At 52.1% G+C, this 55,752-nt stretch carries 61 protein-coding genes and 1 riboswitch (1 of these 62 cut by a window edge); of the genes, 46 read left to right on the forward strand and 15 right to left on the reverse strand.

Features of this window, described 5'->3' with window-relative positions:
* Positions 1–55: the end of a RidA family protein gene (locus ACAN54_RS18400; RefSeq protein ID WP_379158382.1), read on the forward strand. 326 nt of this gene lie to the left of the window's left edge; 55 of the gene's 381 nt are visible here — the last part of the coding sequence; its start codon lies off the left edge, out of view; it ends in the stop codon at positions 53–55.
* Positions 56–141: 86 nt separating this feature from the next.
* On the opposite strand, the gene ACAN54_RS18405 is transcribed toward ACAN54_RS18400, so the two are convergent.
* Positions 142–900: a TspO/MBR family protein gene (locus ACAN54_RS18405; RefSeq protein ID WP_379158385.1), complete on the reverse strand. Its 759-nt coding sequence runs from the start codon at positions 898–900 to the stop codon at positions 142–144.
* A 197-nt stretch (positions 901–1,097) separates the two neighbouring features.
* Between ACAN54_RS18405 and ACAN54_RS18410 the strand changes: the two genes are divergently transcribed.
* The 3 genes from ACAN54_RS18410 to ACAN54_RS18420 all read left to right on the forward strand — a co-directional run bounded on the left by ACAN54_RS18410 (position 1,098) and on the right by ACAN54_RS18420 (position 7,784).
* Positions 1,098–3,548, forward strand: a complete 2,451-nt coding sequence (locus ACAN54_RS18410) for a glycoside hydrolase family 31 protein (RefSeq protein WP_379158388.1) — start codon at positions 1,098–1,100, stop codon at positions 3,546–3,548.
* Positions 3,549–3,877: 329 nt separating this feature from the next.
* Positions 3,878–6,967 (forward strand): DEAD/DEAH box helicase, encoded by a 3,090-nt coding sequence (locus ACAN54_RS18415; RefSeq protein WP_379158391.1) that lies wholly within the window; start codon positions 3,878–3,880, stop codon positions 6,965–6,967.
* A gap of 31 nt (positions 6,968–6,998) precedes the next feature.
* Positions 6,999–7,784: a hypothetical protein gene (locus tag ACAN54_RS18420; protein WP_379158394.1), complete on the forward strand. Its 786-nt coding sequence runs from the start codon at positions 6,999–7,001 to the stop codon at positions 7,782–7,784.
* A 107-nt stretch (positions 7,785–7,891) separates the two neighbouring features.
* On the opposite strand, the gene ACAN54_RS18425 is transcribed toward ACAN54_RS18420, so the two are convergent.
* Positions 7,892–8,509 (reverse strand): GTP pyrophosphokinase, encoded by a 618-nt coding sequence (locus ACAN54_RS18425; protein WP_379158760.1) that lies wholly within the window; start codon positions 8,507–8,509, stop codon positions 7,892–7,894.
* A gap of 316 nt (positions 8,510–8,825) precedes the next feature.
* Positions 8,826–9,200 (reverse strand): hypothetical protein, encoded by a 375-nt coding sequence (locus tag ACAN54_RS18430; protein ID WP_379158397.1) that lies wholly within the window; start codon positions 9,198–9,200, stop codon positions 8,826–8,828.
* A gap of 218 nt (positions 9,201–9,418) precedes the next feature.
* On the opposite strand from ACAN54_RS18430, the gene ACAN54_RS18435 reads away from it, so the two are divergent.
* The 4 genes from ACAN54_RS18435 to ACAN54_RS18450 are packed head-to-tail and all read left to right on the forward strand — an operon-like array spanning position 9,419 to position 12,078.
* Entirely contained in the window at positions 9,419–10,195 is a 777-nt protein-coding gene (locus ACAN54_RS18435; RefSeq protein ID WP_379158399.1) for a zinc ribbon domain-containing protein, read from the forward strand.
* A gap of 35 nt (positions 10,196–10,230) precedes the next feature.
* Positions 10,231–11,094, forward strand: coding sequence for a TrmB family transcriptional regulator (locus ACAN54_RS18440; RefSeq protein ID WP_379158402.1), 864 nt, complete (start codon positions 10,231–10,233; stop codon positions 11,092–11,094).
* Between the two features lie 39 nt (positions 11,095–11,133).
* Entirely contained in the window at positions 11,134–11,439 is a 306-nt protein-coding gene (locus tag ACAN54_RS18445) for a hypothetical protein (protein ID WP_379158405.1), read from the forward strand.
* A gap of 45 nt (positions 11,440–11,484) precedes the next feature.
* Entirely contained in the window at positions 11,485–12,078 is a 594-nt protein-coding gene (locus ACAN54_RS18450; RefSeq protein WP_379158408.1) for a xanthine phosphoribosyltransferase, read from the forward strand.
* A 198-nt stretch (positions 12,079–12,276) separates the two neighbouring features.
* On the opposite strand, the gene ACAN54_RS18455 is transcribed toward ACAN54_RS18450, so the two are convergent.
* Together ACAN54_RS18455 and ACAN54_RS18460 are read right to left on the reverse strand one after the other, a co-directional pair.
* Positions 12,277–13,227, reverse strand: coding sequence for a diacylglycerol/lipid kinase family protein (locus tag ACAN54_RS18455; protein ID WP_379158411.1), 951 nt, complete (start codon positions 13,225–13,227; stop codon positions 12,277–12,279).
* Positions 13,228–13,359: 132 nt separating this feature from the next.
* Positions 13,360–13,698 (reverse strand): DUF4870 domain-containing protein, encoded by a 339-nt coding sequence (locus ACAN54_RS18460; RefSeq protein WP_379158414.1) that lies wholly within the window; start codon positions 13,696–13,698, stop codon positions 13,360–13,362.
* Between the two features lie 589 nt (positions 13,699–14,287).
* Here ACAN54_RS18460 and ACAN54_RS18465 point away from each other — a divergent pair.
* The 14 genes from ACAN54_RS18465 to ACAN54_RS18530 all read left to right on the forward strand — a co-directional run bounded on the left by ACAN54_RS18465 (position 14,288) and on the right by ACAN54_RS18530 (position 25,471).
* Positions 14,288–14,476, forward strand: coding sequence for a hypothetical protein (locus ACAN54_RS18465; protein ID WP_019913840.1), 189 nt, complete (start codon positions 14,288–14,290; stop codon positions 14,474–14,476).
* Between the two features lie 404 nt (positions 14,477–14,880).
* On the forward strand, positions 14,881–15,930 hold the full coding sequence (coxB, locus tag ACAN54_RS18470; RefSeq protein WP_379158417.1) for a cytochrome c oxidase subunit II: 1,050 nt from the start codon (positions 14,881–14,883) through the stop codon (positions 15,928–15,930).
* Between the two features lie 128 nt (positions 15,931–16,058).
* On the forward strand, positions 16,059–17,897 hold the full coding sequence (gene ctaD, locus ACAN54_RS18475) for a cytochrome c oxidase subunit I (RefSeq protein ID WP_379158763.1): 1,839 nt from the start codon (positions 16,059–16,061) through the stop codon (positions 17,895–17,897).
* A gap of 6 nt (positions 17,898–17,903) precedes the next feature.
* Positions 17,904–18,530, forward strand: coding sequence for a cytochrome (ubi)quinol oxidase subunit III (locus ACAN54_RS18480; RefSeq protein WP_379158420.1), 627 nt, complete (start codon positions 17,904–17,906; stop codon positions 18,528–18,530).
* Positions 18,531–18,532: 2 nt separating this feature from the next.
* Positions 18,533–18,859, forward strand: a complete 327-nt coding sequence (locus ACAN54_RS18485; RefSeq protein ID WP_379158423.1) for a cytochrome C oxidase subunit IV family protein — start codon at positions 18,533–18,535, stop codon at positions 18,857–18,859.
* Between the two features lie 88 nt (positions 18,860–18,947).
* Positions 18,948–19,874 carry a cytochrome c oxidase assembly factor CtaG gene (ctaG, locus tag ACAN54_RS18490; protein ID WP_379158426.1) on the forward strand — a complete coding sequence of 309 codons (927 nt, stop codon included), beginning with the start codon at positions 18,948–18,950 and terminating at the stop codon, positions 19,872–19,874.
* Between the two features lie 26 nt (positions 19,875–19,900).
* A complete protein-coding gene (locus ACAN54_RS18495) occupies positions 19,901–20,368 on the forward strand; it encodes a DUF420 domain-containing protein (RefSeq protein ID WP_379158429.1) in 468 nt (155 codons plus the stop codon).
* 230 nt (positions 20,369–20,598) lie between these two features.
* A complete protein-coding gene (locus tag ACAN54_RS18500; protein ID WP_379158432.1) occupies positions 20,599–21,327 on the forward strand; it encodes a hypothetical protein in 729 nt (242 codons plus the stop codon).
* A gap of 60 nt (positions 21,328–21,387) precedes the next feature.
* On the forward strand, positions 21,388–21,783 hold the full coding sequence (locus ACAN54_RS18505) for a GntR family transcriptional regulator (protein WP_379158435.1): 396 nt from the start codon (positions 21,388–21,390) through the stop codon (positions 21,781–21,783).
* 16 nt (positions 21,784–21,799) lie between these two features.
* Positions 21,800–22,732 carry an ATP-binding cassette domain-containing protein gene (locus ACAN54_RS18510; RefSeq protein ID WP_379158438.1) on the forward strand — a complete coding sequence of 311 codons (933 nt, stop codon included), beginning with the start codon at positions 21,800–21,802 and terminating at the stop codon, positions 22,730–22,732.
* A gap of 4 nt (positions 22,733–22,736) precedes the next feature.
* On the forward strand, positions 22,737–23,639 hold the full coding sequence (locus tag ACAN54_RS18515; RefSeq protein WP_379158441.1) for an ABC transporter ATP-binding protein: 903 nt from the start codon (positions 22,737–22,739) through the stop codon (positions 23,637–23,639).
* A complete protein-coding gene (locus ACAN54_RS18520) occupies positions 23,632–24,945 on the forward strand; it encodes an ABC transporter permease (RefSeq protein WP_379158444.1) in 1,314 nt (437 codons plus the stop codon). Before ACAN54_RS18515 ends, ACAN54_RS18520 begins: the two co-directional genes overlap by 8 nt.
* Before the next feature lie 34 nt (positions 24,946–24,979).
* Entirely contained in the window at positions 24,980–25,177 is a 198-nt protein-coding gene (locus ACAN54_RS18525) for a hypothetical protein (RefSeq protein ID WP_379158447.1), read from the forward strand.
* Positions 25,178–25,255: 78 nt separating this feature from the next.
* On the forward strand, positions 25,256–25,471 hold the full coding sequence (locus ACAN54_RS18530) for a hypothetical protein (RefSeq protein ID WP_379158450.1): 216 nt from the start codon (positions 25,256–25,258) through the stop codon (positions 25,469–25,471).
* Between the two features lie 78 nt (positions 25,472–25,549).
* Here the strand turns inward: ACAN54_RS18530 and ACAN54_RS18535 are convergent, their stop codons facing one another.
* The 3 genes from ACAN54_RS18535 to ytxJ all read right to left on the reverse strand — a co-directional run bounded on the left by ACAN54_RS18535 (position 25,550) and on the right by ytxJ (position 27,201).
* Positions 25,550–25,993: a hypothetical protein gene (locus ACAN54_RS18535; RefSeq protein ID WP_379158453.1), complete on the reverse strand. Its 444-nt coding sequence runs from the start codon at positions 25,991–25,993 to the stop codon at positions 25,550–25,552.
* 169 nt (positions 25,994–26,162) lie between these two features.
* Positions 26,163–26,332, reverse strand: a riboswitch (cyclic di-AMP (ydaO/yuaA leader).
* A gap of 306 nt (positions 26,333–26,638) precedes the next feature.
* Positions 26,639–26,878: a glutaredoxin family protein gene (locus tag ACAN54_RS18540; protein WP_379158456.1), complete on the reverse strand. Its 240-nt coding sequence runs from the start codon at positions 26,876–26,878 to the stop codon at positions 26,639–26,641.
* Positions 26,875–27,201 (reverse strand): bacillithiol system redox-active protein YtxJ, encoded by a 327-nt coding sequence (ytxJ, locus tag ACAN54_RS18545; protein WP_379158459.1) that lies wholly within the window; start codon positions 27,199–27,201, stop codon positions 26,875–26,877. Before ytxJ ends, ACAN54_RS18540 begins: the two co-directional genes overlap by 4 nt.
* A gap of 226 nt (positions 27,202–27,427) precedes the next feature.
* Here ytxJ and ACAN54_RS18550 point away from each other — a divergent pair, with 226 nt between their 5' ends.
* From ACAN54_RS18550 to ACAN54_RS18565, 4 genes are all read left to right on the forward strand, one after another.
* Positions 27,428–28,150, forward strand: a complete 723-nt coding sequence (locus ACAN54_RS18550; protein ID WP_379158461.1) for an SDR family NAD(P)-dependent oxidoreductase — start codon at positions 27,428–27,430, stop codon at positions 28,148–28,150.
* A gap of 34 nt (positions 28,151–28,184) precedes the next feature.
* On the forward strand, positions 28,185–28,820 hold the full coding sequence (locus tag ACAN54_RS18555; RefSeq protein ID WP_379158464.1) for a ThuA domain-containing protein: 636 nt from the start codon (positions 28,185–28,187) through the stop codon (positions 28,818–28,820).
* Positions 28,821–29,004: 184 nt separating this feature from the next.
* Positions 29,005–29,367, forward strand: coding sequence for a MerR family transcriptional regulator (locus ACAN54_RS18560; protein WP_379158467.1), 363 nt, complete (start codon positions 29,005–29,007; stop codon positions 29,365–29,367).
* A gap of 38 nt (positions 29,368–29,405) precedes the next feature.
* Positions 29,406–29,747, forward strand: a complete 342-nt coding sequence (locus tag ACAN54_RS18565) for a thioredoxin family protein (protein WP_379158470.1) — start codon at positions 29,406–29,408, stop codon at positions 29,745–29,747.
* 83 nt (positions 29,748–29,830) lie between these two features.
* Here the strand turns inward: ACAN54_RS18565 and ACAN54_RS18570 are convergent, their stop codons facing one another.
* Positions 29,831–30,724 carry a CHAD domain-containing protein gene (locus tag ACAN54_RS18570; RefSeq protein ID WP_379158474.1) on the reverse strand — a complete coding sequence of 298 codons (894 nt, stop codon included), beginning with the start codon at positions 30,722–30,724 and terminating at the stop codon, positions 29,831–29,833.
* Positions 30,725–31,003: 279 nt separating this feature from the next.
* On the opposite strand from ACAN54_RS18570, the gene ACAN54_RS18575 reads away from it, so the two are divergent.
* Positions 31,004–32,113 carry a lipoate--protein ligase family protein gene (locus tag ACAN54_RS18575; protein ID WP_379158477.1) on the forward strand — a complete coding sequence of 370 codons (1,110 nt, stop codon included), beginning with the start codon at positions 31,004–31,006 and terminating at the stop codon, positions 32,111–32,113.
* A gap of 166 nt (positions 32,114–32,279) precedes the next feature.
* Here ACAN54_RS18575 and ACAN54_RS18580 read toward each other — a convergent pair whose 3' ends face one another.
* Complete coding sequence (locus tag ACAN54_RS18580) at positions 32,280–33,059, reverse strand: carbon-nitrogen family hydrolase (RefSeq protein ID WP_379158480.1); 780 nt, start codon at positions 33,057–33,059, stop codon at positions 32,280–32,282.
* A gap of 173 nt (positions 33,060–33,232) precedes the next feature.
* On the opposite strand from ACAN54_RS18580, the gene ACAN54_RS18585 reads away from it, so the two are divergent.
* The 8 genes from ACAN54_RS18585 to ACAN54_RS18620 all read left to right on the forward strand — a co-directional run bounded on the left by ACAN54_RS18585 (position 33,233) and on the right by ACAN54_RS18620 (position 40,197).
* A complete protein-coding gene (locus tag ACAN54_RS18585; protein WP_379158483.1) occupies positions 33,233–33,661 on the forward strand; it encodes a MarR family winged helix-turn-helix transcriptional regulator in 429 nt (142 codons plus the stop codon).
* Between the two features lie 45 nt (positions 33,662–33,706).
* Positions 33,707–34,342: a nitroreductase family protein gene (locus ACAN54_RS18590; protein ID WP_379158486.1), complete on the forward strand. Its 636-nt coding sequence runs from the start codon at positions 33,707–33,709 to the stop codon at positions 34,340–34,342.
* Between the two features lie 37 nt (positions 34,343–34,379).
* Positions 34,380–34,676, forward strand: coding sequence for a putative quinol monooxygenase (locus ACAN54_RS18595; RefSeq protein WP_379158488.1), 297 nt, complete (start codon positions 34,380–34,382; stop codon positions 34,674–34,676).
* 248 nt (positions 34,677–34,924) lie between these two features.
* Positions 34,925–36,541: a phospholipase D-like domain-containing protein gene (locus tag ACAN54_RS18600; protein ID WP_379158490.1), complete on the forward strand. Its 1,617-nt coding sequence runs from the start codon at positions 34,925–34,927 to the stop codon at positions 36,539–36,541.
* A 63-nt stretch (positions 36,542–36,604) separates the two neighbouring features.
* Positions 36,605–36,982: a hypothetical protein gene (locus ACAN54_RS18605; protein WP_379158493.1), complete on the forward strand. Its 378-nt coding sequence runs from the start codon at positions 36,605–36,607 to the stop codon at positions 36,980–36,982.
* A 99-nt stretch (positions 36,983–37,081) separates the two neighbouring features.
* The gene (locus ACAN54_RS18610) at positions 37,082–37,408 is read left to right on the forward strand and encodes an ArsR/SmtB family transcription factor (protein ID WP_019913776.1); all 327 of its coding nucleotides are present in this window, start codon (positions 37,082–37,084) and stop codon (positions 37,406–37,408) included.
* A 106-nt stretch (positions 37,409–37,514) separates the two neighbouring features.
* Entirely contained in the window at positions 37,515–39,290 is a 1,776-nt protein-coding gene (locus ACAN54_RS18615; RefSeq protein ID WP_379158497.1) for a SulP family inorganic anion transporter, read from the forward strand.
* A 187-nt stretch (positions 39,291–39,477) separates the two neighbouring features.
* On the forward strand, positions 39,478–40,197 hold the full coding sequence (locus ACAN54_RS18620) for a DUF1361 domain-containing protein (RefSeq protein ID WP_379158499.1): 720 nt from the start codon (positions 39,478–39,480) through the stop codon (positions 40,195–40,197).
* Here ACAN54_RS18620 and ACAN54_RS18625 read toward each other — a convergent pair.
* Positions 40,155–40,493 (reverse strand): MGMT family protein, encoded by a 339-nt coding sequence (locus ACAN54_RS18625; RefSeq protein WP_379158502.1) that lies wholly within the window; start codon positions 40,491–40,493, stop codon positions 40,155–40,157. The genes ACAN54_RS18620 and ACAN54_RS18625 overlap by 43 nt on opposite strands.
* Positions 40,494–40,697: 204 nt before the next feature.
* Between ACAN54_RS18625 and ACAN54_RS18630 the strand changes: the two genes are divergently transcribed.
* From ACAN54_RS18630 to ACAN54_RS18665, 8 genes are all read left to right on the forward strand, one after another.
* Positions 40,698–42,248, forward strand: coding sequence for a spore germination protein (locus tag ACAN54_RS18630; protein WP_379158505.1), 1,551 nt, complete (start codon positions 40,698–40,700; stop codon positions 42,246–42,248).
* Positions 42,245–43,399 (forward strand): Ger(x)C family spore germination protein, encoded by a 1,155-nt coding sequence (locus ACAN54_RS18635; RefSeq protein ID WP_379158508.1) that lies wholly within the window; start codon positions 42,245–42,247, stop codon positions 43,397–43,399. Before ACAN54_RS18630 ends, ACAN54_RS18635 begins: the two co-directional genes overlap by 4 nt.
* Positions 43,400–43,404: 5 nt before the next feature.
* Positions 43,405–43,608, forward strand: coding sequence for a hypothetical protein (locus tag ACAN54_RS18640; protein WP_379158511.1), 204 nt, complete (start codon positions 43,405–43,407; stop codon positions 43,606–43,608).
* Between the two features lie 27 nt (positions 43,609–43,635).
* Positions 43,636–44,736, forward strand: a complete 1,101-nt coding sequence (locus ACAN54_RS18645) for a GerAB/ArcD/ProY family transporter (protein ID WP_379158514.1) — start codon at positions 43,636–43,638, stop codon at positions 44,734–44,736.
* Positions 44,737–44,864: 128 nt separating this feature from the next.
* Positions 44,865–45,491: a hypothetical protein gene (locus tag ACAN54_RS18650; RefSeq protein ID WP_379158517.1), complete on the forward strand. Its 627-nt coding sequence runs from the start codon at positions 44,865–44,867 to the stop codon at positions 45,489–45,491.
* Positions 45,492–45,524: 33 nt separating this feature from the next.
* Positions 45,525–45,821: an antibiotic biosynthesis monooxygenase family protein gene (locus tag ACAN54_RS18655; protein ID WP_379158767.1), complete on the forward strand. Its 297-nt coding sequence runs from the start codon at positions 45,525–45,527 to the stop codon at positions 45,819–45,821.
* A gap of 15 nt (positions 45,822–45,836) precedes the next feature.
* Positions 45,837–46,670, forward strand: a complete 834-nt coding sequence (locus tag ACAN54_RS18660; RefSeq protein WP_379158520.1) for a phosphotransferase family protein — start codon at positions 45,837–45,839, stop codon at positions 46,668–46,670.
* A 16-nt stretch (positions 46,671–46,686) separates the two neighbouring features.
* Entirely contained in the window at positions 46,687–47,232 is a 546-nt protein-coding gene (locus ACAN54_RS18665; protein ID WP_379158523.1) for a DUF1697 domain-containing protein, read from the forward strand.
* 71 nt (positions 47,233–47,303) lie between these two features.
* Here the strand turns inward: ACAN54_RS18665 and ACAN54_RS18670 are convergent, their stop codons facing one another.
* A complete protein-coding gene (locus tag ACAN54_RS18670) occupies positions 47,304–48,023 on the reverse strand; it encodes an AAA family ATPase (RefSeq protein ID WP_379158770.1) in 720 nt (239 codons plus the stop codon).
* A gap of 393 nt (positions 48,024–48,416) precedes the next feature.
* Here ACAN54_RS18670 and ACAN54_RS18675 point away from each other — a divergent pair, with 393 nt between their 5' ends.
* From ACAN54_RS18675 to galU, 3 genes are read left to right on the forward strand one after another with little or no spacing between them, the layout of a single operon-like run.
* On the forward strand, positions 48,417–50,576 hold the full coding sequence (locus ACAN54_RS18675; RefSeq protein ID WP_379158526.1) for a glycosyltransferase family 39 protein: 2,160 nt from the start codon (positions 48,417–48,419) through the stop codon (positions 50,574–50,576).
* A 31-nt stretch (positions 50,577–50,607) separates the two neighbouring features.
* Positions 50,608–51,591, forward strand: coding sequence for a glycosyltransferase family 2 protein (locus ACAN54_RS18680; RefSeq protein ID WP_379158529.1), 984 nt, complete (start codon positions 50,608–50,610; stop codon positions 51,589–51,591).
* A gap of 22 nt (positions 51,592–51,613) precedes the next feature.
* Positions 51,614–52,516, forward strand: a complete 903-nt coding sequence (gene galU / locus ACAN54_RS18685) for a UTP--glucose-1-phosphate uridylyltransferase GalU (protein ID WP_379158532.1) — start codon at positions 51,614–51,616, stop codon at positions 52,514–52,516.
* Between the two features lie 108 nt (positions 52,517–52,624).
* Here the strand turns inward: galU and ACAN54_RS18690 are convergent, their stop codons facing one another.
* The 3 genes from ACAN54_RS18690 to ACAN54_RS18700 form a co-directional block, all read right to left on the reverse strand.
* A complete protein-coding gene (locus ACAN54_RS18690; protein ID WP_379158535.1) occupies positions 52,625–53,191 on the reverse strand; it encodes an FAD-dependent oxidoreductase in 567 nt (188 codons plus the stop codon).
* Positions 53,192–53,323: 132 nt separating this feature from the next.
* Complete coding sequence (locus ACAN54_RS18695; RefSeq protein ID WP_379158538.1) at positions 53,324–54,946, reverse strand: sensor histidine kinase; 1,623 nt, start codon at positions 54,944–54,946, stop codon at positions 53,324–53,326.
* Positions 54,943–55,629 carry a response regulator transcription factor gene (locus ACAN54_RS18700; RefSeq protein WP_379158541.1) on the reverse strand — a complete coding sequence of 229 codons (687 nt, stop codon included), beginning with the start codon at positions 55,627–55,629 and terminating at the stop codon, positions 54,943–54,945. The genes ACAN54_RS18695 and ACAN54_RS18700 overlap by 4 nt, the downstream gene beginning before the upstream one ends.
* Between the last annotated feature and the right edge of the window lie 123 nt (positions 55,630–55,752).

Here is a 55,752-nt window from a genome sequence, read left to right on the forward strand (position 1 = left end):
GCGTCTGCCCAAAGATGGACTTGTAGAGATTGAAGCGGTAGCTCGTAAGAAATAAGCTTGGTAAACAAGAAAATCCCTGAGTGTTTTCCGTAGGAAGGAAGCGCTCAGGGATTTTTGACGTCTAAATAGAGGAATAAACCTTTAATATTTGCTCCGGCGAGGTGTCAGCAGCAGCCATATGGAGTAGAGCAGAAGTAAGCCGGCAGTGACTAGGCCGGTAATAAATACGCTGCCGGTATCTTTGTGCTCCAAGGCAATGGCGATGAAGGCCCAGACGAAGACCAGTGGATAGATACTGTCCCGGTAAGGGAAACTGACAATAACCGCAAGCAAGGTGCCGACACAGAGCATAATTACGGCCCAGGTAGGATCACTTAATCCGAAGCCGTCCCAATGGTTCTTTTCCAGAACAACGCTGACATTAACAATCGTGGCAACGGAGATCCAGCCCAGATATAGACTGAACGGCAGCTTGACCAGCCATTTCTCGCCCGTAGTGGGGTCAGAGATGCTGCGCGTTTTGCGGTAGATGACAATCAGTGTAATCAGCATAAGTACCATAACTCCGAGCGACAGCTCAATATAAAGATAATGCCAGAGAAACAGCCAGCCCATGTTGAAAATACAGCTGAGCACAAACCAGATGCCGATCGAGCGTACGGATTCCCGTGAACCGGTATCCTGCCTAAATTGATACACGATGAAGCCCGCGAGCAGCAGATAGATCAGCGACCAGATGGAAAAAGCGTAGCCGGCGGGTGTAAGTAATGTATGGTACCTGTCCGAAATTTCACCGGTGCTGTTCCCGCCAAGCGGCAGAGCCACCGATAGTGTGTTTACGAGGAGCACGCCAAGGAAAAACAGCAGATTCCACCATTTATAAGGATTATTTTGTCTCATGTTATTCACTCCCTAAACCTGATTATTTGGTACTGAAGCCGACGTCTATATAGAATATACCCGCATTCACTGCAAATCAGACCGTTTTTGGCAAAAAAATGACCTGGGGGTCATAAAGTTTGCGGATAGCAGTCCGGTCCCCCTGGGTAATATGTATTAAAAGTAGAAGCTGTGACAGCTGAAGGGGGAAAGCAAGCATGGAGAGCAGTGAAGCCATTCGTCCCGAGAAAATGGGTCCGCTGGTTATGAAGGAGACCTGGAATACACCCGGAAGCTTTGTATCCTGGGAACGCGCTGAGAACATATATATTGTCCGGGGAGAACGCGGAGGAATTGTCTTTGTATTTTTGAATGATGACATATTCAGGATGAAGGTGTTTCGGGACAAGGTGCCTGATCTGACGACGACGCCGGCCGTGCTGGCTGAGAGATGTATCCCGCACTTGTTCCCTGTGGAGGAGAGTGACGATCAGCTGACCTTTACGACCAGTGCCATCAAGCTGATCATCGAGAAAACCTCCCTACTGCTGCGTGTGGAGAACACGGAAGGAAAGGTTGTTATGCAGCAGAATCTGACGAGCTGGAATCCGCGCGGTGCGAGTCATGCTGAATATGATATGCAGCCGGATTCCCACTTTTACGGACTGGGGGAGAAGGCAAGCTTCCTGGACAAACGCGGGGAACGCTATACCAACTGGAACACCGATGTATTTGCCCCCCATCTACCGGAAATTGAAGCGCTATACGAGTCTATCCCACTGCTTATCCATATGCACGGCGAGCTGTCCTATGGCCTCTTTCTGGACAATACGGGCAGGAGCGATTTTGATATGCGCTCCCACGGGGTGGCGTTTACCATTGGCTGCTCTACGGGCGCCTATGATGTGTATTTTATCAACGGCCCCGAAATGAAGGATGTGGTCAAAAGATACACCTCCCTGACCGGAAGGATTGCACTTCCGCCCAAATGGGCTATTGGTTATCACCAGTCACGCTATAGTTATATGAATCAGCAGGAAGTACTTCAGCTTGCCAGGACCTTCCGTGAGAAGAATATTCCGTGCGATGTTATTTATCTGGATATTCACTATATGGATGAATATCGGGTGTTCACCTTCGATCCGGTCAATTTCCCCGAGCCTGAGAAGATGATTGCCGAGCTGGGTGAGCTAGGGGTGCGGATTGTGCCGATTGTAGATCCCGGTGTCAAAAAAGACCCTAACTATGAAGTGTACAAGCAAGGAGTGTTAGAGAAACACTTTTGCCGTTTCCTAGAGGGCGATATCTTCTTCGGTGAAGTCTGGCCGGGAATTAGTGCGTTCCCTGATTTCAGTGATGTCCGGACTGCCGAGTGGTGGGGAGATCTGCACAAATACTATACCGACCTTGGCATTCAAGGCATCTGGAATGATATGAACGAGCCTGCAGTGTTCAATGAGTCGAAGACCATGGACCTCGATGTGATGCATTTCAACAACGGCCGCCCAGTCACGCATGAGGAATACCACAATCTCTACGGAATGATGATGTCCAAGGCGACCTATGAAGGGCTGGCGGAGCATATGGGCGGCGAGCGCCCTTTTGTATTGACACGGGCCGGGTATGCGGGAATTCAGCGTTACGCCGCCGTGTGGACCGGGGATAACCGGAGCTTCTGGGAGCATATGGCGATGGCTATGCCGATGGTGCTCAATATGGGGATGTCCGGTCTCGCTTTCGCTGGACCGGACATCGGAGGGTTCGCCCACCACACTTCTGCCCAATTGCTGGTACGATGGACGCAGATGGGTGTGTTTTTCCCGTATTGCCGCAATCATTCTTCCATTGGCACGCTGCGCCAGGAGCCCTGGTCGTTCGGGGAAGAGGTGGAAGGAATTCTGCGGGAGTTCATCGGACTGCGGTATCGCTGGATGCCTCATATCTATAATCTTTTCCATGAAGCTGAAATGACGGGCATGCCCGTCATCCGCCCGCTGATTCTGGAATACCCGCGTGATCCGCATGTTACGAATCTGTGTGATCAGTTCCTGTTGGGGGAGAATGTGCTGATTGCTCCTGTGTACCGCCCGGATACAGACCACCGTTCCGTTTATCTGCCGGAAGGGCTGTGGATCGACTATTGGGATGGGGAGGTTCATGAAGGCGGACGGTATATTCTGGCTTCTGCCCCGCTGCGGATTATGCCGATGTACATCAAGGCGGGGACTTTTGTGGCCGAAGGCCCGCTTAAACAGTATGCGCTGGAGGATACGGCGGAGACGATGATCTTTCACCTGTATGGTGCCAGGGCACAGAACGGGTTCTTGGCCTCCTTTTCCCTCTATGAGGACGATGGACATAGCTTCAGCTATAAGAAAGGGCATTACTCGGAGATCAGCGTACATGCGGAGGGGGAAGAGGGTGAGCTGCGCCTGGGCTGGACCTATACGGTCCGTGAGTATGCGCCGCGCAGGGAAATGCTTCGCTTTGCGCTCTGTTACCCGGAATTCGCTGCCGCTTCAGTAGACGGGCTTGCTGAGATCAGTCTGGAGCAGCTGGAAGAGGGCCGTACAGGCTGGGCACGCAACGGCGGAAATGGCGCACTCCTTATCCAGGTGAATGATGATCCTGATGGCGGGGAGCTGCGTATTCTGGCCTCGGAGGAATAGGTTCAAAGAAGCAATGCCAACTTAACCGCTAAATGGCGGTTTTTTTGGCATGAATTGGACTAGAAGAGAGGTATTCTACCGAAGAAGAGCGGATAAATGGGCAAAAAGCAGATAAATCTGCAGAAAAAATGCAGAAGGGTTTTTAAATATCGTCTTTTTCGTATAAGATGAAGGGATGAAGAAAAAAACAGCTGGCAATCCGGGAGCCGTTCCTTCAGACTCACCGGTTTACCTGTAACTATATTTCTTGCGGAGAAGGATTCAGTTTCGTTGTCCTTAGGGAGACGGGCTGGCTCTTTCTGTTTGCTCAAAAAGAATGGAGATCATCAATGATTAAGCATCTGTATGCAATATGGTTAGGGGACGTATTTTTCTGCTTCTCCGGCGAAACCTCGGAGCCCAAGGTAGACGCATGGACGCGTGTGGTCAAACGGCTGGAGCTCCGGAGCGGCTGGCGTCCTTTTGCGGGTGCTGCGCTGAGGCTCACGGAAGTGAAATATCCCGTTGCCGCCTCTGTGGAAGGGAAAACGGGACGGCGCGGTTTACCGGGCCGGACGCTCGAGGGGCTCTCCCTCGCGCCCAAAGACGCGTTCGAGCTGCTGCTCGCCTGGGACGAGCAACTTTGCCGCAGCCAGGGCCTGGAACCTGGCGGTGAGCTGCGCTACTGGGCCGCCGCAGCCAGGTTCGCGCTGGAACTGATGGGCACAGGCGGTATTGTGCCGGGTGCGCTGCCGCCGCGGCCCATAGGCTCGCGCCGCCGGGGAGGAGAGCAAGCAGCATCGGCTGCCTGGTCTCCGGCATTCCGGCAGGAAGCAGACAAGGAACTGTTCCTGCAAATGGCGGCGTCCATGCCGGTGCTGGCACTCGGAACGCATGTGGCAGAGGAGGGCGACCTGTCTTCCCGTGAAGATGCCGGAGCGTACGTGCTCTATTCCTTCCTGCAGTCTGTAATGACTGCCGAGATCAAGCGGGTTGTTGCGCAGAACGAAGGGAAGCTTGCACCGTACAAAGCGAACTACCGGCGTGGCTATTCCCCTTTGACAGAGCTGTGGTGGAACAGCCTGCTCACAGGCAGCCGGGATATTCCGGTACAGGGCACACAGGCCGAAGTGAAGGAGCTTCTGGCTGCAGTGAATGGGACTGCCGGCAATGAAGTTCCGCACGCAGAGACGGAGGAAGCGCGCAGCGGACAGCTGAGTCTGGGGCTTCGTCTGGAACCGCCTGCAGACGAGAATGAAGAGTGGCGCCTGTCCTTCTGGGTGGAAAACCGCGAGGAAGGCGATTTCTGGCTTCCGGCCGCGGCTATCTGGGGCAGCCGTGAACGTGAATTCACCCTCTGGGGCAAGCGGTACCGCAATATTCAGCAGCAGCTGCTGTCTGCGCTAGGCCGGGCAGGCAAGTTGTCCCCGGATATTCAGAGGGCCTTGGCTACACCTGCCCCGGATAGTGTGGGGCTTACGCCGGAACAGCTCTATTTGTTCTTGAAGGAAAGTGTACAGCCGCTGCGGGAGCGGGGAATTACTGTGCAAATGCCATCCCGCTGGAGCCGTGAGGGCCGGCGGCGGATTGGAATGAAGATGAAGATGCAGCCTCCGGCTGGCGGAAACGACGGACCCGCCCAGGCAGCGCTGGGTATGGAGCAGCTGATTTCCTTCCGGATCGAAGCTTCGCTGGGAGATTCGGATGTCAGCGAGGATGAGCTGAACGCATTGGTGGAAGCGGGAATACCTTTTGTTCGCTTCCGCGGAGAATGGATTGAGATCGATCCGAAGGAGCTCCGCCAGGTGCTCAGGTATATGAAGCGTAATGAGAGCGGAGAGATGTCGGCGGCGGACTGGATGCGTCTGGAAGCCGAAGCCGGCGAGGAACGACTGTGGAAGGGGATGTCGGTGACCGGAATGGAAACTTCCGGCCTGCTGGCTTCGCTTATGCAGGGAGACATGCTGCGGCATCTCCCGCTGCGTCCGGTCCCTCCTGCCTTACACGGAACGCTCAGACCGTATCAGGAACGCGGGTTTCAGTGGCTGACCTCGCTAAGCGGGCTGGGGTTCGGTGTCTGTCTTGCGGATGACATGGGTCTGGGGAAGACGGTGCAGGTCATTACCTGTTTGCTGGACCGTGCGCTCACAGCGCAGCCTGAACAAAAACATGAGCCTGTGCTGATTCTGTGCCCGACCTCACTGCTGGGGAACTGGCAGCGGGAACTTCAGCGCTTCGCGCCTTCCCTGCGGGTGCACATTCATCATGGGGGTCGCCGGATTCGCGGTGAAGGTTTTGCAGAGCTTGCATACAGTCACGAAATCGTCCTGACCACTTATCATCTCGCGGGACGGGATAGCGAGGATCTGGCAGGTGTGAGGTGGTCGACGGTTGTCCTGGACGAGGCGCAGTACATCAAAAATCATCGTACCAAGCAGGCGCAGAGTGTAATGAAGCTGTCGGCGCCGCACCGCATTGCCATGACGGGCACACCGGTGGAGAACAGGCTGGGTGAGCTGTGGTCCATCTTTCATTTCCTGAATCCAGGATACCTGGGGACATATCATTCGTTCCGCCAGCGTTATGTTTCCGCTGAAGGCGGGGACCGGCTGCGTGAGCTTCACCGTCTCGTATCGCCTTTCCTGCTGCGGCGCCTGAAGAGCGATCCGGATATCTCCAAGGATCTGCCGGAGAAGCTGGAGCTGAAGCAGTATTGCACGCTCACGGAAACTCAGGCAGCCCTGTATCAGGGAGTCGTCAATGAGATGCTTGGCGTAATCGGAGAACGCTCGGGCATGGCCCGCCGGGGGCTGGTGCTGTCTTCCCTGACCAAGCTGAAGCAGATCTGTGATCATCCGCAGCTGTTCCGCAAGGATGAGGGGCGGGGACAACGCAGTGAGGCATCCGGGAAGATGGATATCATGTTCGAGGTGCTGGACAGTATCGCCGAGCTAGGAGAATCTGCGCTTATCTTTACCCAATATGTGGCGATGGGCGAACTTCTGGTCAGCAGGCTGGCGAGAAGGTATGGTAAAGCTCCGCTCTTTCTGCATGGCGGGGTTCCCAAGCGGGAGCGCGATGAAATGGTGCATGCTTTTCAAGAGGGGGAAGGCCCTGCCTTCTTCGTCCTCTCGCTCAAAGCCGGAGGTGTAGGGCTTAATCTGACCCGGGCCAACCACGTGCTGCATTATGACCGCTGGTGGAATCCGGCAGTGGAGAATCAGGCAACCGACCGGGCTTTTCGGATAGGACAGCACAAGAATGTGCAGGTGCATAAGCTGATCTGCCAGGGAACGCTTGAAGAGAGAATTGATGAGCTGATTGAACGCAAAAAAAGCCTTTCAGAGCAGGTCGTCGGCTCAGGCGAGAACTGGCTGACCGAGATGTCGAATCATGAGCTTAAAGAACTCATCGAGCTGCAGGGACAGGACTGGATGTAGAGGGAAGGACGGAATGAAGGAGGAATGAGCAATGAGCGGAGGACTTGAACTGCGGCTGGACGTTCAGCCTGGTATGGTAAAGGCAAGAAGTCTTCAAAAGTCCGGGACAACACCAGAAGTGAAAAGTATGCGAAAAGCGGCGGCGGCCGTTCAGGAGCCGGAAGCCGCAGCAGTTCTTTCTTTGGAAGTTCCGCCATGGACGGCTGAACAGAAAAGGGCGGTTCTGCAAGAACTGGCGGAGCATCCGGGAGAGCTGTACGGGCTTCTGCAAGGAGAGCTTGGCGTAAGACTTGCCGGGCTGGGTCTGCTTCCGGCAGAGGATGAGCTTGCCTCTGCAGTCTTCGAGCAAGAGCCCGGGGCTGCAGACAGAGCGCAGCTGCAGACCCTGCTGACACAGCGGCTGAGCGAAGAACCGCTGCTGGCTTTGTCGCTGCGAGGCCTGGGTAAGGAAGAGCTGCTGGCAGGCGTATTTGCCTTGTGGGCCGAAGCAGGCACTGAAGATGAAGAAGCGGCTCTGCCTGACGCTTCTGGTACGCTGGCGGCGGAGCTTGCCCGGCTGGAGCGCAAAGGTCCTGCGGTCACCTCAGGAGAATGGCTGGCCGAAGCTGCCGCCGAGGGCTCGCTTCACCAGCCGGGGCCGCTGTTTCACGAAATCGCCGCCCGCCCGTTTCCGGTATCCCCGGTGGTAGCCGTACCTACGGAGGATTGGAAGTCTCTTCTTCCACAGACCCCCAGAGCGACCGAAGGGCTGGCGCTGATCATGCGGGAAGTGGCTGACGCCGCAGCCCGCCGGGCAGCCGGTCTAAGCAAGATGTAACAGTGATGCTGAAATGAATGAAAGGCAGCATATGAACAGGTTACCCGCTGTTCATATGCTGCCTTTTTTTAGAAGAGATAAGAGCGTATTGTGTGTAAACAGAGAGTTTAATTCGTGGAGGGGCCTTCCGCCAGCTCCAGAATCTCCCTGCGGAGGCGGAGCATTTTCTGGTCCAGTTCATCGGCGGCGCGGGCCGCTTCCTTCAATTCTTCAGCAACATGCGGAGGGAGCTGCTTGTCGAATTTATAATATAGGATATGCTCCATGCTGGCCCAGAAATCCATGGCAAGTGTGCGCAGCTGTATTTCGGCCTTCACCCAGCGGGTACCATCCAGCAGCACCAGCGGCATAGCCACAATGAGATGCAGGCTTTGATAACCATTGGGTTTGGGCTGGGCAATATAATCCTTGATCTCCAGCACCCGCATATCTTCGCGCGCACACAGATGATCGACCAGACGGTAGATATCCTTCACGAAGGCGCAGACAATCCGCATGCCGGCAATATCATGAATGTGCTGTTCCATGTTGTCCAGCGTGAATTCATGCCCTTTGCGCTCCATCTTCTGCAGGATGCTCTTAGGCTCCTTGATCCGGCACTTAATATGCTCGATCGGACTGAAGCCGTCGCGCACCTGCCATTCTGTCTTAATGATATCAATTTTATTCTCAAGCTCATTCAGTGCATGGCGGTAGAGTGCCGGCAGTGCTTTGAAACTTTCCATCTGCTTGGCGAAATCTTCACTCGTCTGCCACTTCTTCAAATCCTTGACATGTACCTGCAACTGATTCAGCGTAACCTGTGTACTATCATTTTCTTCCACTGAGACTCTCCCGGTTTATATTATTTGTGACTGGTTTCTGATTATATTTTAACTCATATAGAGCCCTTGAAGCAAAAAAAAAGACACGGTCCCTCTGGCAGAATGCCGGAGAATCCCTGTCCTGAAATTGTAGAATAGCAGCCCGTGGCCAGTTATGCAGAAACATTTTGGCGTCATCCGCGTATTAGCACACATAAAGTTTTAGGCGGGCGCGTAGTTATTTGTTGGTAGGCGAGCCTCCGCCATAGCCTTTATCCTCATAGCCGGTATTGTCAAGCTTCGGCAGAACATGCAGCTGTTCTATCGTCTGACGGGTCTCTGCAGTGCCGTAACGGTGAAGGTACTGGAATACCCGGATGGTCTGATCGTCGAACTGGTTAATGGCTTCATCGTGATCTGCGGATTTATAGGGTACGAAAGCACGCCGGAAGGCATACTCATCCTCCTTGGCCAGCCCGTTAAGGATGTCCTGAAGCCCTGTCAGCTCTTCTGCGGTAAGCAGAACTTCATATTCACCAGAGTCATTGCGCACATCCTGAATGAGGCCGTGAGTCACGGACACGAAATAGCATTTCTTGTCATCGCCATTCAAGTATAATCCCTCCATCATAAGGTAAGGTTCGACACGGTAAAGGACAGATAAGCTATTTTCACTTAGTATTATACACAGGATGACAAATAATGAATCTGGCCGGGACATTTGGTATGATAGAAGGACAATTCCGCTTCTGCAAGGAGCGTAAAGGGTTAACTACACTATACGAGGCTGCAATCAGCCCTGTTCTCACTCTGGAGAAGGAGGAACTTATAATGAATTTTTTGCAACGGATTAAGGACGGTGCCAGCCGGGTGAGCGAAAAAGCGCAAAGCTCGGTGGAGATCGGTAAGCTGAATGGTCAAATATCGGATATCGAACGCGAGATGGAAATGGAATTCATGAAAATGGGCAAGCTTTTCTACGATGGCTTCCGTTCAAGGGATATGTCAGTGGCAGAAGGCAAAATGGTGGAACTCTCGCGGGGCTGCTTCAAGTATCAGGAGCAGATCGACGAGCTGCGTGCACGGATTGCCGAGCTGAAGAATGAACGGCTCTGCGCCTGCGGCCATGTAGTCGCCCTGGATGCTAATTTCTGCCCGCACTGCGGACGCAAGCTGGAGGAACCCTCCCCTCGAAAAGAAGCGGCGGCAGTGAACGTACATACCGTTCATGAGCACGAAGAGGAAGAGGATGAATACTACGGCGAGGATGAATTGACGGAAGAAGAGAAAGAACTCGCGATGAGACACGAACAACGCGCTGTGTATACGGAGGTGCTTCATGAAGAGGAAGAGCTCCCTCTGGAGAACTATGCCGGAAATGTCCAGAATGAGGAACGCAGCCGCCGTGAAGCCGATGAACTAGAGCGTGAACGAGAACGGCAGCTTGAGCTGGACCGCCGAATCCGGGACTGGAAGGCGAGTGAACCGGAAGAAGCGGCGGTCAGCGAAGACAGTGGTGTGCGTGACATCGTGAAATGCCAGATTTGCCGGGCCGATCTGCCCAAGGGTTCCATGTGGTGCCCGCGCTGCGGTTCAGAGCAAATATAGACAGGAGTCACAGACAGCTTAGGGGGACAACATAGATGGAACAGTTGCTGCTGCATCTGCGCAATTTGGGTTTCACGGAGATGGAGTCCAAGATCATGATCGAGCTGGCCACCAAAGGCCAGGCTTCGGGTTACGAAGTCGCCAAACAACTCGGAGTATCCAGATCCAACGTATATGCGGCGCTGCAGCGCCTGACTCAGCAAGGATATGTAAGATGCGGTGAAGGGGAACCGGCACGCTACAGCGTACTGGACCCAGAGGAGCTGGCGACAATGATTTCCGGCCGGGTACAGGCATCGCTGGCTTATATGGAAAGTGAAATGCCCCGCGGCGGGCCGGTAAGCCCGTCCTTTTACAATGTCGAGGGAGACCGCAATGTGATGGGAGCCCTGATCCGCCAGCTGAATCTCGCCCGGCAGGAGATCGTAGTCGATGTATGGCGCGAGGAGGCTTCGCTGCTGCGCAAGGAGCTTGAGCAGGCGGAACTGCGCGGAGTGAAGCTGCTGTGGGCTTTTGACGGCGGTAATTCGGTTCCTGCTCCCTATCCGGCCTGGCCCCCGCTTGGCGGGAAGCTGCCGGGAAGCGGAGGACGCAAGTTTTCTTTTGTGATCGACAGGGGCTGGTGCATGCTGGGCATGCGCTATGAGGATGGGTCCGCGCAAGCGGTGGTCACAGAGCATCCGGTGCTGGTGGAGCTTCTGCTGAACCACTTTACACAGGAAATGGTGCTATTTGAACTGGAAGAAGATATGGGGACGGAACTGACCAGACGTTATGGTGAACGTTACAGCCGCATTTTCGGTAAATATGTACTGCATGACCAGGATGGTGAAGAAGAAATGGATTTGCCTGCAGAGCAGGTAGCGGGGGAAATACGGTCGGAGGATGATTCCGATTAGCAGACCCTGCGGAGATATTAGCTTAGGGAGGTGAAAAGCATGGAGTGTATCGTTCATTTTGAGGTAAATCATGCGGAAGGTCCCAAGTCGCTGCGAGGCCTTCTATTTCTGGACGAGGGACAGATCCCCGGAGAGAAAGAGCTGGTAGACATGTTCAAGGACATGAAATTTGATGTGCGGCTGGATGACCGTGAGAAGCTGATCTTCAAGCCTGTAAATCCCGGAGAAACCTACTCGGAGATCCGTATCACCAGCTTTGATAATGGACAGACGGACAGCAAAGAGGATCATGATCTGAAGTCGATTGTTGGGAACCTGCTGCCGCAGAAGCCTACGGGGCTGTAAGTCATAAGAATGCGGGTCCAAGGGATGAGAGAAGGAGGAGCACAGATGAAGTTGTTGAGGCAAAAGGTTATCAGTGAAGGAATTGTTCTCGGACAGGGTGTGCTCAAGGTGGATTCTTTTCTGAATCACCAGATGGACCCGTTTCTGATGCGGGAGGTTGGCCGCGAGTTTACCCGCCTTTTCGCAGGGGAAGAGGTGACGAAGGTGCTGACCATCGAATCCTCCGGGATTGCGCCTGGCATTATGACTGCACTGGAGCTTGAAGTTCCGCTGATTTTTGCCCGCAAGCAGAAGTCCCTGACCCTGACTGAAGATATATTCGTGGAAAAAGTATATTCGTTTACGAAAAAAGAAAGTAATGAAATCACGGTTTCCAAAAAATTCATCGCTCCAGGTGAGCGGGTACTCATCGTAGATGATTTTCTGGCCAATGGTGAGGCTGCCTTCGGGCTGGCCCGGATCGTTGAGCAGGCAGGCGGAACCGTGGCCGGAATCGGCATCGTGATCGAAAAAGCATTTCAGCCCGGCAACCGGCTGCTTAAGGAAGCCGGCTACCGCGTGGAATCGCTTGTGCGCATTGCTTCGCTGGATGATGGTGTCATCACTTTTGTGGAAGAGGATGCGGAGCTCTCGGACTGAGGGATTTGGTGATGATCAAACCATACCAATACTGCATGAATAGCAACAAACCAAAACGAACCCTATCGCCACTTTACCGTGGAATAGGGTTCGTTTTGTTTGTTAAGCATAGAAGCTGCAATGCTACGGAGCACCCGCGGTTCGTAGCGCTATCCGTTTGACGGGTGCGGCTGGAAAGCGCCGCACAGCCGTAACCGCTTAGCCGCTCGCGGTGCAGGAGCTAGCTTCGCCATCGGCGGCCTGCGCTGCGGCCAGCGGCGAGAGCACGCGCAGCGCGCCCGGCTCACAGCGCACGGCGAGCGGCGCCGTGCCCAGACCCTCGCCGTCGCCGATAGCCTCGCGAGGCTCGTCAAAGCGGACGGCTACGCTGCGTCCGCGCAGCATGGTCACGTAGGGCAGCGCAGTATGCTTGCCCTTCGTGACCGTCGGGAACAGCCGCAGCAATTGCCCGCGGCTGATCCCGTGTACGACGCAGACGTCGAGCAGGCCGTCATCGGCCTTCGCCTGCGGGCAGATCAGGAGCCCGCCGCCGTAGCTGGGCAGGTTGCAGATCGAGACAAGCCACGCTGTCTCGAAGGCCTGCTCTTTACCGTCGCAGGTCACGCTGACGCGGCAGGGCTTGAAGGTCATCAGCGTATGCACAATGCCGATGAGATAAGCCAGTTGGCCGGCTCCGATGGCGTTGCACAGCCGCTTGTAGCGGCTGCGGTTCACATTGACGGCCACCTGGGCGTCAAACCCGCTGGCCATGGCGGTCAGCGTCAGGCCGTCCTCGCCTGACAGTAGGTCCGCTGTCAGGCAGCGGTCCTGCAGCGCGGCGTCCAGCGCGGCCTCTGGGGTCAGCGGGATGCCGAAGCCCCTGGCCGTGTCGTTGCCGGAGCCGGCGGGGATCACCGCCAGTGCCACACCTCTGCGCCGCAGTGCGCCCAGCACGCTGTGAATCGTGCCGTCGCCGCCGATCACGATAGCGGCGCGCCAGTCCTCGCGGTGCACGAGCGCGTGCAGAACCTGGGATTCCGCACTGTCCGCGCTTTGCGTGAACAGTGCTTCGTAAGCGGTTCCGCGAGCCTGAAGCATAGCCTCCACGGCATGCCAGGTCCGTCGTCCTGCCCCTCCTCCGGAGCGGGGATTTATAATGAATAAATACATGAATGTTCCTCCAGCCTGCAGATTCCTGTATGTCCTGATTCCATTGTAGGGAGGAGTGGAGCAAAAGGGAATCTTTTTAGCGGAGATCAGCAAAGACACGCTGGCGTTAAGGCAAGCAGCCTGGGACGCCGCTTATAGCTGGCGAAGCTGATTTTCTGCAATAACCCCAACCCAGGGAAGCCGGTACCATCTTCCACCCAGTGCGTGGTAGATCATCAGCAGCCATACCGCGAACGAGCATAGGGAGATAAGGGCGGCGAGGAAGGAACCCAGCAGCGGAATAAACCCGCATAGCACATGGGCAATCATCAGTGCACCGAAGGCGAACAGCGACTGCAACGCATGGAACAGCACGTAGCGGCTGCGTTTTTCAAGAGCGAGAAAAATAATCCCGCCAAGGAATGGACAAAAGTAACAGAGGGCAGCAGCGATATGATCCGGTAATCCGGTGGAGGATTTGATAGGGGACAAGAGTTCACTCTCCTCAGGCTTGGTGGAATAAGGCAATTGCCCTATTCCTGCTTCCTTACAAGCTTATGAGGGGTTCGTACAAAGTATGTAGATGCCAGCCTGGAATAGCTAAGAGGATTGCCGGTTAACACCGATATAACTAATATAGCTAAACGCCTGTGCATACCAGTCAATGCCTGAGAATCATGATTTAGTCCAATAATCTACCCCCCCCATTCTGCATGGGAAGGTAAAATTAATAAAAAAAATCCATTTGTACATTTTACATGGAAAGGTGGAACTTGGACTGGAATATGATACAATATAACGATAAGGCCCGAAAGGAGTGATTCAGCAAGTGGCTCTTCGGGTAACTAAAGTGTCTAAGGGGTCCCTTTTGTTGGGCAATCCTTATTCTCAGCCCAAATCACGACGAACCTGCTTCACCGGCAAGACGGAGTTCCTATTTTGGAATGATGGTATTGGCGGATAATGCAAGCCACGTATGTGTATGGTTTCTGAACTTGCATTCAAGGTTACGGCGAACTTTTCATCATGCATTCTCTACTATCGGAGCATTCATTTTCAATGTTTTGGGAGGGAACTGATCATGGCAAGTAAAGGTCATAACGAAGTTAAGGAAAGTCTGCGGGAAATGACACGAATTTTCCGGCCCAAAGATCCCAAGAAATTTGTGAAGGAGTACGTCCGGAAGTATCGGATTACGGGAGGCTATGAAGAAGAGCTGACTATGGTCGTGGAGCATGAACTGGTGAGAATGAACTCATCCGTCTCTTGAACTTCGGACAGTGGTTCTAAGCTTGCTGCTACTCGAAAGACATCGAATTAAGCAATACATCCATGAGGATTCTCATAAACCGTGCCCGGGCGGCTTGCTGCCGCAGGAATCGGTTTTTTTTGTATGTCCAATTACAGGTAGCGTCACAATTCTTCTAAAATAGTCAAATGAATTAATAGACACAATTAGATATGAATGCGCTTTATTTATTATATCAGATATATATCAATTTGTGAAAGCGCTTTTAAAATCAATAAGGACAACACTTCCCGATGATTTATTGAATATGTGAATTTGTTGTGAACGATTGACAAAACAATCCTTCAAACTTATATTAATAGTGATTGTTATAATTGACAGGATAATACTCTAAACTACGAATTCGGGAAAAGCGGGGTAGATCAATGATGAAAACGTGGCAGGCTGGAAAGCGGCTTCTCCCCATGACCGCAGCGCTTGGACTCATTCTTGCCGGATGTGGGCGGGAGGACCTGTCGGTGCTTCGTCCGCAGGGACCGGCGGCGGAAAGCTCGTTCGATCTGATGAAGCTGTCGATCACCATCATGATCGTTGTGCTGCTGATCGTCTTCTCTATAGCGGCCTACGTACTGATCCGTTTCCGCCGTAAACCGGAACAGAGGGAAATGCCCGAGCAGGTGGAAGGCAACTTCAAGCTCGAAGTGCTCTGGACAGTCATTCCACTGATTCTCGTAGTTGTGCTGGCCGTCCCTACGGTGAAAGCGGTGTTTGCCGCCGGGAATGATCATTCGGACGACAAAAATGCGATACATGTTAAGGTGACAGGACACCAGTACTGGTGGGAATTCGAGTATACCGATTACGGTGTAACCACAGCGCAGGATCTGGTGATTCCTTCCGGGAAGGATATCGCTTTTGAACTCAGCACGAAGGATGTGCTGCATTCCTTCTGGGTACCCTCACTCGCCGGCAAAATGGACACTAACCCTGACGGATCGACGAACCGCTTCAGCTTCAGTGCTCCAAATGAAGGCGTTTACCGGGGCAAGTGTGCGGAGCTGTGCGGTCCTTCCCATGGATTCATGGAGTTCAAGGTGAAATCGGTCAGCGAAGCGGCGTTTAAGGAATGGGTCAATTCCATGAAAGCTCCATCGGTGCTGCCGGAAGATCCTGCCCTTGCGAAGACGTTCAAGTCCCAGTGTCTAACCTGCCATGCAGTAGGGGATATGCCGGACCTGTCGAGTGCCCCGAACCTGACCGGGATTGGTTCCCGCGAATCAGTGGCCGGGATATTGCTGAATGACGATACAGGTGTGGACGGCGCACCGGTGCTGGAGAATCTCAAGACCTGGCTGCATGATACCAAGGGTGTTAAGCCGGGCAACAGGATGCCTGACCCCAAGAAGGATATGGGCCTGAGCGATGAAGAGATAGACGGAATTGCGGAGTATTTGGCCGGCTATACGCTGGACTAGAGCTTACAACCTGCAATCGAAGCAGCATATCTGAAAAGGGGGTACGAACCTTGGCTCAAGCAGCGCAGTCCCTGAATCCATCACCACCTTTGAGACATGGCCACAGCGTGAAGCGTCATACTGGACTGATGGACTGGATTACTACCGTCGATCATAAAAAAATAGCGATTCTGTACCTGTGGGCCGGAGGCTTATTTTTTGGAATCGGCGGACTTGAGGCCATTCTGATCCGTATCCAGCTCATCAAGCCGATGAATACCTTTCTGGATGCCCAGACCTTCAATGAACTGATTACCATGCATGGCACAACCATGATCTTCCTGGGCGTCATGCCTGTGATTTTCGCACTGATGAATGCAGTGATTCCGCTGCAGATCGGTGCCCGCGATGTAGCCTTTCCCTTTTTGAATTCACTCGGCTTCTGGACCTTCCTGTTCGGCGGCGTCCTGCTTAACCTGAGCTGGATCATGGGTGGGGCGCCTGATGCAGGCTGGACCGCGTATACCCCGTTATCCACTATTCAGTACAGTGGAACGCATGGCGTTGATTTTTACACCATCGGGCTGCAGATTGCCGGTCTTGGAACACTGATCGGGGGTATTAACTTTCTGGCTACCATCATTACAATGCGCGCACCGGGCATGTCCTTCATGCGGATGCCGATGTTCGTCTGGGCCAGCTTCATCACCTCAGCGATTATCCTGTTTGCATTTCCCGCTATTACAGTAGGGCTGGTGCTGCTGACGTTCGACCGGATTCTCGGTGCCAATTTCTTCGAGACCTCGGCTGGCGGCAACCCGGTACTCTGGCAGCATATCTTCTGGATCTTCGGTCATCCTGAAGTGTATATTCTGATTCTTCCTGCCTTCGGGATTATTTCGGAGGTTATTCCGACCTTTGCGCGCAAGCGGCTGTTCGGTTACAGCTCCATGGTTTTCGCTACAATTCTGATCGCCTTCCTGGGCTTCATGGTCTGGGCGCATCACATGTTCACAACAGGCCTTGGCCCGGTAGCGAACGCGCTGTTCTCGGTATCAACGATGCTGATTGCCGTGCCGACCGGGATCAAAATCTTCAACTGGCTATTCACCATATGGGGTGGTCAGGTTCGTTTTACGAGTCCTAATCTGTTCGCTGTCGGCTTTATTCCAACCTTTACGATGGGCGGCGTAACCGGGGTTATGCTGGCCTCTGCGCCTGCAGATTTCCAGTTCCATGATACGTATTTTGTCGTTGCACATTTCCATTATGTTATTGTCGGAGGTCTGGTATCCGGATTGTTCGCGGGACTACACTATTGGTGGCCGAAGATGTTCGGACGGATGCTGAGTGAAACCTTGGGTAAATGGACCTTCTGGACCTTCATTATCGGCTTCCATCTTACCTTCTTTGTACAGCATTTCTTGGGACTTATGGGGATGCAGCGGCGTGTATTCACCTATCTGCCGAACCAGCAGTTTGACCTGCTGAATCTAATCAGTACAATCGGTGCGGGACTGATGGGTGTGGGAATGCTTATTTTCCTCACGAATATCTTCCTTACTTCCCGAAGACCGGCGGATGCGCCGGACGATCCATGGGAAGACGGCCGCACGCTGGAATGGACGATTTCCTCGCCGCCGCCGGAATACAATTTCAAGCAAACACCGCTGGTACGCGGTCTGGATGCCTTCTGGAAGGAAAAAACCTCTGGACATACAGCGATGACACCTGCCGAACCAGTCGGTCCGATTCATATGCCATCGGCGACGATCCTGCCGTTCCTGATGTCGGTCGGCATCTTTATTGCCGGATTTGGCTTCATGTTCAGCCGTGATGACTTCGGGAATGCATTCATGAGCTTTATATTCAATAATTATCTGGTTACGGGCTTAGGGCTGCTAATTACCTTCGGGTCGATGCTGGTGCGGTCCCTCTATGATGATCACGGCTGGCATATCGAGCCTGAAGAGCTGGAAGGAAGGTGAGCACATATGACAACAGCACATGCTGAATCAGCGGCAGGGACACTTCCGCACGAACCTGAAAAAGCAACGTTGGAAGGACGTAACAAGGTGCTGGCCTTCTGGCTGTTCCTGGGCGGAGAGTCCGTACTGTTCGGCACATTATTTGCCACATTCCTGGCGCTGCGCAATCAGACCAATGACGGCCCTTCGGCGAATGAACTGTTCCACCTGCCGCTGGTCGCGGCTGCAACCTTCCTTCTGCTGGTGAGCAGTCTGACCAGTGTGTTTGCCATCCAGGCCATGCACAGCAATAAACCGGCGCTGCTGCGCAATTGGCTGCTGGTTACCGTGCTTCTGGGACTATGCTTTCTGGTACTGGAAATCTACGAATTCAGCGCATATATAAGGCATGAGGAGTTCGGCATGACGACGAGCGCCTTCAGCTCCGCATTTTATACATTGGTTGGCTTCCATGGTGCCCACGTGGCTTTTGGTATCCTCTGGATTTCTGTACTGATTGGACAGCTGGCGCGCAAGGGGCTTACGGTCGTAACCGCACCCAAAATCTATGTGTCCGCCATGTACTGGCATTTCATAGATGTTGTGTGGGTGTTTATCTTTACCGTCGTATACCTGCTCGGAAAGGTGGGGTAAGCATGACGACAGAACAGCATTCGACTTCGGATGGTGCGGTGAAGCACCGTCACCGGCAGGAAGGGCCGCAGCGGCATATCGTAGTATTTATCCTCTCTGTGGTCCTGACGCTAATCGCCTTTGCGGCTGTAGCCGCCGGGGGGATCAATGCCACATTTGCCGTGATCCTGCTGCTGGTGATGGCCGTATTTCAGGTTATTCTGCAGATGGGCTTCTGGATGCATCTCAAGGATAAAGGGCATCTGCTGCCGATTATATTCATGCTGGGCGGCTTTTTTATTGCCGGAACCTGCATCGTGATGGCGCTGTACTGGGTATGGTGGGATTAACGGAACAGGGCGGCGCTGCCGCCTTTTTTTGCTATAAGGAGAGCGGGCGTTGCTGAATAACAAAAATCCTGTACGAGGAGGCTGAGACATGCCGGGATTATCCTTTTTCAGCTTTGCGGAACTGTGGAGTCCGCTATTTTTTGCGGTCATGCTGCTTCTGTCGGCGGGCTACTTTGTAGGGATAGGTCCCCTTGCCGTGCGCTTTCCGGGTTCATCCACAGTTCCGCTATGGCGGCGGAGCTCATTCGTCATCGGTATGCTTGCGCTGTATCTGGCTCAGGGGGGGCCGCTCAGTCTGCTGGGGCATATTTTGTTCTCTTTTCACATGGTGAGCATGGCCTTGTCCTATCTGGTGGCGGTACCGCTGATCATGCTGGGCATTCCAGACTGGGCCTGGCGGGCTCTGCTTAAGGCATTACCATTCCCGCTGCGGCGTCTATCCTTTTTGGCTCAGCCCGTGGTGTCGGCACTGTTGTTCAACGGCCTGTTCTCGCTCTATCATATTCCTGTAATCCATGACTATGTTATGCTGCATTTTGCTGTGCATCGGATTTACTATGCGGTACTGTTCCTGACTTCTGCACTCATGTGGTGGAACCTGATCAATCCGCTGCCGGAGCTGCGGGGCCTGAACGGACTGGGGCAGATCGGGTTTATTTTTCTGAACATGGTGCTGCTGACCCCGGCTTGCGGACTGATTATTTTTGCGGGAGCACCGCTATATGCCACTTACAGTGATCCGCAGACCTGGGCGCGGGCGATGGGGTACTGTGTGTCTGGAAGTCCTGCGGCACTGCTGCAGACTTTTGGCGGTCCGGCCTTCTTCGGCTGGCTCTCACCCAAGGTAGATCAGCAGGTGGGCGGGATCGCTATGAAGTTCATCCAGGAATTTATTTTTGCCTCGATGCTTGCTTATGTGTTCTATCATTGGTATAAAAAAGAGAACGGGCAAGACGATGCGGAACTCTCCGCCCCTTCTTCCGAGCTGGAGGAGCGTGTTTTGACCCGGGTATAGCAGGTAGAGCGCCGAGGAGGATAATCATGGATATTTTCACAGTGTTTCCGACGATCAGCACATCATTCATCGTAATCAGTGCGGTGCTGGTAGCGATTGGCTGGAGACTAATTATTAAAGGAAGACGCGAAGCGCACAAGAAGACGATGATTGCCGCCGCTGTCGCAGCAACGCTGTTTTTCATCGTATATATGTCAAGAACGGTATTTGTAGGCAATACTTCGTGGGGCGGTCCGGATAGTCTGTCGCTTTTGTATCACGTTTTTCTGATTTTTCATATTGTGCTCGCAACGGTGGCGGCTGTATTTGGGATTACCACGCTTACTCTGGGCTTCAAGGCTCAATATGCCAAGCACCGGAAATGGGGCAGAGTGACCGCGGTGATCTGGTTCATTACAGCCATTACAGGAGTAGCGGTATATGTGCTGCTGTACATATTTTATCCGGGCGGACATACGAGACCTGTCTGGGAAGCGATTTGGGGTTTTAATTGAAACAAGATATCGGCCTGTGCCGCTGCATCCTTCGTAAGGGTGCAGGGCACAGGCCTTTTTTTGCTATACACAGTCTCTGCGGAGAAAAAAGAAAGGATAATTTTGGGTTGACACTGGAAAATAGAGGGCATATACTGTGTATATAGATATACACAGTAAGCACACAATAAGCACACTCAAATGATGAGTGATGCACACCACGTTATAGACCATAAAGTGAGGTTGAAGAGATGACAACGATAAAAGATGCCTTAGTTATTGTCCGGGGGGATTTCCGGGCTGATAAGCTAAAGCTGCTGTGGACTCTGGTCTTCTCCATTGTATTTATGGGCTATATGTCCGTATTTGGCGGAATGATTCTGGATGATGTACTGAATTCGGGAGATGGGAAGGTGGTGGCTGATATCCTGCTGCTGACAATCACTCCAACGCTTGGCTTCACCTTCTCCCGCCGTACGATGAAGTATTTCAGTGAGGACTCGTATACCCGGATGCTCGCTTATATGCGGAGTCTCCCGGTCCCGGCTGCTGTGATTCTGTGTAAGAGGAAGCTGCATGCTGTGTTCTCGTTGTCACTGAACGGTATGCTCTTCTTCGGTCTCATTTATGCCACTAGCAGCCAGATTCGAAGCGAGCTGACTATAACCGCTTATCTCACCTTTGCACTCATTTGGACGGGGTTCGCGCTTTTGATGTCGGGACTGTACATTTTTATTGAATTGCTGGTTAGCGGTAAAATCTATTTCTTTCTACTCATGCTCATTACGTTGCTATCCATGGGTGTGGCTCTCCTGATCGGGGAATTCGGAGGGAACCTGTTCCTCTACACCTTACAATCTGCAGAGGATTGGGGTTTTGCCTCCCCGCTGATGTGGGCGACTTTGCTGCTGGGAACTGTATCTGTTCAGCTATTTTCCAAATGGACCTTATACCGGCTAAAGAGCCGTGATCTCGTATGAAGGGACTGAAGCACAAGGAGGATCTCCGGGTGGCCGGAGTGTGGAAAGCGGGTGTGAATCATGTGGATACCGATACAAATTAATGAGAATAGCGCGGAGCCGTTGTACCACCAGATCGAAACCCAGCTCAAATCACTGATTATCAGCGGAGTCATCACCGAGGGTACACTTCTTCCTTCGATCCGGGAATTTGCCGGTGATCTGAAATGCAGTGTAATCACCGTTCGCCGTGTCTACCAGGATCTGGAGAACGAGGGTCTGCTGCGGACCAGGCAGGGCACAGGTACCTTTGTCTCCCATGTGGGTGAAGGGGCGATGGAGGGATACAAGAAGGAGGCTATCCGTAAGTCGCTGGAAAGTGCTGTGGATGTCGGCCTGTCGGTGCAATGCTCTGAAGCGGAGCTAATGGAACTGTTCAGAGAAATTGTGAAGCATAAATATGGATCACAGGATTGAAAGGTGGGGTTGTTCAATGCTACAGCAGGCCATAGAGCTTCGTAATGTAAGCAAGAAGCGACGGAAGGGCAAGACGATTGGACCGCTTGATCTGAATCTCCCGCAAGGTTATATTACCGCACTGGTGGGCCAGAATGGATCCGGCAAAAGCACCCTGCTGCAAATGCTTCTGCAGCTGACATTCCCCGATGAGGGGGAGATTCGCTGGTTCGAGCAACCTTACGCGGACGGCCTGCCGCTTGCACTTCGCCAGCGCATGGCCTACGTGCCCGAAACCACGGAGGTGGAAGAGAGATATTGGACTGCCGGAGAGGCTGCTGAATTCCGCCGCCACTGGTATCCGGATTGGGACCAGGAGTATTTCGAGGAGCTGCTGGCGAAGTTAGAAGTACCGCTGGGTGCAAAGCTGGGTAAGATGTCCAAGGGAGAGCGCCGCAAGTTCGAAATTGCCGCTGCACTGGCACCCCGCCCGCAGTTGCTGCTGCTGGATGAGCCCTCTTCGGGGCTGGACCCTTTCGCCTGGAAGGTCATGATCGAGACGCTGCGCAAGTACATGGACGTTACCGGTGCTACCGTTGTGATCTCTACTCATATTGTGGAAGAAGTGCGGCGGCTTGCGGATTATATTGTGCTGATGCATCAAGGCAGCCTGCTCGGAATGGCTGAAAAGGACAGCTTGTTCGGCTCCTGGAGCGAAATTTGGGTTCAGGTGGAGACTGAAGAGGAACTGGCTGAGCTTGCGCAGGAGCTGCCGGGAGCACTGCACTTTGAAATGCAGACACCGGGTGTAGCATCACTTATTACCCCGCAAGTACAGCAAAATGAGAAACGCATCCAGGATTTGGGCGTAAAGGTTATCAAGAGCCGGATGCTTGAGCTGGATGAGATCTTAGGCTTATGGACACAGGGGCATCGCCCCGTTCTGATTGACCAGGAGAGAGGAGAATAGAAGAATGGAAGCTTTGATGCTGGAACAGGTAGTGAAGCAGTATGGAGAGAAGACCGCAGTAAACGGAATCAGCCTGAAGGTAGAGCAAGGCGAAATTTATGGACTGCTTGGTGCCAACGGTGCCGGCAAAACAACGACGATGCGCATGGTGCTTGGACTCATCTACCCCGATGATGGAAAGATCCTCTACAACGGTAAAACGTTCAGTGATGAGCTGCAGCATCTGATGGGATACCTCCCGGAGGAACGCGGACTCTACCCGAAGGTCAAAGTGAGTGATCAGATTATCTATCTGGCCCGGCTGCGCGGTATGTCGGCCAGTGATGCGGATAAGAGCCTCCGCTTCTGGCTGGACCGTTTCGAGGTTCCGGATTATTACAATAAGAAGATTGAAGAGCTCTCCAAGGGCAATCAGCAAAAAATGGGCTTTATCGCCGCAGTAGTCCACAAACCGCAAATTCTCGTCCTTGACGAAGCCTTCAGCGGTCTGGACCCTGTCAATGTAGAGCTGCTTAAGGATACCGTAAAAGAATTGCGTGACCAAGGTACGAGCATTCTGTTCTCCACCCACCGGATGGAGCATGTTGAGGAGCTGTGCCGAAATATCACGATTCTTGACCGCTCCAATACAGTAGTGCAAGGTGACATTCGTGAGATTAAGAAGGGGTACCCGCGCGAAGAGGTTGTCCTGCGGACGGTGGGAGAAGTGAACGGACTGGATGAGATTCCTGGGGTTAACGCAGTGCAGAAGCAGGAGCGGGGTTATGTGCTCTCCATCGGCGATATTGGTGCAGCACAGCGTATTCTCCAGCATGCGATGGCAGTAAGTGAAATTGAGCATTTTGAAATCAAGGAACCAACCTTGAACCAAATCTTTATCAGAGCGGTGGGTGAATCTCATGAATAAGATGGGGACAATTATCAGCTTTACGTTTAAGAACAAAGTCAGAACCAAATCCTTCATGATTACTACATTGATTCTGGTGCTCTTGCTCAGCATCGGTATGAACGTGCCATATCTCATCAAGGTATTCCAAGGGGATGATGGGGCCAAGAACACACAGATCGGTGTTGTGGCTGAACAGGGGAACCGTGCCGCTGAGCTCTTGCTGGCATATGCGCCGCCTGTGAATCCGGATGCGGATGCAGATAAAGATAAAGATAAGGACACCGTGGCTTTCACGGCCTTTACCTCGGCGGATGATGCTGCCCTGAAGAAGGGACTTGATGACAATACCATCGAAGGCTACCTTACCTTTGATGCCAAAGGCGGGGAAGGCGTGCCTCCAGTCACCTATCACAGCAAGGACGGGGAACTGGATGGAGATGTGCAGACTTACCTTCAGAGTGCACTGCAGCAGATCAATACACAGCTGATCGCCGGTGATAAGCTGACTCAGGAACAGGTAGCGGCGATGTTCGCGCCGGTGTCCATCGGCACCCAGCAGCTTAGTACGGATGGAACAGACGGTGGGGCGGCAGCAGATAAATCGAAGCCAGCTATCAATTATGTTATCGTCTATGTGCTGCTGATCCTCTTCTTTATGTCGATTACCATGACTGGAAATATGATTTCGGCAGAAGTAACCTCAGAGAAAAGCTCCCGCATCATGGAAATTCTGATTACCAGCGCTTCGCCGCTCACGCAAATGTTCGGCAAGGTGATCGGGATCTTCCTGGTCGGCCTGATGCAGATTGCCATTATCTCGGCAAGTATTGCCATCAATCTGATGCTTCCGCATAACGCCAGCATATTGACTGATTTTGACCTGGATCTTGGACAATTGAATTATGGCATCCTGGTATACGGTTTTATCCTGTATATTCTTGGATTCTTCCTGTATGCACTGATGTATGCTGCTGTAGGCTCCATTGTGAGCCGCACGGAGGATCTGGGCCAGGCCGTTATGCCGGTAATGATGTGTACCTTTTTGGCCTTCTACATTCCGTTGTTTAGCATCTCAGCTCCTAATACTATGCTTATCAAAGTGGCGAGCTTTGTGCCCATCACCTCACCGCTCAGCATGCTGCTGCGCATCGGTATAGGGGAAGTAGCGTTCTGGGAGATTGCCGTATCACTCATCATCTTGCTCGTGACCACCTTCGGACTGGGCTGGCTCGCCGCCAAGATCTACCGCACAGGCGTTCTGATGTACGGCAAACGCCCAAGCATCAAGGAGATCAGAAAAGCGATGAAGGCTTACAAGATTTGAGTGGAACCCACTAACTGTGTGAGGAGAGTTCAGGATGGACAAAAAGAAACAATCATTCGCGTTATTGATGTTTGCAGGTATGCTGCTCAATTCCGGAAGTTTGCTGATTTCTTCCGACGGATCGAATCTGCGCGATTTTGTACAGGGAGTAATGGCGGGAGCTGGGATAGCTATAATGCTGCTGTCCATCTGGACGTTTGCTAAGAACAAGGGCTTTAAAGACGCGAAATAAGCCAGACATCCGTTATCCGTTCATCTGGCGAAATCATGCTGTATAGTGTACCTTAGTAAGTAAGGAGTGGTAATGTTGATGAAAAAAAGACAAACGCCCTTACTGGTTGCGGCTTCGATTCTGCTGATTATCATCAGTAGTCTAATTCATTCAGAAGGCTCAACCTGGCTGGGTGCGCTGCAGACGTTATTGCTTGGTTTAGGATTATTAGGATGCTGCATGGCATTCCTGAGATTTGCCAAGGGCGGCAATGGTGCAAAAGACAAAAGAAGCAAAAAGGGCAAAAAAGAATAAGAACGAATCAGAAGCCGCGGCAGGTTGCCGCGGCTTTTTTGAATGATATCTATTCACTATGCTGCATGCTATTCGATCTTATCCGGCAGATAAATTTGATGTGGGCAGTGTAGCTTCATGTGCCGCCAGCAGTTCACGCATTTGCCGGAGCTGCGCCTTAAGCTCAGGCAGGCTCTTCATGAGGATCTCGCTGATCTCCGTCAAGGGGAGCCGCATGCCATACCGTAGCGCATGCACAACCTGATCCTCCCAGGGCAGGCAAGCTGCAAGGCAGGCTTTGCGGTCTTGTGCAATCCGGGAGCAATGCCGAATGCATGCGCGGTAGGCCAGAATGGAGAAGCTCTGCGGGCAGCAGCCTTTTCGCAGATAAGGCACATACAGCTCCGTGAAGCTCTTCACGGCAGCCGTCTCCGCTTCAGAACCCTGTCCCAGCAGCAGACTGCAGAGCGTAAGGATATTTTCGCTGTACTTTTCAACATATTCCGCAAATTCGGATGCGGAAGCCGCCGTGCGCGATTCCATTCCAGTTTCCTCCTCGGATTAGATACACCAGTTCGCCCAGCTTCCAGCCGCTCCCCCGGCGAAGCCCCGTTCCCCAAATATGTTGCGCAAAAAAGCCGCAGCAGAGGAGGACCTCTGCTGCGGCTTCCGTACAGGTTCAAATAAACCTGGCGCAAAAGCGTGGCGGATCAAGTTCTCTCTCTATACGCTTACGGGGTTAGCTGTCGGATTCGGGCGGTGAGAGTCGCCCTGCCTTGTGAGGCCGCATCTCTGCAGTCTCCTTTGGATTCACCCCATGTAGGCTTTTGGCCTGGTGGTTCCCCCGTTTCCCGTATGACGGGAATTCAGCGTTGATTGGTTTCCATGAATAAGTTCAAAACGAATCATACTCTTTCAGGAATATCTTTGTAAAAAGGAAAAAGGGAGTGGTTCCGTCAATTTCACATTGAAATCGGAAAGTTCAAAGGAAATAAACAGGTAAAACCATATATCTTGCCACTTATCGGCTCATTATCTCATTCGCACGCCAGTTTTTATATTTGGGGGATAATAAGGATTGGAATCGCTGATATGAATGCGTATTCATTCATGCACCAGACAAAAAGATATCCGGGAGACTACTCCTCCCGGATATCTTGCTGCTCTAATTAGCCCAATGAATCTGATCTATTTGGCTGCTGCAATAAGCTTGTTCAGCTCGGGCAGATTGAATCCTTTGACGACATGTGCTCCAGATACAGTAACAGGAACGCCCATGAAGCCCAGCTTCTCAACCTCTTCCTGATAAACGGTACTGGTCATTACATCCCGTACTTCAAAAGGAATGTCCTGCTCCTTCATCAGCTGCTTCACCTGATTGCAGTCACTGCAGTTGGCTGTAGAATAAATGATCACAGGCTGGCTCATTGGCTCACAGCTTCCTTGAGGGCATCGCGGGTGATTTTCCAGTGGGAGGTGTTCCAGCGGACCTCACCATCTTCCAGCAGGAAGATTTGCGGAGACTCATGCTTGATCCCGAAGTCTTCGGCAATCTGGTTGGAGACCGGGCGGTCTTCAATCACATGAACCACAGCAGCGGTAGTGCCGGAGCTCTGGACATAAGCCTGGAATTCTTCATTCGCCTTGGCGCTGATCGGGCAGGTGGTGCTGTGCTTGAAGAGCAGTTTTTTACCGGGCTGGGCAATGTATTCATGCAATTCATCAAGACTGTGGATTTGTTGTATAGACATTTAGGTCACGCTCCTGGCAGTTTATTTTGCTAACAATTCGGTTGCTAGCAATGATATTCCTGATTGTAACATAGTTCAAAATTAAATCAAAAAGAAGAATCAGCAGGCCCTGAATAGCCCGATAGTCCAACAGAGGACGTTGTAAAATGACAATTGTCATGCTAAGGTGGAAGGGAATTGGCGATTTCTGTATACTGATGTCAAATAAAAGGGAGTGACCCATTCCATGAAAAAGGTCGCTTGTGTTACCGGTGCTGACCGGGGACTCGGGTTTTTCCTTGTGCGCTGGCTGCTGGAGAATCACTATAAGGTGTTTGCAGGGAGGTACATGGAGGAGTCGGAAGCACTGGAAGCACTCGCAGTTAAGTACAAGGGGCAGTTAATTCTGGTTCCGATGGATGTCGGCAGCAGTGACAGTGTAAAGCGTGCAGCACGAACCATTGCAGGATGCACAGGGCATCTGGATATGATTATTAACAATGCTGGAATTATTGATCGTGCGGATGATGCCACCATGCTGGTAGACATGAATGACACCGCGATGGCACGCATTTATAATGTGAATACGCTTGGCGCTCTTAGGGTCAGCAATTCGCTGATGGGGCTCCTGCTGCAGGGCAAGCACAAACTGATTGTGAACATCTCCTCCGAAGCTGGCAGCATTGGCCGTAATCAGCGGATTAATATGTACGGTTATTGTATGTCCAAGGCGGCGCTTAATATGCAGTCTTCTCTGCTGCACAATCATTTGCGGGTCATGGGCGGTCAGGTGATGGTCTTCCATCCAGGCTGGCTCCAGTCCTGTATGAACTGTGACAAGAATAAGGCCGCTCCTGTTACCCCTGAAGAATCTGCCCGCAAAATCATGGGAATTGTGCAGGAGCATAAGGCGCATATGGGCATGGAACCGGCTTTTCTTGATCAGGACGGCAATCCCTGGCCCTGGTAGGAACAACTTGCTAAGAGAAAGGCGTGGATGACAAATGACAGAATGGAAGGCACTTGCACTGGGAAGTTATTCAGCGGTTAAATATCATCCATTCTCCGGCGTTGACCGTGTATTTGAGGAGCTGTTTGCCGGAAAGCTGGAGGTGAAATCTACGGAAGATTATTCATTGCTGAATTCGGTCAGCCTATCAGATTACAAGCTTGTGATAGCGTATATAGAATTTTCTGACGACAAAATAGCTCCTGAACAAAGCGGGGCTTTGCTCTCCTACGTAGCAAACGGCGGCGGACTGCTGGTGGTGCATAACGGGATTTCACTGCAGCGTAACCAGGAGCTGGGTGTGATGCTGGGAGCGCATTTCACACATCATCCGGCCTACACCGAGCTTCATATGACCGTTCCGGCAACGGGGCATCCGATCATGCAGGGCATTACTGACTTTGTGATCGAGGACGAGCCGTATTATTTTGATATGCAGCCCCATTTTGACACAACGGTTCTGGCCGAGTATTCCCATGAGGGGACCAATCATGCGGCAGCCTGGTGCCATGAATTTGGGATGGGACGTGTAGTCTATCTGATGCCGGGTCATCATCTTCCTTCCTTTTCGGTAGAGCCGTTCCGGCAGATGATTACAAGAGGCGGTCTATGGGCGGCAGGGTTGCTGTAGTGCTTGATTTTACTTAAAGGAACTCATAGGGAATTATAGTGTGAAAACCAGCGGAGGCTTCTGTTGGTTTTTTCTTTTTGGGTGTTTGGCGACTTACCGGTAATAAAAGCCTTGACCCTGACACTAGTGTCAGGGTTTATACTAAGGTCAGACCATTTCTCATGAACCCCGGGGAGAACATACCATGAAAATAGGTGAGCTTGCAGCGCGGACGGGTGTCAGCATCCGTTCTCTGCGATATTATGAACGCCAGGGCTTGATCACTCCGCTCCGCCAGGCCAATGGATACCGCGAGTATTCGATCTTGGCCGTGGAGACCGTGGAGACGATCAAACTGTATTTGAATCTGGGCTTGTCGACCGAGGAAATCGCCGGCTTCTTGAATTGTGTACTGAAGAAAAAAGAAGCTTTCTGTGCAGAAGTAATGCCGCTGTACCGCAGCAAGCTGGAAGATATTGAACGCCAGCTCCTGCAGCTGAACCAGATCAAGATGAATCTGGAGGAGCGGATGGCTTCCATACAGCAGGAGCAGCAGGAATCAGAGTGACCTGAAAGGATTCACAGGCTGACAAGGAGGAGTGAACTATGACGATTATTCATGCAGGGCAAGCCGATACTGTGCGGAGACAACTTCAGGAAGGCGGAACCATACTGGTAGATTACGGAGCGCCGTGGTGCGCACCATGCCGGGGTCTTTTGCCGATCCTGGAGGAGCTGGATGAGGAATATGGCGGCAATATCACGATTCTCAAAGTGGATTGCGATGAATTGCCCGAGCTGGCTGCAGAGGCGGGAGTTATGGGCCTGCCAACTGTGATCGTATATAACGACGGGCAGCCTATGGAAAAGTTGGTGGGACTGCGTCCGAAATCGGTCTATCAGGGTGTGCTGGACAAATTTACCGCAGCGAATGCGAATAGACGATAAATAAGGAAAGGCAGGAAGCCGTATGATACATGGCTTCCTGCCTTTTTGATAGGGGACGGGATTATGAATGCAAAGAAGAACAGTTATTTCGAGTTCAACGGAAACGGAACTACTTCATTATGATGCAGCGCTTCGAGCACTTCAGCACTCAGGTTGTCCGTGAATTCAGTCCATACTTTACGGCCAACCTTCAGCTCATCACGGCCAATGGATTGGATCACTTCCAGCCAGCCCCGTTTATCGTTGATAGCGCCGAGCTGCTCCTGGATTTCTTTGTAGATTTCCTCATGGGCGTGAAATTTCTGGTTAAGCGCAAAGGAAGCCGCATCAGCGGTATAACGCAATTCCTTGGCGGCAATCCGCAGCTCGTGCAGCGCATCGAAAGCCTCCTTGGATTCGGCCTCAGGACCCTTAAACAAGGTTTTGCAGGTTTTTTTCTTCTGCTCGAAGGCGACCTCAAGCTCACGCATGACGACATTCGGATCTCTTTTGGCCGCCAGTGCTTCAAGATCGCTGCTAAGGAATGCCTCCCACTCGGCGTCCAGTGTTATGCCGCTAAGCTTGGGCAGTGTTCGGGCCAGCTTCTTGCGGTATTTCTTACGTTCCGTGTTCTGGTACAGGATCACTGCCTTGAGCAGCTTGGCTGTTTTGGTTGCTCCGGCTTCCTTAGCCTGCTTCCGTCTATCCTTGAAGGATTCAATCAGCACGTCGGCGTCTCTAACCTTGCCTAGCCTTTTTTGCGACTTCTTGAAGGTGCTGTACAGATTCTCTGTAACCCCATGCTCCGGGTCCAGAATGGACAATAGCGTCAGCAGTTTGCGGCAGTTCACTCTGGCCTGATGGATATCTTCATCATCGAACTTCTTCAGTGCATCTTTGCTATAGTCACGGAAATTGATATACAGCTTGTTCAATGCCAGCTCCCATTGCCTGGCTTTACTGATGGGCCGATCCTTCACTGTTAGCAGGTCAGTCATGCGGCTTCACTCCTTAAGGGTTGTGTGTAGCATGAGCTTGGTGCGGGACGATTGTTCTTCTATATCCTAAGGATAACGCTATCATCCTGCTTTTTCAAATTCAGGCTACAGCCCATAGTTTCGCTCCTGCACTTCAGATCGGTTACAATGGGAATATTGCCAGTATCATAAAAAGGTACAGGAAAACGGATGGTTCGACGGCAGCCTGCAGGAAGCCAGTGTACGTAGATGTTGTAATTACGCAAAAGAGCAAAGCGATGGTCAGCGGAGGGATTATGAATGAGCGGGGAATACAACAAGCAAACGCATGGGCAAGTACTTGGGCAATTAGAGGAGCAAGGGCAAGTGGAGGAGCAGGCACTTGGGCAAGAGCAGTCCCGTAAGTCTCAGCCCGGACAAATTCAGAAGCAAGTGAAACAAGATCGGGGTCCAGTGCCGTTACAGGAGCCATCTTCCGGACAAGCGGCTGAGGGTTTACTTCCGCCGGTTATGGCACTCTTTGAGCACTTGGCGGGAGGGGAAGCATCGCCGGATATCGCAGCATCCGGAAGGATAGCAGATGCAGAAGAAACTAAGGCGATGCAGGCGACGGCTGAGGCGGTTGCCGGTGATATGCTGCTCCCGTTTGCGTTCGAGGAGACGCTCTGCCGGGATGTGGGGGCAGGCCTCGTTCCGCCGTCTGTTCATCTCTGGAGCCATCCAGGCGGAGTGGCACTTGGCCTGCGGGACAGCAGGTTGCCCCGGGCAACTGAAGCTATGGCCGCGCTGGAACGTCAGGGCTTCCGCACAGCGGTCCGCCACTCCGGCGGCGCGGCTGTGCCGCTGGATGCCGGCATCGTCAACGTATCGCTGCTGCTTCGCAAACGTCCGGGCAAGCTGGACTTTCATGATGATTTCCGGCTGTTGGCATCGCTGATCACAGAAGCCGTCGCAGTCAGCCATCCGCAGGCAGCGGCTCAGATCCGGGCAGGGGAAGTCACCGGGTCGTATTGCCCCGGTGACTTCGATCTGGCCATCGGCGGCCGCAAATTCTGCGGCATCGCCCAGCGGAGGCAGAGCAGCGCGTACTTCGTGCACGCGTTCGTGATCGTCTCCGGCTCCGGGCGGGAGCGCGGGCAGTGGATCCGCGGCTTCTATGAGACCGCCGCGGATGGCGATGACGCGCTGGACTATCCGCGCGTCATCCCGCAGACCCTGGCCGCGCTCGCCGAGCTTGGCGGACCGGCTTCGGCGGACGTGTTCGCCGAAGGGTTCCGCCAGGCCCTGGCCCGCCGCGGCGTCAAGCTTCAGCCTGCCGCCGGGCTGGCGGCGGCAGGGTATAACCTCCAGTACACAGATACCCGTGTACTGGAGGCGGCGCGGGTGCTGCGTGAACGCTACACCCGCTAAGCTGTACCCTAGCCGGGCCAGGCGAACCGGCCCGGACCATAACCGGTGTGCTGGAGCATCACCGGCAAACCCATAAGTGCCGCAGCTACTGATAGATTCAGCAGCTGCGGCACTTTTTTGGCAATATATGAACGTGTCGTAATAGATGGCCAGCCACATTCTTGGATTACCGGTACAGCTCAGGCCTCCGGTCTGTGAAGATCGGAATCTGCGCCCGAATCTCCTGCACCCTGTGCAAATCGATCTTTCCCCTCAGAATTTCCTCGCCTTCCGAGGCTTCGCAGACGATATCGCCCCAGGGATCAATGATCAGCGAATGGCCCGCAAAGGTGTTCGCGGGGTCTTTTCCTGTGCGGTTGCAGGCAACGACATAACATTGATTCTCAATCGCCCGGCTGATCAGGAGCGCCCGCCAGTGTGCAAGCCTCGGCAGCGGCCATTCGGCACAGATGAACAGCACTTCGGCACCAAGCGCTGTATGGGTACGGACCCATTCGGGGAAGCGGATATCGTAGCAGATCAGGCCGGCACAGCGGGTTCCGTCCAGGGTGAACAGACCCTTGGCTTCTCCGGGATGAAGATATAAGTGCTCGTCCATAAGGCGGAACAGATGAAGTTTGCTGTATTCCCCGGCGAGCGCTCCGGTCCGGTTGAACACATACATGGTGTTGGTAATGCCGCTGCTGTTCTTGCTGGCGACGGAGCCGGCTACAATATGGATGCCGAGCTCGCGGGCCAGTCCTGACATCAAAGCCTTTGTCGCATTCCCCTCAGGATCGGCAATTTCTGCAAGCCGGTTCAGATCATAGCCGGTCGTCCATAATTCGGGAAGAATCACAACATCCGTCCCCAGAGCTGCGGCTTCACGGATTTTACGTTCTGCGGCAGCATAATTTACCTGGGGTTTGCCAAATGCTATATCCAGCTGAAGCAGGGAGATGATCATGAAGTTGGCCTCCTTCTTTGTGGAGCGGTACACTTTTGATTCTACGGGTAAGCGGTCGCCGGGGCAAGGTAGATAGACATTTTAAAATATTAGTTGACGGGTCAATGATAAAGGTGTAAAGTGATGAATGTCAAAAAGGTTTTGCGCAATCTATTTGTGTTAGGGGGTTAATCTTGACTGGACATCTGCCAGAGGAAGACCGCATCTTTGAACGATTGCAGGCGCTGAACAAAGCCATTACACCTACCTTTGAACGCTGTGCGGGCATTAGTCCCACCCGTCTCCGTTTGCTCCATGAGCTGTTTCAGGTTACTGAGATCAGCCAGATTTCACTGCAAAAACAAGTGGATATCGATGCTGCGGCCGTCACCCGCCACCTTAAGGGGCTGGAGGAGAACGGCATGATCTCCCGCCGGAACAATCCCGATGACAACAGAGTGACGCTGGTCTCGCTGACTGCGCAGGGAAGAGACAAAATCCGTACTTACAAGGAAGAGAGAAGCCGCTTCATTGGCAGTCTGCTCTCCGGTTTTGATGAACAAGAGCGCGCTTTGCTCGCAGATATGCTTATCCGGCTCCAGTATAATATCAGTTTGCTGTAGCTGTATCCTATAATCCAATCCAACTATCAAAGGAGTTTATTATTCATGAACACAACCAGAACTAATGATTTCACAAGTATTATTTCAGGCCGCCGCTCCATCCGTAAATACGACACCTCTGTCAAAATTTCCAAAGAAGAAATGACCGAAATCCTAACTGAAGCTACGCTGGCACCTTCCTCGGTGAACATGCAGCCTTGGCGGTTTCTTGTCATCGAAAGTGCGGAAGGCAAAGCTAAGCTCGCGCCGATCGCTAAGTTCAACCAGCTTCAGGTAGAGACCTCGGCAGCCATGATTGCTGTGTTCGGGGATATGAACAATTTCGATTATGCCGAAGAAATTTATGGCACTGCTGTAGAGCGCGGACTGATGCCTGCTGAAGTAAAAGAAAGACAGCTTGCTGCACTGGGAGCGCATTTCGCGAAGCTGCCTGCAGATATCAACAGAGAGACCATTATGATTGACGGGGGCCTTGTCTCCATGCAGCTGATGCTGGCAGCACGTGCGCACGGCTATGACACCAACGCCATTGGCGGCTTCGAGAAAGACCAGATTGCCGAAGTCTTCGGTATGGACAAAGAGCGCTATGTTCCAGTCATGCTCATCTCCATCGGCAAAGCCGCGGAAGAAGGTTATGCTTCCGTCCGTCTGCCTATCGACACTATTGCCCAGTGGAAATAAGAGCGTAAGCTCACAAAACTTTTAGGAGGACTAACCAATGATTATTATTCATGCTGTAATGCAAGTAAATCCCGCTTTTAAGGAAAAGTTCCTGGCTGAGGCGAAACAGCTGTTAGCTGCAACTCATACAGAAGAAGGCAACCTTTCGTATGAGCTGTACAATCATATCGAACAGGATAATACCTATATCATGGTGGAAACCTGGCGTGATATGGAAGCTGTAGCCAGCCATAATACAAGTGCTCACTTCACAGGGTTTGCAGCGAAAGCGCCTGAGTTCCTGACCGCTCCGCTGGACGTTAAGGTGTTCACCGGAGAACCTGCAGGTAAATAATCCGCAACCGGAGGGTTCTGCCGCTGGATGAAGCGCATGTGGTGTTGGCGCCCGGAACCGGTTGATTCTAATTCCTAAGAAGCAAGGGGACGTATCAAGAGCCGCACGGCTATTGATACGTCCCTGTTTGTTTATTTCCGGAGAAAAGGAAAAGTGAATCTTCAAGCGCGTGAGGTTTATAGACGGGCCATCCGGGGTATCTAACCTTAGCCTGATTAGGCCTGACAACGGTTTGGGAGGACATGCCAATGAAGAAAGTACATAGCAATTCCAGAATATCTCTCAGCGAATGGGATCAAGAGCTTCAGCAGGATGTTATAGATTTTGTGAATTATTATATCTCGGGCGGATCACTGAAGGCTGTTGCTGACCCGTCGGAACGGGTATCGTCCCTAATTGCTGCAGCTCTGGAAGGAGGCGCTGCCCGCGCATACCGCCAGGCCATTGGTGGTGTCATCACAGAGCTCCGGCAGCTTACTGAATTGCCGGGCTTCAGTAAGGAGCTGCTTGAACAGCTGGCTGCAGAGATCAGCCGGCTGGATTCTGGCAAGCTCAGGGCACTGGCTCCGCGGACTACCCGTAATAACCAGGTAGATGCTTATGTGAATGGCCCGCAGTGTCTGGAAATGCTTCTTGAAGAGATCGCCCAAGCCCGGCGTTATATTCATCTGTCCGTAATGCTGTTTTTTAATGATGATTCGGGCAACCGGATTGCGGATGAGCTGCAGCGTGCGCTGGAGCGCGGGGTTCAGGTCCGGATCATGGTGAATTACACCGTCACCGCACTTGGGTATGGACATAACCTGGAGGTGGGACGGTTCCAGGAAATCTCCGACAGGCTGGAGAATGCGGGAGCGAAGCTGAAGGATACCTTCCACTCCTATTATTCGGCTATAGAGTGGAGCAGAAGACGGGCCGAATTGAAGGCTCAGGGTGTACCCGAGAGTATCCTTTTCCTGCAGGATAAAGTACAGGAGGACGTTGAGGTTACGGGGCTGAATGTGATTGACCACCGCAAATTCATGATTATCGACGGAATTACCTCTATTGTGGGCAGTCTGAATATTGGAGATCAGTATACGTTTGCTACACCGATTGAGGCTTCAGCCTCTGTTCAGGTAGACGGGCGTCCGATGGGGGTTCCGGTCCGGGAGGAGGAATGGCATGACGGTTGTTTTCGCATTCGGGGAGCTGCTGCCTTGCCGCTGAATGACGTGTTCCGGTCCAGATGGCTTCTGCTCAGAGGAGATTTTTTTGATCCCGGGGAAACCTTTTATCTTCCTGAGGGAAACACGGATTTCGGCTCAGAGGAATGTACGCTGTTTGTAAGTTTTCCAGGAAACCCGGTCAATCTGATTCAGCAATATTATCTGGATCTGATCACGTACGCCGCTGATGAGACAGTCATTGTGAACCCGTATCTGATTGACCAGGCCTTCTGGGACCGGCTGAACGAGCTCGGACCGGAGTGCTCCTGCCATCTTGCGATCTGCAATCCGCTGGAAGTCAATGATCATCCCACCAACCGTGCGGCTGTGCGCAGCAATATGTTTGTGCCTTTTTGCAACGGGGTGTCTTTTTATGACTACAGTGCCACAGAACGCTTTTCCCATTGGAAAATCACCTATGACCACAGATCACACGCGGTCTTCCACGGCTCGTATAATATCAATGAAAGAAGCGCCTGCCACGATTTTGAGCTGGGTCTTCTAGTGAAGGGGGAGGCCTTTGCTGCAAAAGTAAAAGCTATGATCGATTATGACCTCGGTGTATCACGCAAGATCACTGACAAGAAGGAATTCTTCAAGCACCCGTGGATGCACCCCAGTACTTATGTGAATAAAGCAACCCGGAATTATACCTGATCGCGCAGCCATGCAGATGTCATGTATAATATGCAGTAAATCCTAGCAAATGGAGCCATTGCGATGAATATCAAAATACAGAAGACTGGGCTGAAGAAGGACGAGGTTTATTTTGAGGCGGATGCCGGAGAGGGTAGGGGGATCTGGTGCGGGACTCCGGTGAAACCGGGTGACATGGCTGTGGTGGAATTCGAACTTCCGGAACTGCTTATGCGCTGGGTGGACATCGTTCCGGCAGAGGGAGGAGAGCAGGGCATCCGTCTGGAAGGCGATGTGGTGGTACTCACCGGTGTGCTGGACAATATCGAGGAGGACGGGACCGGCTGCCTGAAGCTGGATGGGGATCTGGTGATGTTCGAAAGCCTCGGCGAGCCGATGGCGCTGGGCAGCCTGGTGGAGGTTAGAACGCGGGAGATTCGCTTGTATCCGTTCTTTCTGTGAATATGGATTATCAAATTCTCCCATCGGCATAGCCACTCTTGGCTAAATAGGCTAAGATAAATAATAAACAAGAAGTAAGCTATGAGGAGCAGAGGTTCAATGAACAGCGAAATTCAGCAATTCAAGACGGAATTTTTTAAGGCGCTGGCTCATCCGATGCGGATTCGTATTCTGGAGCTGCTAAGCGAAGGCGAGAAGAACGTGAACGAGCTCCAGGCCATTCTAGGGTCCGAAGGATCAGCCGTATCCCAGCAGCTTGCCGTGCTCCGCGCCAAGAATGTGGTAGCCAGTGTAAAAGAAGGTACAACGGTGATTTACTCCCTCCGTGATCCCTTGATCAAAGACCTTCTGGCCGTAGCCAAACAAATATTCGACAATCATCTGGTGAATGCGATCTCCCTCCTGGAAGGGATCCGCAGCGAATAACCCATAGGCCTCCTGGGCGGATTTCCCGTTGACAAGAGAGGCATGCAGGAGTAATGTTGCTCTTATATTCAAATAATCAGATATTTAGAGAAAAGAAGGTTATAGGATGACTGGGTGGGGCCGTTTTAAAGGCTATACTATTGCTTCGCTGCGTAAGGATCTCCTTTCAGGGGTTATTGTTGGTGTCATTGCTATCCCTCTGGGGATGGCATTTGCTATTGCCTCGGGTGTAAAGCCAGAGTACGGAATCTATACAACTATTGTGGCAGGGATTTTAATCTCTTTGTTCGGTGGTTCAAAGTTTCAGATCGGCGGGCCTACGGGTGCGTTTATTCCTATTTTATTCGCCATTGCCATGCAGTATGGCTATGAGAACCTGCTGCTTGCCGGAATGATGGCCGGAGTCATACTAGTCCTCATGGGCCTGTTGCGGCTGGGGGTACTGATCAAGTTCATCCCCAAGCCTGTAACGATCGGATTCACTGCAGGAATCGCCGTCATTATCTTCACGGGTCAGATCGCGAGCTTCCTGGGTCTGAAGGATATGAAGCGGCATGAGAGCTTTGTGGACAACATGAAGGAGATCGGCCTGCATATTTCCACGATTAATCTGTACAGTATTCTTACGGCGGCCATTTGTCTGGCTGTGCTTGTGCTGGGCATGCGGTTTGCGCCTAAAGTGCCAGGGGCACTGGTCGGACTGCTCTGTGCAACTATCATAGCCGCGCTGTTCTTCAGCGGCAAAGTGACTACAATCGGCTCTGCTTACGGGGACATACCGAATACGCTGCCGAGCTTCCACTTCCCGGTCATAACCTGGGAGCGGATTAGGCTTCTGCTTCGGCCGGCCTTTGTCATTGCTATGCTCGGCGCTATTGAGTCTCTGTTGTCCGCAGTGGTGGCAGACGGCATGTCGGGCAGCCGCCACAACAGCAACCGCGAACTGATCGGGCAAGGGGTTGCCAATATTGCCGCGCCTCTATTCGGCGGGATTCCGGCTACCGGCGCGATTGCCCGGACTGCTACCAATATCAAGAGCGGCGCCGCTTCCCCCTTGTCAGGTGTGATCCATGGTGTAGTGGTATTCCTCATTCTGCTGCTGTTTGCTCCCTATGCATCGAGTATTCCGCTGGCCGCGATGGCACCGATCCTGATGGTCGTTGCCTGGAATATGAGCGAACGCAAAGAATTCCTTCATCTGCTTAAGCTGAAGACCGGAGACTCGCTGGTGTTGTTCATTACATTTCTGTTGACCGTCTTTGCCGACTTGACCGTCGCGGTTGAGGTTGGACTGGTGCTGGCTGTGGTCTTGTTCGTCAAACGGATGGGCGAGGTCCATCTGGTGTCCAAGGTACTGCCTGACCCGGACTCCGTGAAGGTCGGAGCACATATGGTCACGGACAGCCACGATTGTCCGCAGATCGGTATTTATAATGTGGAAGGGCCGCTGTTCTTCGGAGCAGCTTACCGGTTCGAGAATACGATGCCGGGCTTCGGACCCGATAAGCCAAAAGTGATTTTGCTGAGGATGGGCAAAGTGCCGTTTATTGACACCACCGGTGAAGCCAATCTTGCTGAACTGGTGAAGGAACTACACGAGGATGGCGGCTGCCTGATGATCTCAGGCATTCAATCTCAGCCGCTGGAGCTGCTTAAGAAGACCGGGCTGTATGACAGAATCGGAGCCACGCAGTTCTATGAGCATACCGGAGAGGCAATCAATGATGCCCTTAAGGTCATTAATTATAATAAATGTCTGGGCTGCCGGCATGCTGCATTCCGGGAATGCGCCGCTTTTGCCGGACTGGACGAAGCTACTGGGCGCAGTGCCTTCAAAGGGCGCGTGCCAGCTGTAGCGCGCAAATTGAGCGGTGAATTGTAGCCCGCTTCTGCAACATTCATAAGCCAGCATAAATAGCGCTTCTCCGGTCATTTGGAGAAGCGCTATTTATGTTTAGTTCTGCCTTTGAATGCGCCCACCGCCTAGATTTGTACAATACCTAGAAATATTTGTACAATTACAGATAGACGGTTAGCGAATTTCATACGGATAAGGAGATTACCCGCTCATGAAGGAATTGAATTATATCAAGGTGTTTCTGCTTTTGGCAGGACTGTCCCTTGCCACCCTGGCGGTCTACGGCGTAGTATCGCAGCGTACAGATACCTTCTACAAGTTTCTAATCTGGAATTTGTTTCTGGCTTGGCTTCCATTCGTGTTCTCTATGGCAGCACATGAGCTGGACAAAAGGAAAATCGGCGGATTGCTGGTGCTTCCGCTCGGCATTGCCTGGCTGCTGTTTTTTCCGAACGCGCCATATATCATGACGGATCTGGTGCATTTGACGGTCCGCAAGAATTTGTATTTCATCGGTGGGACGATCCAGAGCCGCTACTGGTATGATCTGATTACACTGCTTCTGTTCACTTGGAGCGGCTGGCTGACCGGTTTCTTCTCTCTGTACCAATTCCAGGCCGTGATTTACCGGAAAAGCAATCTGCTGCTTTCCTGGGTTTTTGTGGTGTTTGCCTGTGCGCTTGGTGGTTATGGCGTCCTGCTTGGACGGGTGTATCGTCTGAACAGCTGGGATGTGCTCACTGATCGGCATCAGCTATACCAGCTTGTTGTCGATAGCCTGAACAGGCAGTCGGTCTTTTTCAGCTTGTTCATTGCCTGTGTGCTGCTGGCTATTTATGCAACAATGTATTGCCTGCTGAATGTGCTGGGCAGAGGAAGTGACCGGCCTTATTCCAATGGCGGCAGAAGATCATCCTCAGACTTCGGGTGATACTGGTAACGCTGAAGGTCGATCAATCCCTTTGCATCAAAAATAATACCTTCTCCCTGCAAATATAGCCGCTGCAGAGAGCCTGACTCGTCATCAGTCAGGGCGATTTCCCCTTTGACATTGACTACTCTGTGCCAGGGAAGCTTATACTTGCGGCTCATAGAATGAAGGATGCGGACGACCTGTCTGGCCCCTCTCGGGCTACCGGCAGCCCTTGCGATCTCCCCGTAGGTCATAACATACCCTTCGGGAATGGAGCGGATAACGGTAATAACCTTTTGTGTGAATGGTGTCATGCAGGAACTCCTTTTTGTACAAACGGTAGAGTGGATTCACTTAAATTATAGCAGAACAATGAGGCCCGTGATGCTCCTAAAGAGCATTGCGGGTTTTGTTGTAAAGCTAAGAGGTCTATTTCCTGGACAGTATAATTATGGCGAATAGGAGAACCAAAGTCGGGGGATAATCTGATCAAAACAATTGTGACAGGAGTGACTGCTGTGAGGAATACAGACGCTGCCCTGGGAAATAGACAGGCTGCCTCCAAAATAGACTCCAACCAGCCGCTTAGTCCCTCGCTGGACAGCAATGTGGCTCTGTTCCGGCAGGTATTCAACAATGATGGGACGCTTCGGGTACGGGTTATCGAGAATAATCATGGAGCTCCTGTGAGGTGCGGACTGATCTATCTAGATGGAATGACCGACAGGGATCTAATACAGAATGGGATTACGAAGCCTGTAATGGCTTATCCGTTCAAGGAAGAAGACCATGGGAATCCGGCTGAGCTGATCGAGAAAATCCGCACGGAGATTATAAATATCAGTGACATTATGGTTTCTACGGAGCTAGATGAACTAACAGGAGCTGTTGTCGGAGGCAAAACAGTATTTCTTCTGGACGGGTATACCGGTGCGCTGATTATTAATGCCCAAGGCTGGCAGACACGTGCAATAGAAGAGCCTGTGACAGAAAAGGCGGTTCGGGGTCCAAGAGAAGGCTTCACAGAGTCGCTGATTGTTAATTTAACTCTAATTCGCCGGAGAGTCCAGAATTCGGATCTGAAGTTTGTTTTTAGTCACATCGGGACAAGGTCCAAGACACAGATTTGCATCTGCTATATGGAGAGCCTGGCTTCCCCGGATATTCTGGAGGAACTGCAGGGAAGGCTTGCTCGGGTAGAAATTGACCATGTCCTGGATACTGGTTATCTAGCTGAACTGATTCGTGACGAGCCCTATTCTCCATTCGAGACGATGGGCAGCACAGAACGACCGGATGCGGTTGTGAGCAAGATTATGGAGGGCCGTATTGCCGTGCTGATTGAAGGCAGCCCCTTTGCCTTGACGCTGCCCTATGTTTTTGTGGAGAATTTCCAGGCCAGTGAGGACTATTACATCAATTATTATTTTGCCTCCTTCAACCGGTTATTAAGGGTCGTGGGAGCTTTCATGTCCATCAGTATTCCGGCAGTATATGTCGCTCTGGTTACCTACGCACAGGAAATGGTTCCCACCCTGCTTTTGCTCAGCATTGCTGCTGCCAGACTGTCCGTTCCTTTTCCTACGATTATCGAGGCCTTTATAATGCTGACAATATTTGAAATTCTGCGTGAGGCAGGCGCTAGAATTCCAACCGCTATTGGCCAGGCGGTAAGCATTGTGGGGGCGCTGGTGCTGGGGCAAGCGGCTGTTGATGCACGGATTGTGAGTGCGCCCATGGTGATTGTGGTAGGTCTTACCGGAATTACGACCTTGCTCAACCCCAGGCTTACCGGACCCCTGATTATCGTGCGTCTGATTCTATTGATAGCAGCATTCTTCCTTGGAATCTATGGGTACTTCTTTGGACTGCTGGGCCTGGTAATTCATCTGATGAGTCTCCGCTCTTTCGGCGTTCCCTATATGTTGGGTGTGGGATCCATCCGTCCGCAGGATATCAAAGATACTGCGATCCGCGTGCCTTGGTGGGATATGTACCTTCGGCCAGCAGTAATTGGCGTGCGCAATAGGAAGCGGAAGGCACCCCGGAAGAAGCCGGGTAGCCGATGAGAACAGCCCGTGGATTGCTGTCGCTGCTGCTCTGTGTATTCCTGGTGCTGTGCCTTAGCGGCTGTTGGAATTATACCGAGGTCGATGATATGTCCATTGTGGCGGGAGTAGCCATCGACAAGGATGCTGCTAACGGTAAAATCCAGCTGACGGCGGAGATGGTGGACATTAAAGGAGGGCTGGACCAGAATCAGGCCGGATTCAAAATGCTCACTCTTACGGGAAATACGATGTTTGAAATTGTACGCAATATGATATCCATAACCGGTAAAAAGCTGTTTTGGAGCCATGCCAAGGCGATTATTTACAGCGAAGAAGTTGCCCGTGAGGGGCTAATCAAGACCATGGATTGGTACAGCAGGGACACCGAAACAAGATCTGATGTGTTCATCTTTGTGTCCACTGAGTCAACCGCTCGGGAGATCCTGAACCTGAACAATACCACAAAAGCGATTATGTCATTTGAACTGGCGCAAATGATGCGTGATGAGAAGTTCACCAGCACTGCGCCAACCGTAGAAATATGGGATTTCATCGACAAAATGGAAACCTCGGGAAATCACGCGGTGGCACCATTGGTCCGCGTTCATGAGCAGAACGGACAGAAGAATGGGCGTGTTGACGGGTGTGCTATTTTTTCAAAGGACAAAATGATCGGCAAGCTGAATGGGAAAGAGACCAAGCATATGCTGTTTGCCAAAGACGGTATTAAGGGGGGTGTACTTGCAGTGAATGATATACACGGGGTTCCCACCTACTCTTTGGAGATATTATCGAGCAGAACAAAGGTGGTGCCAAAGCTGGAGAACGGTAAACTGACCCTACAGGTCCGAACGCTCACACGTACCGGCCTCGATGAGGTCATGACTACAGAAGGCCTCTCGGGCAGCGGTGGCATTAGTAGCATTGAAGAGCGTGCGGGTAGGGACCTTCAGCAGAACATCGAGTCCGTCATACGAAAAATGCAGCAGGAGTACCATGCCGATATTTTTGGGTACGGGGAAATTATTCATGAACATCTTCCAAAGGTCTGGACCAAGCTTCGTGACCAATGGGATAACGAATTCGCAAAACTGGATATTTCAGTAGAATCCAAGGTGAGGATAGAGAACAGTGCCAAAACTTCGCGTTCTATTAAGCTGGGAGATTAACCAATATGATTATATACTTGCTGCTCATCTATGCCATTGTCGTGGTAACCGACCCTTACGCTCTCTGGAAGCAAGGGATGAAACGGGACTTCTATGTATGCTCGGTACTGTGCCTGGTGTCATTCTCTCTGGCCTTTGCCCTGTCCATGCATTGGGACCTCCCCAGCCCTTCCCCTCCGATTGTTAATATGATAAAGAAATTATTTTAGGATCAGACTTTATAAGGGGGAGGAAAGATGGGCAAGGAAATCATACCGGCAGGACAGTCTATAAGTATAGCGGTCCTATTTATTATCGGTAGTTCTCTTTTTATGGGGGCTTCAGGGCAGTCCGGCAACAGCAGCTGGATCGCAATAATTCTTGCCCTTCTGCTGGCCGTTCCACTCATGCTTATCTATGCGCGGCTGCATGTTTTATTTCCCGGCAAGGATCTGTTCGACATGCTGATTTGTGTATTCGGAGCAGTAACCGGAAGAATATTCTCCTGTTTGTATATCTGGTATGCGCTGCATCTAGGGGTGCTGGTGTTGCGGAATTTCGGGGAGTTCTGTAAGTCCGTGGCCCTGACTTCAACCCCGATGCTGGTCCCCATGCTCGTCATTGGACTGCTGTGTGTGTGGGTTGTAAAAGAGGGGATAGAGGTGGTGGGGAGAAGTGCCAAATTCCTGATGTTATTTTCCTTCATGGTGATTATTGTGGTGCAGTTGCTCTCCATTCCCAAATTTCATTTTCATCATTTATTTCCAGTCTTGGATAGTGGGTGGAAGTCTGTATTTTCTGATACGCTGGGTACCTTCACCTTTCCGTTTGCCGAAATTGTGGTGTTCCTGGGGGCCTTTCATGCATTGCCTCCAAAGGGTTCTGCGGTAAAGATTCTGCTCAGCGGCACGTTGATTGCCGGGGTTATTATTCTGCTCATCACGATTCGTAATCTGCTCGTATTGGGCCCGGATATCTTATCCAGCCTATACTTCCCTTCGTATGTGGCGGTTAGCAGAATCAATATTGGTGATTTCCTGACCCGGATTGAAGGTTCATCAGCTATTGTTTTTGTCACTACGCTGTTTGTGAAGGTGAGCCTGTGTCTGTATACCGCCTGCAATGGGGTGGCTAAGCTGTTCAAGCTGAGCAGCTACCGTTCGGTAGTGCTTCAAATGGGGCTGATCATGGTCTATATGGCAGATTTTATCTATAAGGATATTATGCAAATGGATTATTTTGCCCACCATATCTACAAGATTTATGCCCTGCCGTTCCAGGTGTTCATTCCAGTGATCTTATGGATTACTGCTGAAATCCTGGCCCGGCGAAAAAGCCGTAAGCAGAAAGCCGCTTAGTAGCAAGGAAAGGTTCGGCTATTGTGCTCCCTGTGCTTGTGCCAGGGCTTATTTATATTTCCATCCATCGGAGAAGATAGCTATAATGGGAGGCAGAGAGCTAATTTCTGGCGTAGGAGGAAGTACAGGTGAGTGTATCCAGTATCGTCATGCCCTCCCATTGGGGCAGAGAAGTCAGACATAAATATATTTCACAGGAATCGAAGTCGCTTGCGGTAATATTTCCGGGCAGGAACTACTCTGCTGAACGTTCGCTGCTGGATTATGCTGCCAAGCTGGCCCGGGAATATGGCTGTGATATCCTGCTGCTTGAATATGGCTATCAGAGTGCACGGGCAGAACTTAAACGTGAGGAAATCGATATCGTTACCGGGGAGTGCAAAGCGGCCCTGGCTTCACTTCCAGACTATGAACAGTTGCTCTTCATCAGCAAAAGCATGGGGTGTGTCATTGCCGGAAGCGTGGCGTCAGAGATGAACCTTCAGCAGATCACTTCACATTTATATATAACGCCAGTTGCAGACTCGATCCCGCTGCTGAAACAGAGCCGGGGCAGTATTATCTACGGTGGCAGCGACCCCTTATTCACCGAGGAGCATGCTGCAGGGCTTAGCGGACAGAAGAATCTTCGGGTGTACCGGATTGACGATGCCAATCATGCGCTCGAAGTAGGGAGTGTCAACGAATCGCTGGCGGTGCTGCTTGTCATTATTAATTTCTATCACGAGTTTTTCCGGGATGCGCTCACAGATTGAGATCATGAAGACTATGCTAAGGGGATGATTGTGTTGATTCTGGAAGCAGCTATGCTTCAGGTAAAGCCGGGACTCACCAGCCAGTTCGAACAGAGCTTCAAGGCGGCGTCCGCACTGATTTCTTCAATAGAAGGGTATATGGGCCATGAGCTGCAGCGCTGTCTGGAGGATGATCATAAATATCTGCTGCTCGTGAAATGGCGTAATCTTGAGGATCACACCATCGGTTTCAGGGAGTCTAGCCAATATCAGGAGTGGAAAGCACTTCTCCATCATTATTACAGCCCCTTCCCGGTAGTGGAGCATTTCAATACGGTTAATCTGGAGTAGCTTGGAGGAAACAGCATGCAGGGAAAGCAGATTGGGGAAGGAAGAACCGCAGAGGTCCGCGAACATGAAGCAGGGAGGATTCTGAAGCTCTATCATGAGGATTTTCCCGCTTGGCATGCGGAGCACGAATATGAGTTCAGTAAATATGTCTATGAGCATAACGTTCCTACCCCGCAGCCTATGGAGATTGCCGCCTTCGAAGGGCGCATGGGTATTGTGTTTCAACAAATTGAAGGACGATCCATGCTTAGGCTGATCGGTGAGAAGCCGTGGAAGCTCCCCGGGTATGCAAGGCAAATGGCTGAACTCCATCATAATCTGCATAAGCTCCAGGGTGCAGAGGCCTTCGGGAATCAGAAGGAGAACCTGAAGGGCAGTATTATCTCTGCACCCATGCTCGCACTGGAAGAGAAATCGGCCATATTGGCCAAGCTGGAGCGGCTGCCGGAGGGAGACCGGCTCCTGCACGGGGATTTCCATCCGGACAATGTGCTGCTGGATGGGCAGCCGTGGATTATCGACTGGATGACCGGGGGTTCCGGCCATCCGGCCGGGGATGCGGCCAGGTCTGTGATTATTCTCAGTATGGGGGCCCTGCCGCCGGGAGCGTCACTCACCACCAGATTCATTACTGCTTTTATAAGAAAGAGGCTCACGAAAGAGTATATCAGGGAATATCTCAGATTATCGGGACTTACTTACGCCGAAGTGAATGCATGGGTGCTGCCGGTAGCAGCAGCCCGGCTATCGGAAGGCGTTCCGCTGGCGGAGAAAGAGCAGCTAGCCCGTGAAATCCGCAGACGTCTAAGATCTAATTCCCCCGTTAGGGACAATCATCAGGAACATTAAGGAAAGAAGGTGTGCTGTGAATACATATATTGCACTTTTGCGCGGCATTAATGTAGGCGGCAACAAAATCATCAAAATGCAGGCTTTGAAAGCAATGTTTGAGTCGCTTGGATATGAACGGGTGCGGACCTATATCCAGAGTGGAAATGTTGTTTTTGAAAGCGGGGATTCGACTGGCGCCAAGCTTGAGGCTGTGATCGGCGCAGCGCTCCAGGATACCTTTGGGTTCGAGGTTCCCGTGATTATCCGTACACTTGCGGAATTGGAGGCGGCTATAGCTGCTAACCCTTTTCAGAACCTGTCACAAGAGGATTATAAGCGGCTGTATGTTACTTTCCTCCGTGAGGCTCCCTCGGAGGAGGCTCTGGACAAGCTGATCCCCTATGCAGATGGCGCGGATAAGCTGCGCGTCGTCGGCAAAGAGATGTACACTCTCTATGAGGTAAGTGTCAGTCAATCTCCACTGTTCAAGGTTCCGTTCGACAAATGGCTTGGCACAACCATCACCGCACGGAATTGGAATACGGTGAATAAGCTGGCGGCAATCGGGCGGGGTGAATAGCAGGACGGATGGCATACTTGTACGTTGAAACAGAACGATTGCAATTTTGCTTCAACGTACACAGGCTGCCTTTACCCTTCAAACAATGCCTTATGCTTATTAAAAAATTGATAGAAAAATTGCACATTGTCCAGCTCGTACCATTCTGCTGTTTGAAGAGGCGCCGCATCCAGATTATAAATTTTTGCATGCAGCGTGCCTAGAACAAATGGAGAATGAGTGGCAATAATAAATTGACTGTCGAAATACCTTGCCAGCTCGTTGATCTGCTCTGCCATTCTGATTTGATTAGCAGGAGAAAGTGACGTTTCCGGCTCGTCCAATAAATATAATTGCCCAGGCAGCAGATGTTCCTCAAAAAACTGCATGGACGTTTCCCCATTGGAGTATTTTTCCTGAGAAAATTGAATGTCCTCCAGCTTTTTCTTAAACGCATAAGTAGCTTCATATTCTGCCGCCTGTGCCTCGCTCATCCCCTTGTTCATCTGCTCCTTTATGATTCCCTCACGCAGCACAGAGGATTGCTGGATCTTCTTGATCTCATATAAAATGTCCTCAGACTTCATATACCGGCTTCCTATTGGCAGCTGCCTGATTTCACGTTCTTTCTCATCCTGTCCAAACTGATAGCTGCTCCTATCAAGGAAACGCTGAGCATAAGGACTATGCCCATAGCTTGTCATTCTTTCCGCCCCAGGGATGCCCAGCTTGTTGGAAATTACATTGAGTAAAGTGGATTTTCCGCTACCGTTATTACCATACAACACCGTAATCCGATCAAACAAAAGCACCTCCCCAGCCAAATGCTTAAATACATGATCAGGATATATGTTGGGATTTCGATCCGTATAATCAGAAAGCTTAAAGCTTCTTAAATAGATCATTGCCTTGCTCCTTTATCTAATCTTATCGTTTGAATGTTATTTTACCAGATAAATACAATAAGTTCCTGGGTATAGACGTATTTCTCTCCCTTCCAATTACTAATCATTAATATTGTAAGCATGAATTCATACCCCACGTTGTGGGGCTATTTCCCGTTCCGTTTCCCGTTCCGGCATTCAGCAAACATTCAGCCTGATTTCATTATCAGTTAAGGTAGGGATGCCATAATACACCTAAGCAAGCTGTACCGGGGGAGAGCAGTGCCGGAATAGTGTATCGATCGATGGGAGTGGAGAGAAATGAAATGGATAAAAAAAATGGGTTCCGATGTCGTTCTGCTGGGTATTCTGCTCCTTGCGGCTTTTTTATACGGCTATGGTATCTGGAATGACCAATACGCAAATACGTACTATACCACAGCAGTGGGAAGCATGCTTCAGAGCTTCCACAACTTTTTCTTCGCCTCGCTGGACTCGGCGGGCTCGGTAACGGTCGATAAGCCGCCTGTGACATTTTGGATTCAGACGCTCAGCGCGCTGATCTTCGGACTGCACGGCTGGAGTGTGATCCTGCCGCAGGTGCTGTGCGGAGTAGGTTCTGTCCTGCTGGTATATCTGCTGGTGAAACCAACCTTTGGCCTTACAGCAGCGCGGCTCGCGGCTCTGGCAATGGCTACTACACCTGTAGCTGCTGCTGTCAGCAGAACGAATAATATTGACGCCATGCTGGTGTTCACACTTTTGCTGGCGGCATGGTTTCTATTCAAGGGTACCAAGCACAATAAATGGAGCAGCCTCCTCGCAGCATTTGCCGTGATTGGTGTAGGCTTCAACGAAAAAATGCTGCAGGCGTACATGGTGCTTCCGGCATTCTACCTCTTCTATGTGCTGGCAGCGAAAGGAAATTGGAAGAAAAAAACCGGAGTGCTGGCAGCCTGCACCGCAGTACTACTGGTGGTTTCGCTATCGTGGGCGGTTATCGTGGATTCGATCCCGGCAAGCAAAAGGCCTTACATGGGCAGCAGCGGGACGAACTCTGTGCTGAATCTGGCTTTTGGCTATAACGGGGTGTCACGCTTGACCGGTGACCGCAGTACCGGAGGCAGCGGCGGCGGATTTCCTGGCGGCGGAATGTTCGGCGGCGAAATGCCGTCCTGGAATGGCGGAGAGATGCCGGGCATGAACGGATCCGGTGCCCAGGACGGTCAAAGAAGGTTGAACGGAACAGACGGGCAGGCTCAGGGACAGCCACCGGGCGGCACAAGAGGCGAACAGGCTACAGGAGGTCCGGATGGCCGCGGCCAGGCCGCAGATGACGGCGGCTCACCGGGACAGGCGCCAGGCGGAAGAATGGACGGTAGAGGCCAGTTTGACTTCGGGCAAGGCGGCCGCGGCGGGATGAACGGCGGAGCAGGCGGAATGTTCAACACAGGTACTGCCGGTCCGCTCCGCTTGTTCCAATCAGCATTGTCCGGTCAGGCCAGCTGGCTGCTTCCGTTCCTGTTGTTCGGCTGCATCGGAATCTTTGCCAGCCTGCGCAGACGGAACTTCACATGGCGGCATAAAGAAGCCTTATTCTGGCTTGCCTGGCTGGTGCCGGCTATGGGATTTTTCAGTATTGCCGGATTTTTCCATCAATATTACCTGATTATGATGGCTCCGCCGATTGCGGCACTGGCCGGCGCAGGCTGGCTGCAGCTGTGGAGCTATTACAAGGAACGTTCCACCTGGCTGTCCTGGTTGCTCCCGGCGGCAACGCTCGTCACTGCAATCTTCCAATGGTACATCATTCATCCTTATGACGATACGATTGGAAGCGGCTGGTCTATAGGCGTACTGGCTGGAGGGATTGCTGTTACTGTGCTGCTGCTCGTACTGCGGGTATTGAAGGGGCAGAAAAAGTCATTCGTACATGGGGCAGCGCTGCTTGGTTTGCTGGTGCTGCTGGTCGGACCCGTCTACTGGGCATTGACACCTATCACTTACGGCTCAAACAGCATGACCCCGGCGGCTGGACCGGACAGCAGCAGCGGTTTTGGCGGCATGGGTGGTATGGGAGAAATGGGAGGAATGGGCGGCAGAAACGGTACAGCGGGAGTCAACAACAATCTGCTGACCTATTTGAAAGAGCATAACACCGGTGAGAAATATCTGTTCGCAGCAATGGATTACGGAACGGCTGGCCCTTATATTATCGATAACCATGAGTCAGTCGTCATTCTGAACGGATTCAACAACTCGGATGTGCCTTACACTACCGATACCCTGAAGGCGCTCGTGGCGAGCGGTAAAGTGAAATACTTCCTTGTCACTACCGGAGGCATGGGCGGCGGCCGCGGGGGCAACTCCGAAATTAACACCTGGATCACTGAGAACGGGACTGTAGTTCCAACAGCAGATTGGCAGGGAACCGAGACAGGCGTTAATGGCGGAACCTTATATGAGGTGAGTGTTAAGTAGGATATCAATACCAATTAAGGAGGAGCTGCTCATGAGTACGCACGTGCGCTATTCCATAATCATACCGATGTACAACGAAGAGGCGGTCATTCAGGAAACCTACCGGCGGATCAAAAAGGTAATGGGAACGACAGGAGAGGTCTACGAGCTGCTGTTCGTCAATGACGGAAGCACGGATAACTGTGCGCAGATGATTGAGGAATACAGCTATTGGGATGAGAGCGTGAAGCTGATTGATCTCTCCCGTAATTTTGGTCATCAGATTGCCATTACCGCGGGTATGGATTATGCGCTGGGAGACGCAGTAGTCATCATTGACGCTGATCTGCAGGACCCGCCGGAGCTGATTCTGGATATGATCCGGGAATGGAAAAACGGCTATGAGGTGGTATATGCCAAACGGGTTAAGCGGAACGGCGAGTCTCTATTTAAAAAGTGGACGGCAAGCCTCTTTTACCGGGTGCTGCGTTATTCTACAGACATCTCTATCCCGGTGGACACTGGTGATTTCCGGCTGATTGACCGCAAGGTGTGCGAGGAACTGAAACGGCTGCCGGAGAAAAACCGTTTTGTCCGCGGCCTGGTCAGCTGGGTAGGCTTCCGCCAGAAGGCTATCGAATATGAGCGTGATGAACGGCTGGCCGGTGAAACCAAATACCCGCTGAAGCGGATGATTAAGTTGTCACTGGACGGGATCACCTCTTTTTCCTACAAACCGCTGAAGCTGGCGGGTTATCTGGGAGGGCTGCTGTCCGCAGCCGGATTTATATATCTTATGTATGTGCTGTACCTGGCGCTGTTTACGGACGCAGCCGTTAAGGGCTGGGCATCGATGATCGGCATTACCTTGACGTTCAACGGATTTGTACTAATTATGCTGGGTATCCTGGGCGAGTATGTCGGCCGGATCTATGATGAAACGAAGAGACGCCCGCTATACATCGTCCAGGAATTCTACAGCGGCAAGCAGCAGCAGAGTACACGGGAGCAGAGGGTAGCACAGCTTCATAAATAAAAGGCAAGGGAGTGGGTCCCACGTGAAAATCCGCAAAGCGGTTATACCCGCAGCAGGTCTGGGCACACGGTTTCTGCCGGCTACCAAGGCCCAGCCCAAGGAAATGCTGCCCATTGTAGACAAACCGGCGATTCAATATATTGTTGAGGAAGCGGTGCGCTCCGGCATTGAGAGTATCATTATCGTGACTGGCCGCAATAAGAAGTCCATTGAGGATCATTTTGACAAGTCGGTAGAACTGGAGCAGACTCTCCTGGAAAAAGGCAAGCTGGACCTGCTTCGCGATGTGCAGGCGATCAGCGGGCTTGCCAGCATTCATTACATCCGGCAAAAAGAGCCGCTTGGCCTGGGGCATGCCATTCTGTGTGCAGAACAATTCATCGGCGGTGAGCCGTTCGCTGTGCTGCTGGGTGATGACATTATGGTCTCCGATCCCCCTGCACTGTCACAGATGATGAAGCTGTACGAGCAGTCCGAGCAGACTGTTGTAGGTGTTCAGCCGGTACCGGCATCTGAGGTGAACAAGTACGGAATCATTGCTTCCGGCGGTGCTGTCAGGGGTGTGCATGTAGTAAAGGGTCTGGTGGAAAAGCCTTCGCCGCAAGCTGCGCCTTCGACGAATGCCATTATGGGACGCTACATTCTCCAGCCCTCCATCTTCCCGGTACTAAGCAAGTTGGAGCGCGGAGCCGGGGGCGAATATCAGCTGACGGATGCGCTGCATGAGATATGCCGGGATGAAGGGCTGCTTGCCCTGGATCTGCAAGGTATGCGCTATGATATCGGCGACAAATTCGGTTATATTCAGGCTACGCTGGAGATGGGTCTGCAGCGGGAAGAGCTGCGCCCGCAGCTTATCCCGTATCTGAAGCAGCTGCTGGGCAGTCTGTGCGAGGGTGCAGAGGCAAACGGCCGGAATCGCTGATAGCAAGGCTTAATCCAGTGAATCAAACACCGATGACCGAAAAGGCCAGCCAGAATGAATCTCTGGCTGGCCTTACACATCTGAAGCTCTTTTGTACGAATAGTAACGTTAAGCTTTCATCAGATCATGATCCACATATCTAGCGCCGTTCAGTTCGCTAATGATATTAATGGCAACCTTCGCACCGTCTCCGGCAGTGATAATGGCATGAACACTTACTCCGGCTACCGTACCTGCTGCCCAAATCCCATCGACATTGGTTTTACCTTCCGCATTTACGGCTACAACGGTCTTGATTCTTGGCTCTGTACCGTCCTTCGTTTCCACACCAGCTTTGGCAGCCAGATCCGTCAGCACACCTGTTGCCAGGATTACGTGCTTTGCTTCATAAGTAGCTCCGCTCTCACTCTCAATGACGAAGCCTTCACCGGCTGCAGTAAGATTCACCGCTTGATCTGCCACTAATTCCGCTCCGAATTTTACAGCCTGCTTATGTCCGGTTTCCACGAGCTCGGGCCCGCCAATCTCAGCAATTCCATAATAATTCTCGTACCAGCCTCTGCGTGTCATCCCTTTATCGTTGTCGATCAACAGCGTTTTTTTGCCCGCCTTGGCGGCGAGCAGGGCTGCACTTGCACCGGCAGGGCCGGCCCCAATGATGGCAATTTCATACATAGTATAACCTCCTAAAAGTTTTGTGAGCCTATGCCTCTCCGAACCGCTTCGTACAAAACTTGCTTCGGAAGCATGGACTTAAGTTTTGTGAGCTTCCCACTTACTATTATAACGTTAATGATTCTTCATTAGCTATTCCGTCAGGCAGGGGAGGGTAACCTTGAAGGCGGTTCCTTCACCGGGGCGGCTGTCCACACAGATATCACCGTGATGTGCGTCTACAATGGATTTGGTTATGGAGAGGCCGAGTCCTGAGCCGCCGTATTTACGGGTGCGTGAAGAATCACTTCGGTAGAATCTTTCAAATACATGAGGGATATGCTCTGCCGCAATCCCGGAGCCGTTATCCCTTACAAGGAGATCGGCTTCAGTGCCCCTGGGAATCAGGCCAACATGTATGATTCCCTTGCCGGGATCGGTATGTTGCACAGCATTTTGGAATAGATTAAGAATTACCTGCTTCAGCTTGTCGGGATCATACATGCCGCTGATGCCGTGGGGGATCTCAAAGGTAACCCTGCGGTCCCCGGCAAGCATGAGGAGCTGAGGCTGCATCTCGGTGATCACGTCCCCCAGCATCATGTTTCGGATGTTTAGCTGCGGTGCTCCATCCATGCGGGCCAGGAGAAGCAGATCCTCTACCAGCTTATTGATCCGTTTCGATTCCCCGTGCATGCTGGTCAGCGCACTCATGAGTTGCTCCTTGTTATCAGCAGCTCCCCGCAGCAGTACCTCCAGAAATCCATGGATGGATGTCAGCGGGGTTCTAAGCTCATGGGAGGCATCGGCGGCAAAACGCCGCATCTGCTCTTTGGCTTCACGCTCACTATGAAAGGAAATCTCCAGCCGCTCCAGCATTCCGTTGAATGAGCGGGACAGCTTGTCAATCTCCGTCTGTCCCTGGTTCACGGGGAACCGCTCGTTCAGATTGCCTGCATCGATAATCTGTGCAGTTTCCCCCATGTTGGATAAGGGAACCAGCGTTTTGCGCAGGGCCGGAAGATACAGGAGAAGCCCTCCCAGCAGAGCCGCAAAAGATAAGGCTGCAAAAATCAGCAGCTGCTGCAGGATGACATCCTTAAGCGGCCCTGTGCTTACACTCATCTGCAGCAGCATTCTGGCTTCCTTCGGCTTGCCGAGGTTCATAAAGACAGCCAGCTGCTCGCTGCCGTCCGCTGCGGTAATGAGCTGGTAGTTGCCGGTAGCCTTGTCGGTAGTATGCTTTAGCAGGTTGTTGTATTCCGCATCGGATAATCTCGGAGCAGGGGAAACGGACAGTGTCTCTTCCTGGAAGTCCTTGAATCCTCCGTTTGCACTGTAAATAGCGAGGGTCGTATGCGCATCCAGCAGAAGCGGCCGCCGGCTGGAGGGGTTAGGCATATTACCGGGAGTGATTGGGCTACTGCCTTCAGGGATTCCGTTGCCGCCAATCGTGCCGTCTACAAGCGGCAGCCTAGGCGTTGCCGTACCAGTACTTCCATTTCCTTGTTCTCCACTGCTTGTTATGGCTGCCTTCTCGCTATTGTTATTGAAGGCCAGTGAGTTGAAAAAAATCTCACGCGGTACGGAGCGGATCTGGGTCTGCATGGATTCCGCGCGGTTGGTGTAGATAAAATCACGCATGAGTACATACTGGAGTACACCGATTAAGAGCAGCAGGCCGGAGAGAATCAGCAGTGAGATGATCAGCAGCTGCTTACGCAAGGAGCGCGGCGCGGGGAGCCTGCCGAACAGGCCTATGGCACGGCCAATCATACCAGGTCCACCCGGTATCCTGCACCCCGGAGCGTCCGGATGATCCGGTGTTCTTTATCTCCCAGCTTCTCACGGAGGGAACGGATGTAGACCTCCACAATATTTTCTTCGCCGCCGAAGTCATAGCCCCATACCTTGTCCAGAATCATAGGCTTACTCAGCACAAGCCCATGATTGATGACCAGGTATTGTAACAGCTCATATTCGGTAGGAGATAACTCCAGCACCTCGTCCTTGTGGCGGATTTCCTTACGCCGGCCGTCAATCCGGAACGGTCCGCAGCGCACCTCGCCGAGCAGTCCAGGGAACTGGTTGCGCAGGCGCGCCTGAATCCGGGCCAGCAGTTCTTCGAAGCTGAATGGCTTGACCATATAGTCGTCAGCTCCAATGGACAGACCCTTAACCCGGTCATCCACTTCATCCTTGGCCGTAAGCATAATCACGGCAAGTTCTGATTCTTCCGAACGGAGGTAGCGGCAGAGCTCGAATCCGTCCATCCCAGGCATCATCACATCCAGAATGGCCACATGGGGCTTAAAGTCCGCAGCAACGGCAATTGCGCTGGCCCCGTCCGGAGCGGTTCTTACTTCAAAACCCTCATTGTTCAGACCCAGCTCCAGGAACTGGAGAATATGAGGCTCGTCATCTACGAGCAGTAATTTTACACCTTGGGCAGCCTTCATATAGGGTTCCTCCACATTGCTATAGTTAGCTCCATTATGACATATCAGTATGAAATTTAGCTGAAGATGGAAACATTAATTAGAACGGATTCGAAAATAGCCTTTCAGGGTTAATCATAATGG

The sequence above is a fragment of the Paenibacillus diazotrophicus genome, from assembly GCF_042610465.1.

Excerpts from the sequence above, each read along its gene's own strand:
- ACAN54_RS18405 (WP_379158385.1), bottom strand. The coding sequence starts at position 900 with ATGAGACAAAATAATCCTTATAAATGGTGGAATCTGCTGTTTTTCCTT.
- ACAN54_RS18550 (WP_379158461.1), top strand. The coding sequence starts at position 27,428 with ATGAAAAAGGTCGCTTGTGTTACCGGTGCTGACCGGGGACTCGGGTTT.
- ACAN54_RS18505 (WP_379158435.1), top strand. The coding sequence starts at position 21,388 with ATGTGGATACCGATACAAATTAATGAGAATAGCGCGGAGCCGTTGTAC.
- ACAN54_RS18530 (WP_379158450.1), top strand. The coding sequence starts at position 25,256 with ATGAAAAAAAGACAAACGCCCTTACTGGTTGCGGCTTCGATTCTGCTG.
- ACAN54_RS18500 (WP_379158432.1), top strand. The coding sequence starts at position 20,599 with ATGACAACGATAAAAGATGCCTTAGTTATTGTCCGGGGGGATTTCCGG.
- ACAN54_RS18635 (WP_379158508.1), top strand. The coding sequence starts at position 42,245 with ATGAGAACAGCCCGTGGATTGCTGTCGCTGCTGCTCTGTGTATTCCTG.
- ACAN54_RS18410 (WP_379158388.1), top strand. The coding sequence starts at position 1,098 with ATGGAGAGCAGTGAAGCCATTCGTCCCGAGAAAATGGGTCCGCTGGTT.
- ACAN54_RS18420 (WP_379158394.1), top strand. The coding sequence starts at position 6,999 with ATGAGCGGAGGACTTGAACTGCGGCTGGACGTTCAGCCTGGTATGGTA.
- ACAN54_RS18610 (WP_019913776.1), top strand. The coding sequence starts at position 37,082 with ATGAACAGCGAAATTCAGCAATTCAAGACGGAATTTTTTAAGGCGCTG.
- ACAN54_RS18660 (WP_379158520.1), top strand. The coding sequence starts at position 45,837 with ATGCAGGGAAAGCAGATTGGGGAAGGAAGAACCGCAGAGGTCCGCGAA.
- ACAN54_RS18465 (WP_019913840.1), top strand. The coding sequence starts at position 14,288 with ATGGCAAGTAAAGGTCATAACGAAGTTAAGGAAAGTCTGCGGGAAATG.
- ACAN54_RS18625 (WP_379158502.1), bottom strand. The coding sequence starts at position 40,493 with ATGACACCATTCACACAAAAGGTTATTACCGTTATCCGCTCCATTCCC.
- ACAN54_RS18525 (WP_379158447.1), top strand. The coding sequence starts at position 24,980 with ATGGACAAAAAGAAACAATCATTCGCGTTATTGATGTTTGCAGGTATG.
- ACAN54_RS18600 (WP_379158490.1), top strand. The coding sequence starts at position 34,925 with ATGAAGAAAGTACATAGCAATTCCAGAATATCTCTCAGCGAATGGGAT.
- ACAN54_RS18615 (WP_379158497.1), top strand. The coding sequence starts at position 37,515 with ATGACTGGGTGGGGCCGTTTTAAAGGCTATACTATTGCTTCGCTGCGT.
- ACAN54_RS18675 (WP_379158526.1), top strand. The coding sequence starts at position 48,417 with ATGAAATGGATAAAAAAAATGGGTTCCGATGTCGTTCTGCTGGGTATT.
- ACAN54_RS18620 (WP_379158499.1), top strand. The coding sequence starts at position 39,478 with ATGAAGGAATTGAATTATATCAAGGTGTTTCTGCTTTTGGCAGGACTG.
- ACAN54_RS18540 (WP_379158456.1), bottom strand. The coding sequence starts at position 26,878 with ATGAGCCAGCCTGTGATCATTTATTCTACAGCCAACTGCAGTGACTGC.
- ACAN54_RS18450 (WP_379158408.1), top strand. The coding sequence starts at position 11,485 with ATGAAGTTGTTGAGGCAAAAGGTTATCAGTGAAGGAATTGTTCTCGGA.
- ctaG (WP_379158426.1), top strand. The coding sequence starts at position 18,948 with ATGCCGGGATTATCCTTTTTCAGCTTTGCGGAACTGTGGAGTCCGCTA.
- ACAN54_RS18510 (WP_379158438.1), top strand. The coding sequence starts at position 21,800 with ATGCTACAGCAGGCCATAGAGCTTCGTAATGTAAGCAAGAAGCGACGG.
- ACAN54_RS18535 (WP_379158453.1), bottom strand. The coding sequence starts at position 25,993 with ATGGAATCGCGCACGGCGGCTTCCGCATCCGAATTTGCGGAATATGTT.
- ACAN54_RS18700 (WP_379158541.1), bottom strand. The coding sequence starts at position 55,629 with ATGAAGGCTGCCCAAGGTGTAAAATTACTGCTCGTAGATGACGAGCCT.
- coxB (WP_379158417.1), top strand. The coding sequence starts at position 14,881 with ATGATGAAAACGTGGCAGGCTGGAAAGCGGCTTCTCCCCATGACCGCA.
- ACAN54_RS18680 (WP_379158529.1), top strand. The coding sequence starts at position 50,608 with ATGAGTACGCACGTGCGCTATTCCATAATCATACCGATGTACAACGAA.
- ACAN54_RS18480 (WP_379158420.1), top strand. The coding sequence starts at position 17,904 with ATGACAACAGCACATGCTGAATCAGCGGCAGGGACACTTCCGCACGAA.
- ACAN54_RS18445 (WP_379158405.1), top strand. The coding sequence starts at position 11,134 with ATGGAGTGTATCGTTCATTTTGAGGTAAATCATGCGGAAGGTCCCAAG.
- ACAN54_RS18495 (WP_379158429.1), top strand. The coding sequence starts at position 19,901 with ATGGATATTTTCACAGTGTTTCCGACGATCAGCACATCATTCATCGTA.
- ACAN54_RS18485 (WP_379158423.1), top strand. The coding sequence starts at position 18,533 with ATGACGACAGAACAGCATTCGACTTCGGATGGTGCGGTGAAGCACCGT.
- ACAN54_RS18580 (WP_379158480.1), bottom strand. The coding sequence starts at position 33,059 with ATGATCATCTCCCTGCTTCAGCTGGATATAGCATTTGGCAAACCCCAG.
- ACAN54_RS18415 (WP_379158391.1), top strand. The coding sequence starts at position 3,878 with ATGATTAAGCATCTGTATGCAATATGGTTAGGGGACGTATTTTTCTGC.
- ACAN54_RS18695 (WP_379158538.1), bottom strand. The coding sequence starts at position 54,946 with ATGATTGGCCGTGCCATAGGCCTGTTCGGCAGGCTCCCCGCGCCGCGC.
- ACAN54_RS18520 (WP_379158444.1), top strand. The coding sequence starts at position 23,632 with ATGAATAAGATGGGGACAATTATCAGCTTTACGTTTAAGAACAAAGTC.
- ACAN54_RS18575 (WP_379158477.1), top strand. The coding sequence starts at position 31,004 with ATGAGCGGGGAATACAACAAGCAAACGCATGGGCAAGTACTTGGGCAA.
- ACAN54_RS18640 (WP_379158511.1), top strand. The coding sequence starts at position 43,405 with ATGATTATATACTTGCTGCTCATCTATGCCATTGTCGTGGTAACCGAC.
- ctaD (WP_379158763.1), top strand. The coding sequence starts at position 16,059 with ATGGACTGGATTACTACCGTCGATCATAAAAAAATAGCGATTCTGTAC.
- ACAN54_RS18645 (WP_379158514.1), top strand. The coding sequence starts at position 43,636 with ATGGGCAAGGAAATCATACCGGCAGGACAGTCTATAAGTATAGCGGTC.
- ACAN54_RS18425 (WP_379158760.1), bottom strand. The coding sequence starts at position 8,509 with ATGGAAAGTTTCAAAGCACTGCCGGCACTCTACCGCCATGCACTGAAT.
- ytxJ (WP_379158459.1), bottom strand. The coding sequence starts at position 27,201 with ATGTCTATACAACAAATCCACAGTCTTGATGAATTGCATGAATACATT.
- ACAN54_RS18435 (WP_379158399.1), top strand. The coding sequence starts at position 9,419 with ATGAATTTTTTGCAACGGATTAAGGACGGTGCCAGCCGGGTGAGCGAA.
- ACAN54_RS18560 (WP_379158467.1), top strand. The coding sequence starts at position 29,005 with ATGAAAATAGGTGAGCTTGCAGCGCGGACGGGTGTCAGCATCCGTTCT.
- ACAN54_RS18690 (WP_379158535.1), bottom strand. The coding sequence starts at position 53,191 with ATGTATGAAATTGCCATCATTGGGGCCGGCCCTGCCGGTGCAAGTGCA.
- ACAN54_RS18455 (WP_379158411.1), bottom strand. The coding sequence starts at position 13,227 with ATGTATTTATTCATTATAAATCCCCGCTCCGGAGGAGGGGCAGGACGA.
- ACAN54_RS18595 (WP_379158488.1), top strand. The coding sequence starts at position 34,380 with ATGATTATTATTCATGCTGTAATGCAAGTAAATCCCGCTTTTAAGGAA.
- ACAN54_RS18570 (WP_379158474.1), bottom strand. The coding sequence starts at position 30,724 with ATGACTGACCTGCTAACAGTGAAGGATCGGCCCATCAGTAAAGCCAGG.
- ACAN54_RS18555 (WP_379158464.1), top strand. The coding sequence starts at position 28,185 with ATGACAGAATGGAAGGCACTTGCACTGGGAAGTTATTCAGCGGTTAAA.
- ACAN54_RS18440 (WP_379158402.1), top strand. The coding sequence starts at position 10,231 with ATGGAACAGTTGCTGCTGCATCTGCGCAATTTGGGTTTCACGGAGATG.
- ACAN54_RS18515 (WP_379158441.1), top strand. The coding sequence starts at position 22,737 with ATGGAAGCTTTGATGCTGGAACAGGTAGTGAAGCAGTATGGAGAGAAG.
- ACAN54_RS18605 (WP_379158493.1), top strand. The coding sequence starts at position 36,605 with ATGAATATCAAAATACAGAAGACTGGGCTGAAGAAGGACGAGGTTTAT.
- ACAN54_RS18565 (WP_379158470.1), top strand. The coding sequence starts at position 29,406 with ATGACGATTATTCATGCAGGGCAAGCCGATACTGTGCGGAGACAACTT.
- ACAN54_RS18590 (WP_379158486.1), top strand. The coding sequence starts at position 33,707 with ATGAACACAACCAGAACTAATGATTTCACAAGTATTATTTCAGGCCGC.